Raw genomic sequence first — 54,636 nt, forward strand, 5'->3', positions numbered from 1 at the left:
CTGCGGGCCGCTGTCGCCCGGCTCCAGCACCTCGCTGCCCTCCGGTACGACCTCGGTGGGTGGTTCGGGGAGCGCGGTCGGCCCGGCGGGGGAGGCGGTGGCCGTGTCCGGGGCAGCCACGGGCGGGTCCGTCCCGGCGTCGCTCCCGCCGGGGAACAGCAGTACGGCGAGGAGTGCCGCGCCGGCCCCGGCGGCGGCGAAGCCCGCGGCGCGCAGCCCGGCGGGGGCGCGGCGGGACCGTCTCCCGGAGCGCGGGGAGGAGAAGGGCGGGCCGTCCGGCAGGACGCGGGTCGCGTCGGACGGGCCGGGGCCGGCGGTGCCGGTGGCGGGAGCCTCGCCGGCGGCCCCGCGCGGTCCGGCCGTCTCCGGGCGCGGGCCCGCGGTCCCTCCGGCGGAGCCGGTCATTCCGGTGGTGTCCCGCGCGGTCCCGGACCCTCCGGCGTCCGGCCACGCGCTCCCCGCCGGGACGCCGGCCGGGGGGAGTTCCTCGGTCGGCGGGTCCTCCTCCGGCCCGGCCGGAGAGGGGCCGGCCGGCTCCGGCTCCGGGGCCGGTTCCGGAACGGGGGCCGCGGCGGTGGGCGGTGCGGCGCCGGGTTCCGCGTCCCGCCCGGAGGGGCCGCCGGGCCCGGGGCGGAAGAGTTCCAGATCCTCCAGCCGGGTGCTCCGCCGGGCGCTGATCACCCGTGTCGGCTCGACCACCCGCCGGCGCCGGGGTGCCTGCCCGGGCTCGGGACCGCTGTCCACGTTCGACCTCCTGGGGGATGCTGCGTCGCTGAGGCCACCACCCGTCCCCCTGGGATACGCGGGCGGACGCGGGACGTCTCACCGCCCGCCCGGCCGGATCGGCGGGAGGGCCGGCGAGCGGTGGCGAGCGGTGGCGGGCGCCGTCAGAGGAGGGTGAGCTGCGAGGGGCCGGCCGCCTCGGGCGGCGTGGGCTCCGGCGGCGGGACGCGATGGGCGCCGGTGTGGGAGGGGCCGGGGCGGGACGGGCCGATGCCGTACTCGCCGGCCAGTTCGTGGACGCGCCGGGTGATCTGCCGCTGGTACCACTTCGGGGCGTAGGCGCCGCCCGCGTACAGCACCTCGTAGCGCCGCACCAGCTCCGGGTGGTGCCGGGCGAGCCACTCCAGGAACCATTCGCGCGCGCCGGGCCGCAGGTGCAGGACGAGCGGGGTGACGGAACCGGCGCCCGCGGCGGCGACGGCGCGGACGGTCTCCCGCAGTTGCCGCGGGGAGTCGCTGAGGTAGGGGATGACCGGGGCCATCAGCACCGAGCAGGGGATGCCGTGGGCGGTGAGGGTGCGGCAGACCTCCAGGCGGCGCTCGGGGGAGGGCGCGCCCGGTTCGACGGTCCGCCACAGCTCGCGGTCGGTGAAGCCCACGGAGACGCTGATGCCGATGTCCGTGACCTCGGCCGCCTGCCGCAGCAGATCGAGGTCACGGAGGATCAGGGTGCCCTTGGTGAGGATGGAGAACGGGTTCGCCCGGTCGCGCAGCGCGCCGAGGATGCCGGGCATGAGCCGGTAGCGGCCTTCGGCGCGCTGGTAGCAATCGACGTTGGTGCCCATCGCGACGTGCTCGCCGCGCCAGCGCGGGGAGGCCAGTTCGCGGCGGAGCAGCTCGGGCGCGTTGACCTTCACGACGATCTGGGAGTCGAAGCCGGTGCCGGTGTCCAGGTCCAGATAGCTGTGCGTGCGGCGGGCGAAGCAGTACACGCAGGCGTGGGTGCAGCCCCGGTAGGGGTTGAGCGTCCACTCGAACGGCATCCGGGAGGCGCCCGGCACCCGGTTGAGGATCGTGCGGGCACGGATCTCGTGGAAGGTCATGCCCCGGAACTCGGGGGTGTCGAAGCTGCGGGTGACCGCGTCGGTCCCGAAGAGGGCGGGGGATGCGGAGGAGTCGTCGTGGCTCAGGCCGTCCCAGCGCATGTGCGCACGCTCCTTCCGTCCGTACCGTTCCTCCAACGTAGAACACTTATTCGAATCTCGCCAGTGGTGCCGCGCGGCCCCGGGGGGACGGCACGCGGCCGCGGTCGCTCGACCGCCCCGGGGCCCATGACCGCCGCGCGGGCCCGCCGCCGGGTCCCGCCGGTGGTTCCGGCCGCTCGCCCGCCGCGGCGGATTTCGCGTGCTCCGGGCACCGGTGATTGGCTGGCCCCGACCGGATGGGACCGGCCGGGCGCGTGCCCGGTGGGAGTGACCGACTGACAGGAGGACGGACATGGCGCAGGTCGAGGCCACGACCGAGCGGGAGATCGCGGCGCGGCCCGAGGCGGTGTTCGAGGCGCTCGCCGACTACGCGGGCACGCGTGCCCGGCTGCTGCCCGAGCAGTTCAGCGAGTACGAGGTCCGGGAGGGCGGCCGGGGCGCGGGCACGCTGGTGCACTGGCGGCTTCAGGCGACGAGCAAGCGGGTGCGGGACTGCCTGCTGGACGTCACCGAGCCGGGCCCGGGCCGGCTGGTCGAGACGGACCGCAACTCCTCGATGGTGACCACCTGGACGGTGACCCCGGCGGGCGAGGGCAGGTCGGCCGTCCAGGTCAGCACCGTCTGGAACGGGGCGGGCGGCGTCGGCGGCTTCTTCGAGCGGACCTTCGCCCCCAAGGGACTCGGCCGGATCTACGACGCCGAGCTGGCGAAGCTCGCCGCGGAGGTCGAGAAGTGACGTAGGGCCACGGGCGGGGGCCGGTCCGGCCGTCCGCCGGAGGGCCGGGCCGCGGCCGTCCGGAACGAGGAGCGGTCTCCCCGCGTCCGTGGGGGGACCGCTCAGGCCGCCGCGGGGAGGTGGACCTCGAAGCGGCAGCCGCCCGGCACGTTGCGCACGGCCGCGCGCCCCTGGTGGGCCTCCACGATGCCGCGCACGATCGCCAGGCCCAGCCCCGCTCCGGCGGGCGGGGTGCGGGCGTCCGTGGCGCGCCAGCCGGTGTCGAAGACCCGGGGCAGGTCCTCGGGCCGGATGCCCCCGCAGCCGTCCGTCACGGACACGACGACGCTGCCGTCCCGCCGCTGCGCGGACACGGCGACCGTGCCGTCGGCGGGCGTCCGGCGGATGGCGTTGACGAGCAGGTTCGCCAGCACGCGGGACATCTCCCGGCCGTCGACCTCGATCGGCGCGGGCTCGACCCCGGCGCCCACGAGCCGTACGCCGTGCTCCCTGGCCAGGGCGTCGGCACCCGCGATGGCGTCACCGACCAGGTCGTAGACCGAGACGCGGGCGGTGTTCAGGGTGAGAACACCGGCCTGGATGCGGGAGAGCTCGAACAGGTCGCCGACCATGCCGCTCATCCGCTCGACCTCCGTGCGGATACGGGCGTGGTAGACGCCCGGGTCGGCGACGACGCCGTCCTCCAGCGCCTCGGCCATCGCCTGGAGCCCGGCGAGGGGGGTGCGCAGGTCGTGGGAGATCCAGGCGACCAGCTCCCGGCGGGAGGCCTCGAGGGACTGCTCCCGCTCGCGGGAGGCGGCGAGTTTCGCGCTCGTGGCGGCCAGCTCCCGGCTGAGCACGGCGAGTTCGGCCAGGGGTGCGGTGGCGGGCGGGGTGAAGCTGCCGTCGTCGCCGAAGGCGCGGGTGGCCCGGGCCAGGGCCTCGCTCTCCCGGACGACGCCGCGGCCGAGGACGAGGGCGACCGCGAGGGAGACGACGGCCGCCATGGAGCACACCATCGTCACCACCCAGAGGTCGTGGTCGGACAGGAACATCGCCCAGGCCACCAGCATCGTCCCGGCGAGCATCGCCGCGACGGTGACGGCGGCCACCACGGCCAGCGACAGGGTGACCGAGCGGTGGCGCACCAGGCGCAGGGCCGTGGTGCCGAGCAGTCCGGCGGCGGCCGCGCCGGCCGCCGCGTACAGCGCGATCAGGAGGGTGTCACCGAGCATCGCCGGCTCCTTCCGGGGCGGGGGCGTCGAAGCGGTAGCCCACCCCCCACACCGTGGTGATCAGCCGGGGGTGGGCCGGATCGTCCTCGATCTTTCCGCGCAGCCGCCGCACGTGGACGGTCACGGTCGACAGGTCCCCGAACTCCCAGCCCCAGACCGTGTGCATCAGTTCCTCCCGGCTCGTGGCCCGCCCCGGGTTGCGCAGGAAGAACTCCAGCAGGTCGAACTCGCGGAGGGTCAGGGTGAGGTCCTCCCCGCGCCGGGTCGCGCGCCGGGCGGCGGGCTCCACGGTGAGCTGCCCCGCCCGCAGCGGCGCCCCGGCGGGCGCGGTGCGCGCGGCCGCCGCCGTCCCGGCGCGGCGCAGCACCGACTCCACCCGCAGCACCAGCTCGCGCGGGCTGAACGGCTTGGTGACGTAGTCGTCCGCGCCCACCTCGAGCCCGAGGACGCGGTCCTCCTCGTCGCCCCGCGCGGTCAGCATGACCACCGGGAGCGGCCCGGCCTCGCGGAGGCGGCGGCAGACCTCCAGCCCGTCCATACCGGGCAGCATCAGGTCCAGCACCACCAGGTCCGGCGGCCGCTCGGCGGCCCGGGCCACGGCGGCGGGGCCGTCGGCGGCGACATCGACGGCGAAGCCCGCCCGGCTCAGATAGCCGGCGACGACCTCGGAGACCGTCGGGTCGTCGTCCACGACGAGTACGCGTTTCACACGGTGGAGTCTCGCACCGGTGTCCGGCCGGCGGCACGGGCCGTGACGGACGTCAGCGATCCGTAAGGCCACCGGATCCCGGTGCCGCCCCGGTGCCGCCCGGGTGCTCAAGGGGCGGACGCGGCGACCAGCACGGTTCTGCCCCCGCCCCTCCGTCTCCGCTCCCGCCTTCGCCCGGTGCCGGCGGCCGGTCCCGTGCCGGTCCCGTGCCGGGCATGAGCCGGGCACGCGTCCTCGCCGTAGAACCGGAGGACGTAAGGGTTCCGTCATCGGCCTCGGCCACGGGGCGTCCCGTCCCGCCCGTTGAATGGGGTGACGACGAGGTGACAGGCCGACCGGAGGAGGAGAGGCGGGCATGGCACGCGCACGGAAGCTGCTGTTCGGGCCGTTGGGTATCGGGGTGCTGGTCGTGACGGTCGCCGCGGCCGGTTTCGGGCTGTACTGGTTCCAGCCGTGGAAGCTGTGGCAGGACCGGACGGTGCAGGAGACCGCGCCCGTGGCCCAGGTGCCCCCCGGGCCCGACGGGGAGGAGCGGCCGGCCGGCCCGGTGGACGGCGGGGCGGAGCCGTCCGGGCCGCCGTCCTCCCCGTCGGGGCCCCGGGCGGTGGCCGGCGGGGAGCTGATCAGCCATGAGCACGCGACCTCGGGCACGGTGCGGCTCGTGCGGCTGGAGGACGGCTCGCACGTCCTCCGGCTGGAGAACCTCGACACGAGCAACGGACCGGACCTGCGGGTGTGGCTGACCGACGCGCCGGTCAAGGAGGGGCGGGCCGGCTGGCACGTCTTCGACGACGGCGCGTACGTCAGCCTCGGCAAGCTGAAGGGCAACAAGGGAAGCCAGAACTACCCCGTGCCCGCCGATGCCGACCTGTCCCGTTACTCCAGCGTGAGCATCTGGTGTGCCCGGTTCGGCGTGTCGTTCGGCGCGGCGGAACTCGGCCGTCTCTGACACCGGCCCCGCGCCGGCCCGCCGGACGGCATGGCGGGCCGGCGCGCCCGTCCCGGGACGGGGCGCCGATCGGTGGAGTGGGGCCGGGGCCCGTGCCTGTCCGTGGCCGCGGCCCGCGCCGGCGCGTAACGTGACGCGGCAGAAGATCCTCGTTGCCGCCGCGTGCCGGCGGAAACGGCTGTCACCGGCCGGACGGCAAGGTTCCGGCCCGCGAGGGGACGGGCGCGCATGAAGATCCTCATCTCCGCCGACATGGAGGGCGCCACTGGTGTGACCTGGCCGGCCGATGTGCTGCCGGGCCACGAGCAGTGGCAGCGCTGCCGTCAGATGTTCACCTCCGACGTGAACGCGGCGATCGCCGGCTTCCTCGACGGCGGCGCCGACGAGGTGGTCGTCAACGAGGCGCACTGGACCATGCGGAACCTGCTGCTGGAGCGGCTGGACGAGCGCGCGGTGCTGCTCACCGGCCGGCACAAGGCGCTCAGCATGGTGGAGGGCGTGCAGCACGGGGACGTGGACGGCGTGGCCTTCGTCGGCTACCACACCGGCGCGGGGGCCGAGGGGGTCCTCGCGCACACCTACCTCGCCAACTCGATCACGGGCGTCTGGCTCGACGGCGTCCGGGCGAGCGAGGGCCTGCTCAACTCCCGTGTGGTGGCGGAGTTCGGCACCCCGGTGGTCCTGGTCACCGGGGACGACCGCACCTGCGAGGACGCCCTGGGCTACGCCCCCGGGGCGCGTTCGGTCGCCGTCAAGACCTGTGTGTCCCGTTACGCCGCGCTCTGCCGGCCGCCCGCCCGGACCGCCGCGGAGATCACAGCGGCCGCGAAGGAGGCCGCGGCCCTGGCCATCCGGCACGAACCGGCGCCTGACGCCGGCCCGTTCACGGTCGAGGTGGAGTTCGACGCGGAGCACCTGGCGGGCGCGGCGACGGTGGTGCCCGGCGTGGAGCAGTCCGGGGAGCGGCGGGTCGTCTACACCAGCGACACGATGTACGAGGGCATCCGCTGCTTCAAGGCGGTCACCACCCTTGTATCGGCGGCGACGGAGGAGCGGTATGGCTGACACGGTGTCCACCCGGCCGGGCGGCGCGAGCGGCCACGGCGGGGCGAGCGGCCACGGCGGGGCGGCCGGCGGGGCCGGGCCGGCGGTCCCGGCCGGAGGCCCGGCGGGGGAGCCCGGGGCGGCCGGAGTGGACGATCAGGCGCTGGCCGAGGTGGTGGCCTTCACCTCGGATCTGATCCGCGTCGACACCACCAACCACGGCGGGGGCGAGGGGTCCGAGCGGCCCGCCGCCGAGTACGTCGCCGAGCGGCTCGCCGGCGCCGGCCTGGATCCCGTGCTGCTGGAGAAGGCGCCGGGCCGCACCAATGTGGTCGCCCGGGTCCGCGGCAGCGATCCGGCCGCCCCGGCGCTGCTGCTCCACGGCCATCTGGACGTGGTGCCCGCGGACCCGGCCGAGTGGACGGTCCACCCCTTCTCCGGCGAGGTGCGCGACGGGGTGGTGTGGGGGCGCGGTGCCGTGGACATGAAGAACATGGACGCGATGATCGTCGCCCTGGTGCGCTCCTGGGCGCGGGCGGGGATCCGTCCCCGCCGGGACATCGTGCTCGCCTTCACCGCCGACGAGGAGGACAGCGCCGCCTTCGGCTCCGGCTTCCTCACCGAGCGGCACGCGGACCTGTTCGAGGGGTGCACCGAGGGCGTCAGCGAGTCCGGCGCCTTCACCTTCCACGGGGATTCCGGCCGCCGCATCTACCCGATCGCCGCGGGGGAGCGGGGCACGGCCTGGCTCAGGCTCACCGCGCGCGGCCGCGCCGGCCACGGCTCCAAGGTCAACGGTGAGAACGCCGTCAGCCGGCTGGCGGCGGCCGTGAGCCGGATCGGGGAGCACCGCTGGCCGGTGCGGATCACCCCGACGGTCCGGGCCGCGCTCACCGCGCTCGCCGATCTCCACGGCGTCCCGGCCGGGGACCCCGAGCGCGACCTGGACGCGCCCGGGTTCGACCCGGCGCCGCTGCTGGCCCGGCTCGGCCGGTCCGCCGCCCTGGTGGAGGCGACCCTGCGCAACAGCTCCAACCCGACCGTGCTGAACGCCGGTTACAAGGTCAACGTCATCCCGGGCAGCGCCACCGCCCTGGTCGACGGCCGGATGGTGCCCGGCGGGGAGGAGGAGTTCCACACCACCCTCGACCGGCTCACCGGACCCGACGTGGACTGGGAGTTCCACCACCGGGAGGTCCCGCTCCAGGCCCCGGTGGACTCCCCGTCGTTCCGCGCGATGCGTGAGGCCGTCGAGATGTTCGACCCCGGTGCCACGGCCGTGCCGTTCTGCATGACGGGCGGCACGGACGCCAAGCAGTTCTCCCGGCTGGGCATCACGGGATACGGCTTCTCCCCGCTGAAGCTGCCGGAGGGGTTCGACTACTGGTCGCTCTTCCACGGCGTGGACGAGCGCGTGCCCGTCGAGGCGCTGCACTTCGGCGTCCGTGTCCTGGACCACTTCCTGCGGCGGAGCCACGGGTGACCGGCGGGGACACGCCGGAATCCGCGCCGCCGGACGGGGCAGGAACACCGGAGGCCCCGGGGACCGGCCGCGAGCCCGCCGCCGGCCGGACAGGGGTACGGGAAGTACCGCGGGGCGGGTGAACGGCACGGGGACGACGGCGAACACGGCGGGCGGAGAACCACGGAGCGGAGGGACGGCCCCCGGCACGCGGAGACGGGCCGGGGGCGACCGGACACGGACGGGTTCGGCGCCGGGCACGACCCGCCCGGTGGCCGCCGGACACGGAGCAGGTCAGGAGGCGTTGGGGATGGTGGCCACGGCCCCCTACGGCGCGTGGCGGTCACCGATCACCGCCGCGCTCGCCGCGGAACACGACGGACGGCCGGAGTATCCGGGGGCGGTCGGCGACGAGGTGTGGTGGACCGCGCCCCGGCCCGCGGAGGGCGGCCGCCGGACGCTGGTCCGGCGCCGGGCCGACGGCCGCGAGGAGACGGTGCTCCCGGCACCGTGGAACGTCCGCAGCCGTGTCATGGAGTACGGCGGCCGGCCCTGGAGCGGCGCCGGCCGCCCCGGCCGGGGCCCGCTGATCGTTTTCGTCCACCACGCCGACCAGCGGCTCTACTCCCATGAGCCGGACGCTCCCGGCGCGCCCCCGCCCCGGCCGCTCACCCCGGTCTCCGCCGTCGGCGGCGGGCTGCGCTGGGCGGACCCCCTGCTGCTGCCGGAGCGGGGCGAGGTGTGGTGCGTCCTGGAGGAGTACACCGGTGACGGCCCCGGGGACGTCCGCCGGGCCCTCGCCGCCGTGCCGCTGGACGGCTCCGCGGCCGGGGACCGCGCCGCTGTCCGTGAACTCACCGACGGCGCGCACCGGTTCGTCACCGGGCCCCGGCTGTCGCCGGACGGCTCCCGTGCCGCCTGGATCGGCTGGGACCACCCGAACATGCCGTGGGACGGCACCGAACTGCTGGTCGGTGAGGTCACCGCGGAGGGGACGATCCGGGGGGCACGCACCGTGCTGGGCGGCCCCTCCGAGTCCGTCCCGCAGGCCGAGTGGGCGCCCGGCGGCGAACTGCTCGCCGTCTCCGACCGCGGCGGCTGGTGGAACCTCTACCGCATCACCGGACCGGACGTCCGCCCCCGGGGACGCGACGGGGCGGGTGCCGCCACCGCCCCCGGCGCCACGGCCGCTCCCGTCCCCGCCGAAGCCGGCACCGGCCCGGTGACCGGTCCGGCGACCGCCGGGGTGACCGTCACCGCGCTCTGCCCCCGGGAGGAGGAGTTCGGCGGGCCTCTATGGAAGATCGGCAGCCGCTGGTTCGCCCCGCTGCCCAGCGGCCTCGTCGCGGTGGTGCACGGGCGGGGCGCCACCTCCCTCGGGCTGCTCGACCCGGAGAGCGGGGACCTCTACGACGCCCCCGGCCCCTGGTCCGCGTGGGAACCCGCGCTCGCCGTGCACGACACCCGCGTGATCGGGATCGCCGCCGGCCCGCGCAGCTCCTACGAGGTGGTGGAGCTGGACACCGCCACCGGACACGCCCGGGTGGCCGGCGCCGTCCACCGCGACCCCGTGGACCCGGCGTACTACCCCGAGCCGCAGATCCGCACCTTCACCGGACCGGAGGGCCGGGAGATCCACGCGTACATCCATCCGCCCTTCAACCCCGACCACGCCCCACCGGGCGACGAGCTGCCGCCCTACGTGGTGTGGGCGCACGGCGGCCCCACCGCCCACGCCCCGCTCGTGCTCGACCTGGACATCGCCTACTTCACCTCCCGCGGCCTCGGTGTCGCCGAGGTCAACTACGGCGGCTCCACCGGTTACGGCCGGGAGTACCGGGAACGGCTGCGCGGCCGGTGGGGCGTGGTCGACGTGGAGGACTGCGCCGCCGTCGCCGAGGCGCTGGCCGCCGAGGGGACCGCCGACCGTGACCGGCTCGCCATCCGCGGCGGCAGCGCCGGCGGCTGGACCGCCGCGGTCTCCCTCACCGGCAGCGGTCTCTACGCCTGCGGCACGCTGATCTACCCCGTGCTCGACCTCGAGAGCTGGGCCGCGGGCGGCACCCACGACTTCGAGTCACGCTATCTGGACGGCCTGGTGGGCTCCCTCGCCGACCACCCCGAGCGCTACCGGTCCCGTTCCCCCCTCCGCCACGCCGACCGCGTCTCCGTGCCCTTCCTCATCCTGCAAGGGCTGGACGACGTGATCTGCCCGCCGGAGCAGTGCGCGCGCTTCCAGGCGGCGGTGGCCCGGCGCGGCGTCCCGCACGCCTGCCTCACCTTCGAGGGGGAGGGCCACGGCTTCCGGCGGAGCGACACCATGATCCGTGCGCTGGAGGCGGAACTCGCGCTCTACACCCAGGTGTTCGGCATCCCCTCGCCGGACGCGCCACGGCTGGACCTGTCGGGGCGGCCCGGCCCACCGGCGTGAGCGACGCGCCCGAAGGGGCCGGGCCGTTACCGGAGCCGGGCCGTTCCTGATGTGCTGGGCACCCGGTCCGCGCCCGGACCGGGACACAACTGATCCGTACGCGCCCGGCCGTCCCCGGCCCGGCCGGACGAGGGGGAACCCATGACGCTCCACGCTTCCGGCGCCACGCCCGGCGCCCGCCGCTCCGGACCCGGCGGCGGGACCGCCGACGGAACCGCCGGTGACGGAGCGGGCGAGGGCCCCGCCAGGGACGGGGTGGGCGAGGGCCCCGCCAGGGACGGGGCGGGCGACAGAGCCGGAGACGGGGCGAGCGGCGCCACACGGGGCCCGGACGCCGAGGAGACCGGCGCCGAGGAGACCGGCGGTCACCACGGTCCGGTGGTGCGGTGGTTCGACCCCTCCGGGCCGGCCGGCGCGCTCCGGCCGCCGGCGGCCGGGGAGCCCGCGCTGTGGCTGGTCCGGGTGGCCGAACACGCCCCGTACGCCGCGGCGGTGGCCGGCGGCGTGCTGGACGCGGCGGAGCGGGGCCGCGCCGGGGCCTTCGTCCGCGCCGCCGACCGTGACCGCTACCGGGTGGCGCATCTGGCGCTCCGTCTGCTCCTCGGCGGCTATCTGGACACCGAACCGCGGGCCGTGGAACTGGTCCGGGAGCCCTGCCCCCGCTGTGGCGGCCCGCACGGCCGCCCGGCCGTGTCCGCCGGCGCGCCGCACTTCTCCCTCTCCCACACCGGGGACCTCGTGCTGCTGGCCTTCGCGGACCTCCCGGTGGGAGCCGACGTGGAGGAGTGGCCGGAGGAGCGGACCGTCCGCGAGGTGTCGGCGGCCCTGCACCCGGGGGAGCGCGCCGAGCTGGCGGCGCTGCCCGCCGGCGCCCGCCGGGCGGCCTTCGCCCGCTGCTGGACCCGGAAGGAGGCCCATCTCAAGGGCACCGGCGCGGGGCTGTCCGGCGGCCTCGCGGCCACCTACACCGGGACGGGTCCGGTGCCGGCGCCGATCCCGGGCTGGACCCTCACCGATGTGCCCGTCCCTCCCGGCCACGCGGCCGCCTGCGCCGTCCGCCGGGAGCCGCCGGGCGCCCGGTGAGCCCGCGCGGCGGGCCCCGGGGGCCTGAGGGCGTCGGGCCGGCGCGCCCCCGGGGAACGGCCTGAGAGGGACGGGCGGCGCCGGGGTCCGTGCCCGCCGTGGAGCCGCGCCCGGCGTCCCGCCCCTCGCGTCCCCGCGGTGTCAGGCCCGCCCGGAGGACGGGCCGGGGCCGGGAGCGCCGGAGCGGGCCGGCCGGGGCGGCGGCCGGAGCGCGGCGAAGTCCGGAGTCGCCGGGTCACGGTGCCGGGGCCGTGCCAGAGTAGGGCCATGCGCCGTACCGTGCTGATCGACGCCCCGTCCAACCTCGGCCTGCGCCCGCCGGCCCCCGGCACCGTCCCGGGCTGCTACAAGCTCCCCGGGGCCCTGCGTGACCAGGGTCTGCTCACGCGGATCTCCGCCCAGGAGGGCGGTGTGGTCGTCCCGCCCCGGTACGACCGGGGGGAGTGGCGCGAGGGCGACGGGGCGTTCAACGCCGCCGCCCTCGCCGCGTACACCACGCGCCTGGCCGACCGGGTCGAACGGCACGTCCGGGCCGGGGATCTCCCCGTCGTCCTCGGTGGGGACTGCAGTGTCCAGCTCGGCGCGGCGCTGGGCCTGCGCCGCGCCGGCCGTTACGGGCTCGCCGCGCTCGACGCCAGTGCTGACTTCCGGCACCCGGGCAACTCCGGCCGGATCGGCGCCGCCGCCGGGGAGGCGGTGGCCCTGTGCACCGGACGCGGGCAGCGGGACCTCACCGACCTGGAGGGGCTGCGCCCGTATGTGCGGGACGAGGACGTGCGCCTGGTCGGCCTCCGCGACGGGGACCCGGACCGCGCCGAGCTGAGCGAGCTGAAGATCCCGAGCGTGAGCGTCGGCGAGCTGCGCAGCTGGGGCGTGGACGACGTCACCCACGGGCTGCTCGCCGCGCTGGAGACCCACGCCCTGGACGGCTTCTGGGTGCACCTCGACGCGGACGTGCTCGACCCGTCCGTGATGCCCGCCGTGGACTGCCCCGAGCCGGACGGCCTCTCCGCCGGCGAACTGCGGGAGGTGCTGCGCCCCCTGGTCCGCTCCCCGCGCTGCGCCGGGCTGGACGTCACCATCTACGACCCGGACCTGGACCCCGCCGGGACGGGCGCGGCCCTCCTCGCGGACCTCCTGGAGTCGGCGCTGGCTCCGCACTGAGGCGGGGCGGGCACCCGGGGCATCACCCCGTCCCCCGGCCCCGTCGCCTGCCCCCGTCGCCTGCCCCCGGCCCCGTCCCCGTCCCCTGTCCCCGTCACCCCGTCACCCCGTCGGCCCGGTCGCCGTGCGCCCCGCCGCCGGGGCCGCCTAGGGTGGCCGGACCGTTCGTCCCAGGTCCGCGGCGTCCGCGACCGGGACCGGGCGGCCGCCGAAACCGTGATTCTCGCCCCTTCCGGACCGGGAATCCCGCCCGCCGTCCCGTCGTTGGAGCCCCGTATGAAGGCAGTGACGATCGACTCGTACGGCGAAACGCCGAAGACCACCGAAGTACCCGAGCCGAAGGTCGGCCCGGACTCCGTCCTGATCCGGGTGCGTGCCGCCGGGGTGAACCCCGTGGACTGGAAGATCACCGCGGGCTATCTCGACCCGGTGCTGCACGCCGAGTTCCCGCTGACCCCGGGCTGGGACGTGGCCGGCGTGGTCGAGCGCGTCGGCCCGGCCGTGACGGAGTTCGCCCCCGGTGACGAGGTGATCGCCTACAACCGGCAGGACGTGGCCCGGTTCGGCACCTTCGCCGAGCTGGCCGTGGCGCCCATCCGCGCCGTCGCCCGCAAGCCCGCCTCGCTGAGCTGGGCGCAGGCCGCGGGGCTGCCGCTGGCGGGGCTCACCGCCCTCCAGTCGCTGCGCGCCGCCGGGACGGGCAAGGGCGACACGGTCCTGGTGCACGCCGCGGCCGGCGGCGTCGGATCGTTCGCGGTGCAGATCGCCGTCGCGCTCGGGGCCCGCGTGATCGGCACCGCCAGTGAGCGCAACCACGACTATCTGCGCTCCCTCGGCGCCGAGCCGGTCACCTACGGCGACGGGCTCGCCGGCCGGGTGCGCGAGCTGGCGCCCGAGGGCGTGGACGTGGCGGTCGACTTCGCCGGCGGGGACTCCGTCGCGGTCTCCACCGAGGTGGCCCGGTCCGCGGCGCGGGTGGTGTCGGTGGTGGACGCGGGCGTCAAGGAGGCCGGCGGCCACTACGTCTTCGTCCGCCCCTCCACCGCCGATCTGACGGAGCTGGGCGAGCTGGCCGACGCGGGCAAGCTGACCGTCAACGTGGACCGGGAGCTGCCGCTGGACGAGGTGGCCGAGGCGTTCCGGATCAGCCAGGAGGGTCGCACCCGCGGCAAGATCGTGCTGACGGTCTGAGCCCGGCCCGGCGGACCGGGTGCGGCCGAACCGCGCCCGCACCTGATCCACCGGTTCTGCAGTGGCCCCGGGAACCCACGGGTTCCCGGGGCCACTGCGGTCCGGAGGCGTGGGGCCCCGGCGGCCCGTCCGGCCGCGGTCACCGGCCGTCCGGCCACCCCCACCGGTCACCGGGCGCGCCGGACCGCACCCGGCGTCCCGCCGCACCCGGCGTCCCGCCGCACCCGGCGCCGTGCCCCTGCCGCGCGGAGACCGGGGGGTGCCGGGGCCGTTCCTCAGGCGTGGTGCGGGGCGCCGCCGTCGATGTACTCGAAGATCGACCCGTCGGGGTGGCGGGCCAGCATGTTGCGGCCGGGGGTGGGCATGGGCCCCGCGATGATCTGCGCGCCGACCGCGACCAGGGTGCGGACCGCCTCGTCCACGTCCTTCACCGCGATGGTCGCGGAGACTTTCCGCAGCAGCTCCATCTCCGCCTCCTCCCCGCTCATCAGCAGGAACGAGCCCACCGCCGCGACGGAGACGCCCCCTCTGCGGAAACGCATCGCCCGATCGCCGGTCAGCCGTTCGTAGACGGGGACGGCGGCGTCGAGATCGTCCACACAGACACGGAGTGAAGTTCCGAGGATTTCCATGGCCGTTGAGCCTAGTGCCGTGCCGGGTGGCGGCGGTCGCCCGGGACCGGTGAAGCGCCCGCCGGTCCGGCGGCCGCGGGCCCGTCACCGCCCGCCGGGCCGCCACAATCCGCCGGGACCTGCCACGGGACGCCGGTTCACCCGCCGAACTGCACGGACCGCTTGGCCAGCCCCATCCAGAAGCCGTCGATGACGCTGCGCCCGCTGTCCAGGTCACCGGCGGCGTCCGCCGCGCCGAGCGTCACGAACAGCGGGGCGAAGTGCTCGGTACGGGGGTGGGCGAGCTCGCCGGCGGGGGAGGCGTGGCGGAAGTCCAGCAGCGCGTCGACGTCCCCGGCGGCCAGCGCGCGGTTCCCCCAGTCGTCGAACTCCGACGACCAGCCGGGCACGCCGGGGCCGGTGTGGCGGAGCGCCGCGAGGTTGTGGGTGAAGAATCCGCTGCCCACGATCAGCACGCCCTCGTCACGCAGCGGGGCGAGCCGGCGGCCGATCTGGAGGAGGCGCCGCGGGTCGAGGGTGGGCAGGGAGATCTGAAGGACGGGGATGTCGGCCCCGGGGTACATCTCGGCCAGCGGGACGTAGGCGCCGTGGTCGAGGCCGCGGTCGGGGAAGTCCTGCACCGGCGTGCCCGCGCCGCGCAGGGTCCTGCGGACGCGCTCGGCCAGTTCCGGCGCCCCGGGCGCCGCGTAGCGGACGCGGTAGTAGTGCTCGGGGAAGCCCCAGAAGTCGTACACGAGGGGGACGGTCGTGGTGGCGCCGAGGGCGAGCGGGGCCTCCTCCCAGTGCGCGGAGACCATGAGGATCGCCCGGGGCCGGGGCAGCGCCGCGGACCAGCCGGCCAGTTCCCCGGGCCAGAGGGGATCGTCGGCGAGCGGCGGGGCGCCGTGGCTGAGGTAGAGGGCGGGCATGCGCTCGCCGGACGGCGCGACGGACGACGCGGTGACGGACATGGCGGCGGCTCCGGAGAGGGGACGGCGGCGGGCACGGCTGCGACAGGGGCGAGCGTGGTCCGGGCCGCCTGGCGGGACGGGCGTGGAGAGGTTGCTTGAGGTTTCAAGCATCCTCCCGGCCCACCGTACGGGAGCTTCGTTTAACTTTCAAGCTTTTGTTAGGCTGAGGTCATGACCACGTCTCAAGGCCCCCCGGACCCCGCAGGCTCGCCGGACCACCCGCAGCCCGCGGGCGCCGGGCCCCGCTGGCTGGACGACGGCGAACAGCGGACCTGGCAGGCGTATCTGCACGCGACCGCCCTGCTGGAGGACCACTTCGACCGCCAGTTGCAGCGCGACGCCGAGATGCCGCACCTCTACTACGGGCTGCTCGTCCAGCTCTCCCGCGCCCCCGGGCGGCGGATGCGGATGACCGACCTGGCGTGCCAGTCCAAGATCACCCGGTCCCGGCTGTCGCACGCCGTGTCCCGGCTGGAGCGGAACGGCTGGGTGCGCCGGGAGAGCTGCCCGTCCGACCGGCGGGGACAGTTCGCCGTCCTCACCGACCGGGGCGCCGCCGTCCAGGCGGCCGCGGCACCCGGCCACGTCGCCACCGTGCGCGCGGCCCTCTTCGACCGGCTCACCACGGAGCAGGTCGCGCAGCTCGGGGAGATCTGCCGGACGGTGGCCGAAGGGCTCCAGCCCGCGGACCGGCCCGGGGCGGACCTGCCCTGGCTCCGCTGAGGACCGCCCACCGCAAGGCCGTACGTCCCGGGGCCGGGCTTCCGGGGTCCGGAGGGAGGCCCGGCGGCGGCGCACCGGGCGCCGCGTCTCCGGCCCGGCCCCCGGGCGCGCCCTAACGGCAGAGGATCTCCCCGTGCGGCACGGTGAACCACCCGTCCGGGCTGCTGCCCCAGGTCCGCCAGGCGTCCGCGATGCGGCGCAGCTCCTCCCGGGTGGCGTGGCCGCCGTCCACGGCGCGGTCCGCGTAGGACGAGGCGACCGTGCGTTCCGCCCACAGCCCGCTCCACCAGGCGCGCTCCTCCGGTGTCGCGTAGCACCACACCGACGCGGACGGGGTGATCTCCGTAAACCCTGCCTCCCGGGCCCAGGAGAGCAGCCGCCGGCCGGCGTCGGGCTCGCCGCCGCCTGAGCGGGCGACCCGCCGGTAGAGGTCCGACCAGTCGTCGAGCCCGGGCACCCGCGGGTACCAGATCATGCCCGCGTAGTCGGAGTCGCGGGCGGCGGCCACCCCGCCCGGCCGGAGCACCCGCCGCATCTCGCGCAGCGCGCCGACCGGGTCGGCCACGTGCTGGAGCAGCTGGTGGGCGTGGACCACGTCGAAGACCGCGTCGGGGAAGCCGAGCGCGGAGACGTCGGTGACGGTGAAGTCGACGTTCTCCAGGCCGCGACCGGCGGCGGTCGCGCGGGCCCGCCGCAGGATCTCCGGGGCGGTGTCGGCCCCCGTCACCCGGCCCGGGGCGACGCGGGCGGCGAGGTCGGCGGTGACGGTGCCGGGCCCGCATCCCACGTCCAGCAGGCGCCGACCGGGGCGGAGTTCGGGGAGCAGATACGCCGCGGAGTTGGCCGCGGTGCGCCAGGTGTGGGAGCGGAGCACGGAGGCGTGGTGCCCGTGCGTGTAGACGGCGGTCCGCCGGTGTTCCCCGCCGGGGGCGCCCGCCCGGTCGCGGGCGCGTGCGGGCCGGGCGGACGGGGCCCGGGAGGAGCCGCCGGGCCGTCCGTCCGGGGGTGGGTTCCCGGTTTCCGCGGGCCCGTGCCCCTCTCGTGGGGCGCTGCTGTGGTCCGGCACGGCGGGCCTCCCGTGGCAAGGGGTCGGCGGGTGGCCGCAGTCTAGGCGCTTCTCTCACATGGTGAGCAAGAGCGTTCCGGGATGCGGACGGCCGGGTGTGCGCGCCACCACCGGGCGGGGGGAGTGCCGCGGCCCTGGTGGCCGCGCCACCGCCCTCAGTCGGGAATGGTCCGGTACACCGTCAGCGCCTCCTCCGCCTTGTCGATGACGAAGGACGGCGGAGCCGGCGCGACCTCCCCGTCATAGGCCATGTGGGTGCCCTCGGGGAGCCCGGAGATCCGCAGCCACCGGGGCCGGGTCGCGGCGTAGACGGGGGAGCGGCGCAGCGCGCCGGTCAGCGCGGCGGTGAGCAGGCGCACGCGGGCGAAGCGGCCGCCGTGCGCGACGCGCAGGTCCAGCAGGCCGTCCGCGAGGTCGTAGCGGCGCACGGGCGCGAGGCCCACGCTGCGGTAGGCGCCGTTCCCCGCGAAGAGCAGCCACATCGACCGCTCCTCCCCGTTGACCACGGCCCGCAGCGGCCGTGAGGTGCGCAGCACGTGCGCCACGCCGAGCAGCGTCGCCGCCGGTCCGCCGATCCGCGGCGACCAGTGCTCGCGCAGCCGCACCAGTTCCGGGTACGAGCCCAGGCTGAAGGTGTTGACGAAGTAGGACGGCTCCCGGGACACCCCGGGCTCGCCGGTGGGCGTCAGCCGCCCCACGTCCACCCGGACGGCGCTGCCGGACTCCACCGCCGCGCAGACCTCCGCCACGGTCTCCACCCCGAGGTCCTGCGCGAAGTGGTTGAAGGTGCCACCGGGCAGTACGGCGAGCGGCACGCCGTACCGGAGGGCGGTGGCCGCGGCGGCGCTCACCGTGCCGTCACCGCCGATGACGCCCAGCGCGCCGCCCCGTTCGGCGGCGTCGCGGGCGGCGGTGTCCAGCGTGGCCGTCAGCGGGGGCCCCGCCATGTCGTGCAGCACGACCTCGGCCTTGGGCAGCCCGGCCCGCAGCTGCCGTACCGGATCACCCGGCTGAGGGATCGCCCCGGAGCCGGGGTTGACGACGACGACCAGGCCCTCGCCCTCGGGGAGCGCGGGCGCGTCCCCCCGCGGCCGCGCGGGCGGCGGGAGCTGGTGGCGGGACGGGACGAGGCCCCGCACCGCGTAGGCGGCGCCGGCGCCCAGGGCCGCGCCCACCACCACGTCGCTCGGGTAGTGCACCCCCGTGTAGACACGGGAGAAGGCGACGGCCCCCGCGAGCGGCGCCAGCAGGGTGCCCAGCGCCCGCGACTCCAGGGCGACGCCGACCGCGAAGGCCGCGGCGGAGGCGGAGTGCCCGGAGGGGAAGGAGGTCGTCGTCGGCTGCCGGCGCGCCCGCCTGATGTGCGGGACGGCGTCGATGAGGGGCCGGGTGCGGCGCACCGACCGCTTGCCCAGGGTGTTGACGGTGGCCGAGGCGAGCGCCAGCGAGGCCACGCCGCGGGCGGCGGCACGGCGTCCCCGCGCGCCGCCGAGCGCCCACAGCACGCCCGCCGTGCCGAACCACAGCAGCCCGTGGTTGGCGCTGTGGGTGAGCCGGGGCAGCAGCCGGTCGCCGGCCGGCCAGTGGTGGGCGGCCACGCGCGCGAAGACGGCCCGGTCACCTTCGCTGAGCCATCGGTGCAGGGGGCCAGGTGTCTGCTCGGTCATGGCTGACACCTACCCCCGGCCGGTCCGGGCATGAGCCGGGACAGGGCCGGCCGGGGGACCGGAACGGGATTCCGGCGTGCGGTGATCCCGCGCGCCCCGGGGGCGTGCGCCGGGGCCGGTTCCGTTCCGCGATGGTGACCCACCGTCCTCCGCCCTCTGCCCGTCGGCGGCGAGGGACGGGGGACGGGAGACGGAAGGGGGCGGGAATCAGGGCACCTCCCGCCCGGCCCCGGGCCGCCCTGTCGCGGGACCGGGCGGGCAGCCGCGTGACCGCTCCGGCCGGGGCGCCGCGGCGAGGAGAGCCGTACGGAGGTGCCGGGCGCCGCGCCAGGACACCGAGGTCACCCCGGCCATCCGGTCATCCGGTGCGGGGCGGCCGGATGACCGGATGGCGAGACGGCGGCCGGGCGCCGTCCGGAGCCCGCTCCCGCGCCCGTCGCGGGGACGGGAGCGGGAGCGGGCGCGGCTTCGGCGCGCGGGTCCGTCCCGGCCTCCCGTCCCGGCCTCCCGGCCCGGCCGGGAGGCCGGTCCGCGGGGGCCGCGCGGTCCTGGCCTCAGGAGCGCGGCCGGCGGCCCAGGGCCGCCATGACGTCCTGCACGTTGCGGTACTCCTGGCCGTCGGGGAGACCGCCGACCAGATCGACCAGATGGTCCGGCGCGTGCCGTTCGCGGAGGGTCTCCAGCAGGTGGTCGCGCCGCCCGGGGAAGGGGGTCCGCCCGACGTAGCGGGCGAGCTCGGAGCGGAGCGCCTCGGCCTCGGCCTCGTCGCCGACGTCCGCGGACGGGACCGGCCCCACCCCGGTCGCGGGGTCGTCGTCGGCGGGAGGCTCGACGTCGTGCCACTCCTCGGCGCGGGTGGGGTGGTTGCCGCGGAGCATGCCCTGGAGTTCCTGTTTCATCTCGTCGTCCTGGTGGACGTTCAGATGGTCGCTGCCTCGCTGCATGGGGGTTCGTCCTCCCGTGGTGTGGGTGGCCTGTGTGCCGTGTGTCCGGGGGCCGTGGGTCCCGCCTCGGCGCCGGCCGGCCCGGTGGGCCGCCGGAAACCGGGGGCCCGGGGTCGGCGCCGGGGCGGGTCATCCGGTGGTCACAGGGATTCCTCCAGTCGTTCGCCGGGCGCGCCCGGCCAGCGGAGCAGTGCCCCGAGCCCGCCCGCCGGCAGGTCGTCGCCCACGTCCTCCGGCCGGCGCAGGAGCAGGGCCTCGGCGCCGGTGGCGGCCGCCGCGCGGAGCAGGGCGTCGTCGGCCCGCACGGCGACCGGCTCGGTGTCGCCGAGGTACGGGATGTCGGTGTGGCGGACGGCGATCTGGTCCGGCTCACGGCCCACGTACACCTCGCGGTGCACGTCCGGGCCGTCGGGGCGGATGACGAGGGAGTCGATCCGGTGCTCCCGGGCGGCCTCCACGAGCGCGGGCACCCCCTCCGCCGCGTCGTGCGCCACGTCCCCGGGCACCTGGGCGCGGCGGGAGCGGAACCGGTCGGTCAGCTCCGCCGCCCGCCGCCGGGTGTAGTGCTCACGCGCCTCGTCCACGGCCTCGTCGAGCCGCTCCCTGCGGGCCCCCGCGGCCCGGCCGCCGAACTCCGTCTCGACGGCGGCCGACTTCAGCGGCGGGGCGAGCCGGTCGTGCACGGCGCGCCGTTCGCGGACGTCTCCGGCGAGGACCAGGAGCTGGGCGCCGGTCTCCTCCCAGGCCTCGGCCAGCGCGTCCGCGATCACCCCGGCGTTGTGCTCCCAGGTGTCCTCGACCGCGAACTCGAAGTGGCCCACGGACCAGTCGGCCCCGGACTTGGTGCGGTGCATCGGCCACTGCCGGCCCTCCCGGTGCCCGGCGTCCTCGTGGCCGTAGTCGTCGTGGAGTTCGAAGTCCGCGCCCCTGCGGTCGATGGCGGCGACCAGACACCGGGGGTTCTCGCTCCGGTGCTCCAGCAGAGGCAGCAGCCGGGGCACCGGTGACCAGCTCACCGTCGGCAGACCGCTCTGCGGCGGTTCGCCGAGCGGCAGGTCCAGCACCACGTCCCCACCGGTCGCGAAGAGCGCCCGTCCGGGGGCGCCGCTGCGGGGGAGCTCCGCGAGCGCCTCCCGCAGGGTGCGGCAGGTGGCCTCGTCGGCCCCCTGCGCGGCCAGTTCGCCGGCCGCCTCGCGCGCCGCCAGCTCCTGCTCCTTCAGCGCGGACTGGGAGACACGCGAGGTGTCGAAGAAGACCGACGCCCACGGCCCGGGACGCTGTGCGACCGGGGTGAGGAATGCGAGTTCCATGGGTGCTTCCTCCGGACTGTTCTGAAGCGGTGGTCCGTGCCGGGTACCCGACGGGACGGACGTGACACGACAGGATCCCGGCCGGGCCCGGCCGCACCCACCGCCGGGATCCTGCCGCGGACCGGGGAGGGCGGGGCCCGCCGGTCCGGGCCACCGGGGGACGTGCGGGAGGCCCGGGTGGAGCCCCCGTCCGGCACCGGTCCCGCACCGGTCCGGCAGCGGGGTTGAGGAGGCGCTGACGGAGCACACGGCCCCCAGGGAACCCGCGCCCCGTGGCGCTCCCGGAGAGCCGCCAGGCCCGGGAGCCCGGCCGGGCGGTGCGGCGGGTGAGCGGAAGGACGCCCCGGGTGACGCCGGGACGGCAACGAAGGAGGTGCGCCATGGCGGAGACGGAAGCGGAACGGAGCCGGGCCGGGATCGACCCGGCCGGGCTGGACGACCCGCAGCTGCTGAGGGAGCTGGAGTCGCTCCACCGCACCCGGCACGAGACGCTGCTGCACGCCGCGCCGGACGCGCTGGAGGTCCACACCGCGCGGACAGCCGAACTGGAGGCCGAATATCTGCGGCGCCATCCGGAGCGTCAGGTGGCGCCGTCCCGGACCCGGGAGGGCGCCCGGGCCCGGCAGCCCTGACCTCGGGGCACGGCCCGGAGAGCCGCCCCGCGGTTTGGCGGCGGCGGGCCGGGGGACCCGGTGGCACGGCCAGGAGTGGCCGTGAGTGGGGAGCAGGAAGGCTCGGGCCCGGGAATTCAGGGATCCCGGGCCCGAGCCCTGTCCGGCCCCGCGGCCCCACGGCCTCACCTCTTCCCGCCCGTGGTGCCGCCCCGCCGGCCCCGTCGCCGGCCCCCGGCCGCCCGCCGGGGGAACGGGCCCGGGCCGCCGGGAGCACCCCTCCGCCACCCGCCACCCGCCTTCCGGGCCGCGGACCGGCTCCGGGAACGGGGGGGGCACACGCCGTACGTACGGCGGGCAGGGCGGGGAAGGCGGAACCCGCAACGACAGTGAGGACCGGGTACCCCGCACCCGGAGGAGCGCGGGGTACCCGGCGGAGCACCGGAACAGGACAGCGAGAAGGACCGGGAGCGGCACATCCGTGAATCCGCGGTACCGCGACGCCGTGCACGCGTGCAGGCCGAACGTCTGAATACCTGCACGCCTGACGGCGCGAAACCAGCGGTGCCGTAAGGCGCGAAGACACGGCGAACGTCCGGTTTGACCCTGTTGGGAACGGTCACTCGGCCCCCAGGCCCGTGACATACGTCACAGAGCGTGACATCCCCCAGGGAAGGACACGGCCATGGCGGTGTTCGCCATATTCATACCGATGGCCATGCTCGGCCTCCTCCTGGCCCTGAGCCGGTACGAGGAAGTCTTGTTCATGAACGAGAGGGAGGAAGACGCCAGTGACCACGACCGTGAACCGGCGACCGCCCGGCGACGTCGGCGAACCGTCGGTCGGCGACCTCGTCAAGCAGGCCGCCGAGCAACTGTCCGACCTGGTGCGAGGTGAGATGCGGCTGGCCCAGGCCGAGTTGACCCGTAAGGGACGGCAGGCCGGGATCGGCGGCGGGCTGTTCGGCGGAGCCGGCGTGGTCGCCCACGCCGGTTTTCTGACGCTGGTGGCCGCCGGTGTGGCCGCGCTCGCGCTGGTGCTGCCCGTCTGGGCGTCCGCGCTGATCGTGGCCGGGGCGCTGTTCCTCGCCGCCGGGGTGATGGCGGCGCTGGGCCGGAAGCGCACCCGGGAGGCGGCCCCGCTGATGCCCGAGGAGGCGATCAGCGGCGTGAGGACGGATGTCGAGCGGATCAAGGAGAGGGCGCGCCGATGACGAGCACCCCCGACGAGCTGCGGGCCGAGGTGGTCCAGGCGCGGGAGCGGCTCGGTGACACCGTGGCGCAGCTCGCGGCCCGTACCGATGTGAAGGCGCGGGCGAAGGCCCGTGCGGAGGAGACGAAGGAGCGGGTGCGGTCGGCGCCGGTTCCGCCGCCCGTGCTCGTCGTCGCGGGCGCGGCGGCGGTCTTCCTCGTGGCTCTGATGGTTCGCGGCCGGCGCGCCGAGAAGGGGAGGATCTGGGCGTGAGCACGGTCTACAAGATTCTGAGCGCACTCTTCGGCCTGCTGGCCGGGGTGCTCGCCGGTGCCCTGTTCAAGCAGGTCTGGAAGGTCGTCTCGGGCAAGGACGAGGCGCCCGAGCCCACCGATCCGGACTACACCTGGGCGCAGATCCTCCCGCCGGCCATCCTGCGCGGGGCCATCCAGGGCGGCGTTCGCGCGGTGGTCGAACGGGGCGGTGCCCACGGTGTCCGCCGGATCACGGGGGAGTGGCCGACCGACGACTGACCGGCCGCGGGGCGGCCGGGGCGGCCGGCCCCGCTGCCGGTACGGCCGTCACGCCGCACCGGCAGCGGGCGGCGCGGGAGACGCGGACGCGTCTCCGTACCGGATGACATCGCCCATCGGGGACGCCCCGGCCACCGAGGCCGGGGCGTCCCCGATGCGCGGCGCCGGGCGGGGGCGCGAGGAGGGCGGGATGAGCCGGGTGCGTTCCCGCGCCGGGCGGCCCCACCGGCCCGGGAAGGCCCCCGCCGACCGTGCGGCGCGCACGGGTGCCGCACGCCGCCGCGCCACCGTGGCCGGCGGTGCCGGAACCCTCGCGGACCCCGGCCCCGCGGAGCCCCGGCCGCGGAGGGGGACGGAGAACACGCGGCCGGCGGCGCTCCGCCCGCGCCGTCCTTCCGCGGGATTCCGGAACCGGCCGCGGGCGCGCCTCGCCCTCCGCCGGACCGGGGCCCGTGAACGGCCCGTCGCGCCGTCCGGCACCCCGGTTTCCGTCTTTTTCCCGCCCTCCTGACCTGCGCGGATGTCCGGCGCATGGACACAGCGCGGCGGGCTGGGGGCGCTCGGTGATCCTTCCGGTCGCGCGCCCGGCGGACCTGGGTGAGCATGGAGGAGAACCTGTTCCAGCGGGCCCCGCCGCCGCCGGAAAGCACTCCACGGCCCCGTGTTTGCGCCGTGGGGGCCGGGGCAGGCGGACCATCGTGCTTCGGACCGTAGGCACGCCCGTGGGACCAGCTCTGTCTGCGGCCCCGAGCGCGCCTCGGTCCGTACGTCGTGCCTGCTCCCACGGTGATACAAGTCCGACCGTCTGGGAGCGAGACCCTCATGACGACCGTACGCGCTCACACCAAGCGGCCTCGTTCGAGGCACCCGCACGACGACGCACCCGACACCGCCGAGGACTTCCGGAGGCTTTCCCGGATGCCCGACGGCCCCGAGAAGGACGCCCTGCGCCAGCGGATCGTCAGCGCCTGGATACCCATGGCCGAGCGGCTGGCCCGCCAGTTCCGCAACCGTGGCGAGTCCATCGAGGACCTGCAGCAGGTCGCCGCACTCGGCCTGGTCAAGGCCGTGATGCGGTACGACCCCGACCGGGGGAGCGCCTTCGAGAGCTTCGCCGTGCCCACCGTGGTCGGCGAGGTCAAGCGCCACTTCCGGGACCACATGTGGGGCCTCCATGTGCCCCGCCGCGTCCAGGAACTGCGCAACCGCGTCCGCGTGGCCTACCGCGAGTTGTCCACCACCCTCGACGGGCGCGGGCCCAGCATCCGTGAGGTCGCCCGGCACACCGGCATGTCGGAGGACGACGTGCTGCTGGGCATGGAGGCCCTCGACAGCTTCACCCCGCTGTCGCTCGACGCCGAACTCCCCGGCTCCGAGGACGGGTACTCCCTCGTCGACACCCTCGGCTCACCCGAGCCGGGCTTCGACCGGGTCGTGGACCGGGAGGCCATCAAACCCAAGCTGAGCAGTCTGCCCGAGCGGGAGCGGCAGATCCTCTACATGCGGTTCTTCTGCGACATGACGCAGAGCCGGATCGCCGAGCAGCTGGGCATCTCCCAGATGCACGTCTCCCGGCTGATCAGCCGCACCTGCGCCAGCCTCTGCGACCAGGTGATGGCGGACGCCTCCTGACACCGCGGGAGTGGCGGATGCGCAGGACCCGCGCCGGGTCCCGCGCATCCGTCACTCCCGGCCCGCGGGTTCGGGGTTCCCCGTTCCTCCGGGGCCCTCCGTCAGCCCGCCCCGGCATGCTCCGGGGCGGGCGCGGCCGGGCCGCCGGCACCGGTACGGCCCCCGGTGGCGGCCCCGGGCCGCAGGGCCAGGGCGAGATGGCGGGCCATCCGGTGCACGGCGCCGGCCTCGGACAGTTCGAAGGCGCGCCGCCCGCCGGTGCGGAAGAGCGTCAGCACGCCCAGCACCGGCCCGCCGGTCCCGGCAGCCCCCGGGACGGAGGGGTCCGGGCGCGCCGGATCCTGCGCGGTGCCCTGGTGCGGTGCGGTCAGCGGTACGCAGATCAGCGAGGTGACCTGGGCGGAGACCAGCACCGAGGCGCCCGAGGCGTCCCGGCCGAAGGCCTCCGGATCCTCCGGCCGTACCAGCAGGGCCGGGACGCGGTCCCGTACCGCGTCCCGGACCGGCGGGCAGTCCGCCGGGTCCTGGCCCGCCGGGCCCGTACCCGGTTCGGGCCCGGGCATGGGGCCCCGGGCCAGCACGCGCCGCAGCCGGCCGTCCGGCGCGCCGCCCTCCGGCGGGAGGGTGAGATCCGCGATCACCCAGTCCGCGAACCGGCCGTGCAGCAGCTCCGCGGCCCGGTCGAGCACGGCCCCGGGGGTGGCGGGGGAGACGGCGAGGAGCGTGGCGGCCATGTCGTCGACGAGGTCCAGGATCTCGGTGTTCCGGGAGACCTCGGCGAGGTCCGGGCGCGGAACGTTCCAGGGCGCGGCCGGGCGCGGGGTCCGGGCCGGGCGCTCGGCGCGGGCGGCGGCCCGCTGCCGCAGCTCCCGTTCGGCCTCGCGGGCCGGGACGGGGTGGAAGACGGCGAGGACCACGGACCGCTGTTCCTCCGGTGGGCGCAGCTCGGTGAGGGTGGCCCGCAGGATGTCCGCCGGCCCCGGAGCGCCCGGCGCACCGTGCTCGCGGAGGCGGCGTACCAGCAGGCTCCGGCCGCCTTCGCCGCGGGCGACGGCGGCCACCTGGGAGCGGAACGCCGCCCGCGCGTCATGGGTCAGTGCCCCGGTGAGGGCGCGGCCGGTGGCGTAGCCGGCCTGGAGGCCGAAGAGGTTCCCCGCGGCGGTGTTGACCCGGCGCACGGCGGTGGTCCGGTCCAGGAGCACCACCGGCACCGGCAGTCGCTGGAAGAGGTCGCGCAGCAGCCGGGCCTCGGGCTCGTCGCGCCGCCGGCCGTCGCCGTCGCCCGCGGCGGCGAGCTGTTCGTAGCGCGGCCAGAGCACGTCCACCGCGTGCTGGAGTTCGAAGAGGGCGGCGTCGAGCGCGGAGATCCGCTCCTCGGGAGGGAGGGACCGCGCGGACTTGAGCTCCTCGACGCGACCCCGGAAATCGGCCAGTTCCACTCCCAGCTCACCCATTCCGCCCATGAATCCACCGTAACCGAACCGAGATCGGGGCCCCCGGGGGGTCGCCCGGCCGGGCCCGGCCGGGCCCGGCGCGGGTCTCGTTTCCCGGCGTGGGCGCCGGGCAGGAGGGTGGGCAAATCACCCTGGGGTTCACGCCCCTGACGAGCCCCGAGGCGGGCCCGGAGGAGGGGGCTGAGGGAGCGAGGCTCCCCGTGGCGGGGCGAGGACCGCCGCCGACCCCACGGCCGGCTCGTACCGGGAGGTGTCTGCTCATGCCCGAACGTGACCACGCCCCTGCCCGACCGCCGCACCGCTCCTTTCCGCAAGGCTCCGTGCACGCCGGGGTGACGGACGCCACCGGCCCGGGGCTGATCCGGCTCGCCGAGTGGGCCGCCGCCCGCAACCCCCGGTGCTGCGGGGCCAGCGCGACGGCGTTCTCGGCCGCCGGGGCCGCGGAAACCGTCCGGGGCGCCGCCGCGGGCACGGCGGCCGCGGTGGTCCCCGGCGCGCGGTCCGCCGGGGCGGTGGCTCCGCAGCCGCGGGTCTTCGCCGCCCGGCCGCCGAACACGGCCGTGACCCACCCCGATCTCTCCCCGCTGATCACCGTGCAGGTGGAGTCCGGGGAGGGGCCCGTCCCCACCGTCATGGACACCGGCCGCCCGGCCGGCTCGGAGGACCTGCTGCACGAGACCCGCTGGCCCGCCTACCGGGCCCAGGCCCTGGAGGCGGGCGTCCGCTCCAGCATGACGCTGCCGTTCCGCCGGGACGACCTGCTGGTCTGCCTCACCGTCTACGGCTTCCGCCCCGGTCCGCTGGTCGACCCGGAGCACGGGGCCACCGTCCTGCTCGGGGACCTCGTCACCGGCGAGATCGCCCGTGGCATCGAGGAACGCCGGCTGCGGAGCACCATCGACCAGCTCGGCTCGGCGCTGCGCACCCGGCCGGTGGTGGACCAGGCCTGCGGCATCGTCATGCACGTCCTCGGCTGTGACGCCGACACGGCGTTCGGCCTGCTGCGCACGATGTCCCAGCGGGACAACCGGAAGCTGGCCGGCCTCGCCGCCGGGCTGGTCGCCGGATCCGGCCGCGAGGCGGAGGAGGCGATCCTGCGCGCCGCCGGGGACGGGCACCGGCACCGTTCGTCCGGGCCCACCGCGGGCTGACGGGGCGCGCGCGGCGGGGCGCTCGGCTCCCCGGCCGCCGGGGAAGACACCCGCGCGCCCGCGGTGCGTGCCCGGCGGACGGGATCCGTGCCCGGTGAGCGGGGGCCGGCCGGCCCGCCCCGCTCCGGCCCGGTGCGGATCCGGTGGCGCTCACCGCTGTGGACCCGCTGGGATCGCCACCGGCCGCGCGGTCACCGAGGCTGGTGGGGCGGTTCCGGTGCCGCGGGTGACCGGTGGCACCTCCGGGACGGGCCCGCGAAGCCTCCCCGGGCCCGGACGGCGCGGGGCGGGGCCGCCACTCTCCGGTCACGTCCGGGCGTCCGCCGGGGCCGTCTCACCGGCGGCCGGACCGAACGGGACGTAACCGGATGGAACCGTCGGTAACCCGACAAAAATCCCGGCGAAACCTGGCCAGAACCTTGACAGAACGAGGAGAGCCGTCAACGGAACGGGGCACACGGCAAGGACGAACACACCCGCCCGCGGCGGTCCGGTGTCCTCACGGCCTCCGGGCCCGCGACACCACGGGCCGGGGCAGGAGAGCCAAGGGAGCACCGTGATGACGGACGGACAGGAGAGCTTCCTCCTCGGAACCACCACCGGGACCGAGCCGAGGCCCGCCGGGGCCGGCGGCACGCCCCGGGCCCCGGGGGCGGGCCCGGGCACCGCCCCCGTCCGGTCACCGGAGCGCGGCCGGGGCCCCGAAGCGCCCGGCGCGGGCCCCGGAGCCGGGCCGGGCGCCGGTGGCGGTCGCCGCGCCTCCCCGGCCGGCCCCGCCCGCCGCCTCACCGGCCCGGCGGTCACGTCCCCCACCGCCCGGAGCACCGCCCGGAGCACCGCCCGGACCACCGCACCCGGCACCGCGCGCCCCGGCCTCCGCCGCGCCGGCCGGGATGCCGTCGGGGCGCCCCTGCCGGAGCCCCGGCCGCTGGGCGAGCCCCGCCGCTGGCCGCGCTCGTTCGCGGACCGGCTCACCACCCCCCTGCCCGCCGGGCTGGCCGGCCTCGCCCGGGTCGCCCGGGAGGGCGTGTCGCGGCCGCCCACCGCCGCCCTGGCGGAGGTGGCGGAACTGCCCGTCGCCGGGCCGGGCCCGCTGCCGGCGGCCGGCCCCGGTGAGACCACCGTCACCTGGGCCGGGCACGCGAGCTTCGTGGTGCGGATAGGCGGCCTGACCGTGCTGACCGATCCCGTCTGGTCCCGCCGCATCCTCGGCACCCCGGCCCGCGTCACGCCCGCCGGCGTCGCCTGGGAGGACCTGCCGCCGGTGGACGCCGTCGTCATCAGCCACAACCACTACGACCACCTCGACGCGCGCACCCTGCGCCGCCTGCCGCGCGACACCCACCTGTTCGTCCCGGCCGGCCTGGGCGCCTGGTGCCGGCGCCGCCGCTTCACCCGCGTCACCGAACTCGACTGGTGGGAGGCGGTGGAACTGCCCGCGCCGGACGGCGGCTCGGTGCGGTTCGACTTCGTCCCCGCGCACCACTGGTCCAAGCGGACCCTCACCGACACCTGCCGTTCGCTGTGGGGCGGCTGGATGCTCACCGATCCCGCCGGCCGGCGCGTGTACTTCGCGGGGGACACCGGTTACGGCCACTGGTTCTCCGAGATCGGCGCCCGGTACCCCGGGATCGACCTCGCGCTGCTGCCGATCGGCGCCTACGACCCGCCGGACATGCTGCGCGACGTGCACACCGATCCGGAGGAGGCCGTGCAGGCCTGTCTCGACCTCGGCGCCCGCCGCATGGCGACCATGCACTGGGCGACGTTCCTGCTCTCCGCGGAGAGCCCGCTCGACCCGCTGCGCCGCGTCCGCGCCGCCTGGGCGCGCACCGGGCGCCCCCGGGAACAGCTCTGGGACCTCCCCGTCGGCGGTTCCCGCCGCCTCGCCGCGCCCTGAGCCGGGCGGGCCCGGGCCCCGGACGTGGGGCCCGGCCCGGCCCGGGTGGCGACGCCCGGCCGTACACGGGACCCGCCGTGGGTCAGCTCGCCGAGAGCCGCCGGGTCGCCGCCCGGACCCGCCGCCACCCGGCGGGCGCCGCGCCGATCGCCATGGTCAGCACCACCGCGGCCAGCGCCCCCTGCCACGGCTCGGCGAAGAGCGCGCCCCCGGTGACACCGATGACCTGGTAGGTCGCCGCCCACGCCAGGCAGGCGAGGATGTCGCCCCGGATGAAGGTCCGCATCGGGACCTCACCGAGCAGACAGGCCACCATCACCGGTATCCGCCCGGCCGGTACCAGCCGGGACACCACGAGGATCGTCGAGCCCTTCTCCTCCAGCTTGCGCTGCGCCGACTCCAGCTTGTCCGGGGCGGCCCGCTCCCGGAGCCGCTCCAGCCAGCGCGAACCGCTGTCCGAGTGGACCACGCCGCGCAGCCCGAGCCAGTACAGGGCGATGTCGCCGAGGAACGCGGCCAGCGCGGCCACGACGAACACCAGCGGCAGCGTCAGGGCGGGCATGGTGTGCAGGGCCACCGCCGCGGCCGTGGAGACCAGGGCGCCCGTGGGCACCACCGGTACCAGCGAGCCCAGCGTCACCAGCAGAAACAGCGAGGGATAGCCGACGAGATGCTGCGGCGAGGTGGTGGGCACCACGCTCAGCAGCCCGTACATCGTGTCGGGCGCCGCCCGGGTCACCGCTGCCTGGATCACCGCGCGACCTCCGGCCGGACGCTCTGGCCGTGGTCCAGCCGGTGCACGGTCACCTCCGGGGCGAGGAGGGTGGTGTGCCGGACGAACTCGTCCCCCGGCGCGTGGAATTCGTGCGGCCGTACGGCGTCCATGCCGATCGGCCAGTAGGTGCCGTAGTGCACCGGCACCGCGCAGCGCGGCGCGAGCCGGACCACCGCCCGGGCCGCGCGCGCGGCGTCGAGGTGGCCGTGGCCCAGATACGGCCCCCAGCCGCCGACCGGCAGCAGCGCCACATCACAGACGCCCACCACCTCGGCCATCTCGTCGAACAGTCCGGTGTCCCCGGCGAAGTACGTCGTCGAGCGGCCGTGGATCACGTAGCCGAGCGCGGGGGAGCGGTGCGGGCCCCACGGGAGCCGGCGGCCGTCGTGCGCGGCCGGCACGGCCCGCACCGTGAGATCGCCGATCACCGTCTCGTCCCCCGGCGCCACCTCGGTGATCAGCAGCGTCTCCGCCAGCCGGCGCAGCGCCGGCACGGTGGCGAGCGCGCCGCGCGGTACGAGCACCCGGGTGCCGGGGGCGAGCCGGGCCAGGGAGCGCGGGTGCAGATGGTCGGCGTGGAGGTGGGAGACGAGCGCGACATCCGCCTCGGCCGCCTCGGGCGGCGGCGGCGCGCCCCGGCGGCGCCGCAGGTGCGCCAGGCGCCGGGCGAACAGGGGGTCGGTGAGCACCCGGACCCCGGAATCCGTCACCGTCGCGGTGGCATGTCCCCACCAGGTGATCTCGACCGACACCGCGACTCTCCACCTCTCCGCGTCCGCGGGTGCTTCCCGGCCCGGGCACCTGCCCGGCCGCCGGTGCCCGCCGGGCACCTGTTCCCACACCTGCCCCGTTCCGGCGAGCGTAACGGCACAGCGGCCCACAGCGGCCCACAGCGGCCCCCAGCGGCACAGAGCGGTCCGCACCGGTCCATGGCGGCCCACAGCCCAGCCCCCTTCACCGTCCCCACCGTCCGCAGCCGTCCGCAGCCGTCCGCACCGGCCCCACGGCGGCCCCGCGACTGCCCTCCGCACCGCACGCCGGTACGGTGAGCCCGTCCTCCCGGCGGTGCCCGGCGCGGCCCGGCGGCCGGCGGGCGGACCCCGCCGGGGCGGGGCGGAACCGGCGCCCGCCACGGACGCATCCGGAAGTGATCGGAGTGACAAGGAGAATGACCGTGCCCCGATCGACAGTGGCCGTACTCGGACCGGGCGGCGTCGGAGGGCTGATCGCCGCGCTCCTCGCCCGCGCCGGGCACCGGGTGGTGTGTCTCGCGGGACCCGGCACCGTGGAGACGCTCCGTGCGGACGGCCTCCACCTGGCCAGCCGCCGCTACGGGGACTCACACGCCGAGGTCGAGGCCGACACCGAGCTGCGCGAGGCGCCGGACCTGCTCTTCGTCACCGTCAAGGAGACCGCCCTCGCCGCCGCCCTGGAGCGGGTGCCGGCCGCCGCCCTCGGGGACGCGCTCGTCGTGCCGCTGCTCAACGGGGTGGACCACCTGGTCCCGCTGCGCGAGCGCTACCCGGCGGACCAGGTGACGGCCGCCACGATCCGGGTGGAGTCCACCCGGGTGGCGCCCGGCCGCATCGAGCACACCAGCCCGTTCGCCGCCGTCGAACTGGCCGGGCGCACGGTGCCCGCCGAACGTCTCGACCACACCGCGGCCCTGCTCCGGGGCGCGGGATTCGGCGCGGCCGTCCGCTCGGACGAGACCGCCCTGCTCTGGGACAAGCTGGCGCTCCTCGCCCCGATGGCCCTGCTCACCACCCGCCACGCGGCGCCCGTCGGGGAGATGCGGGAGCGCCACCGGGAGCAGCTCCTCGCCGTCCTGCGGGAGATCGGCGAGGTCGCGGCGGCGGTGGGCGCCCCCGTCGACATGGATCAGGTGCTCGGCTTCCTGGACGCGGCGCCGCCCGGCATGAAGTCCTCCATGCAGCGGGACGCGGAGGCGGGCCGGCCGCTGGAGACCGATGCCATCGGCGGCTCGGTGCTCCGCGCGGCGGAACGTCACGGCGTCCCGGTGCCGGTCACCGCGGAGCTGGTCGCCGAGGTGGCCGCGCGCGCCGGCTGAGACCCCGGCGCCCGGGCCCGTCCCCTCGGGCCACGCCGTGCCGCCAACCCCGCGCCTCACCTGCCGCACCGGTCACATCCGTCCCTTCGGCCCCGCTTCGACGGGCCGGACCGGGGCAGAAGGGCCACCGGCTCCCGCTGTGACACGCTGGGACCCGGCCCGCGCATCGCGCTGCGGGCCCTGGGCGAGATGGGAACGCGCGTGAAAAGAGGCAGGTGGCGGGTAGCCGGCGGTGCGGTGTTCCGCGTGCTCGCGGTGTGGGCGGCGAGCACCGTCACGATGCTGCTCCTCGCCGCCGCCCTGCCCGACTTCAGCATCCAGTCACCCGACGGCGACAGCCCGACGACCATCGCGCGCACCGCCGCCATCGGGGCCGGCGCCTTCGGCCTGCTCAGCGCGCTCGTCTGGCCGCTGCTGGTGCGCGCCCTGCTGCTCGTCCCGGCGCTGGTGCTGGGCCTGCTCGTCTTCTTCCTCCAGGGATCGATGCTGCTGGTCGCCCTCCACCTCGTCCCGTACAGCGGGGGAGAGGCCGGGCCGGAGACGGCGGTGCCGGTCGCCGCCGTGATGTCCGCCGTCGCCTCCGCCACCTCCACGGCGCTCACCGTCCGTGACGACGACGCCTACCGGCGGCGGCTGCACCGGCTCGCCCACCGGCGCCGCGCGCCGCGCCCCGACGAGGACGGCTCCGCCCGCCCCGGCACCCTCTTCCTCCAGCTCGACGGCGTCGGCCATGACGTCATCAGCGAGGCGATCACCCCGCGCACCCTGCCGGGCACCGGCCGGACCCAGCCGCCGCTGATGGAGACCGTCGCCTCCTGGACGGCCGAGGGCAGCCACCGGCTGTCACCCTGGCGGACCGACTGGTCCAGCCAGACCGGCGCCAGCCAGCTCGGCATCCTGCACGGCACCAACCACGACGTCCCCGCCTTCCGCTGGTACGAGAAGGAGACCGGACGCGTCATGGTCTGCTCCTCGCCCGGCAGCGTCGCCGAGCTCCAGCGCCGCGCCGTCGAACGCACCGGCCACCCCGGGCTGCTCGCCGAGGACGGCGCCAGCCGCGGCAACCTCTTCGGCGGCGGCGCGGAGCAGCTCGCCCTGGTGCTGTCGGTGGCCGCCCGCCGCGGCCGGGGCACCCGCTCCCGGGCGGGCTACTTCGCCTACTTCTCCGACCCGGCCAACACGACCCGCACCGCGCTCTCCTACGTCGCCGAGGTGGCCCGCGAGATCGGGCAGTCCGTGCGGGCCCGGATGCGGGGTGACGAGCCGCGCGTCCCCCGGGGCGGGCTGTACCCGTTCATCCGGGCGTTCGCCACCGTCGTCTCCCGGGACGTGGTCGTCGCCGCCGTCGTCGGCGACCTGCTCGCCGGGCGCTCCGTGGTCTACGCCGACCTGGTCGCCTACGACGAGGTGGCCCACCACTCCGGGCCGCACAGCCGCGACGCCCAGCAGGTCCTCGCGCGCCTCGACCGCAGCGTGCGGCTGATCGTCCGGGCCGCCGCGCACGCGCCCCGCCCGTACCACGTCGTCCTCCTCTCCGACCACGGGCAGAGCCCCGGCCGCACGTTCGCCGACGCCCACGGCACCACGCTGAAGGAACTCGTCCACGCCGGCTGCCGCGGCGAGCGCCCCGACGGCACCCCCCGCCCCGAGGCGCGGCGGCGCACGGCCGGACGGCACCTGGCCGCGCGCCGCGCCGACGGCGAGCTGATCGGCGCCGAGGCCCGCGCCGTCGCCCGCGCCGCGCTGCACCGGCCCGACGAGCCGGAGAAGGAGGCCCGGCGGGAGGAGGACACCGAACCGGTCGTGCTCGGCTCCGGCAACCTGGGCCTCATCAGCTTCCCCGACCTGCCCGGGCGGGTCAGCCGGGAGGAGATCGACCGCCGTTACCCCGCCCTGCTGCCCGCGCTCACCGAGCACCCGGGGATCGGTTTCGTCCTGGTCCACAGCGAGGAGCACGGGCCGGTGGTGCTCGGCCCGCACGGCGGTGAACACCGGCTGGACGAGGGCGTGGTCACCGCCCCGGACCCCCTCGCGCCCTTCGGTCCGCACGCCGAGGACGCCGTCCGGCGCACCGCGTCCTTCCCGCACGTCGCCGACATCATGGTCAACTCCTCCTTCGACCCGACGACCGGCCGCGTCCACGCCTTCGAACCCCAGATCGGTTCACACGGCGGGCTCGGCGGCGCCCAGGAACAGGCCTTCCTGCTCTGGCCCTCCGAACTCTCCCCGCCCGTGCCCGACGGGGAGGACCTCGTCGGCGCCGAGGCGGTGCACCGGGTGCTGCGCCGCTGGCTGGCCGAGGCGGCGAACGGAACCGATCACGGGGCGGCCCGCACGGCGGAGAACGCGGCGGGGGCAGGTGCGGCGGCCCGGGCCGGGACCGGGGCCACGGCGGTACCGCTGGTCCCGTCCCCCGCGGCCGAGGAGCGGGGGGACGCGCCCGCCGAGGCCCCCGCGGAGGGGGCGCGGCCTCCGGAAGGGGCCGCCGGAACGGGGGCGCCGGGGGCCGCGACGCCGGGAACGGCCATGCCCCGGGCGGGAACGACCGGGCCGGCGGTGCCCGGGGAGTCGGCCGAGGAGCCGGGCGAGCGGGTGCGCTGAGCGGATCCACGACGCGCGTGGGCGCCGCGGCCGCGACACTCCCGTGGCACCGCGGTGCCGTGGCGTGCGGCGCCCGGACATGCGACGGTGGCACCCGGGAACGCAGGCCGTCCGGAGGGAAACACACATGCCGGCACCACAACCGCTCTCGGCCCGGGAGATCCAGGTGGCCCTCGCGGAGCTGACGGGCTGGACGTTCGCCGAGAACTGTCTCGAACGTGAGTACACCTTCGCCGGGCACCTGGCCGCGGCGGCGGTCGTCATGGAGATCGCCCGACTCCAGGACCGCCTGGACCATCATGCCGACCTGACGCTCGGCTACACCACGGTGAAGGTGGCGGTGAACACCCACAGCGTGGGCGGCAAGGTCACGGAACTCGACATCGACCTGGCCCGCCACATCGAGCAGATCGCCGAGGAACACCAGGTCACCTGACGGCCGCTCCCTTGGCGGCGTCGATGGCCTTCAGCGGGCGGGGCCGGTCGGCGACCTGGTGAACCGGGCGCGCCGGCCGGTGCGGACCCGGGACGGACCGGGGCCATCACCCGCGGCAGCCACGCAACCACGCAGCCACGCAGCCTCGCCGTCACACAGGCAGACAGGCAGACAGACGCGACGGAGGCCCGGCGGGCCGGACGCTCGGCGGAGGCCTGGCCGGTTCGTCCGCCGGGCCCGGCGGACGAACCGGAGGACGGATCAGGCGCGCCGGGCCGCCCACACCGTGCGTTCGGTGCGGACCGCGAGGTCGTCGCGGTGGACGACGCTGTCCGGTCCGGCGGTGTCGAGCAGCCGGTCCAGGGCGGCGAGGTCGGCGGCCGGCAGGGCGTGGGCGGCGGCGGACCGCAGGCGGCGCAGCCCGCTCAGGGCGTAGCGGCCGACCGCCGGGTTCCGCGCGGAGTCGACGTGCACCGCGACGGTGCGCTCGCCCTCGACGGTGAAACCGGCCGCGGTCAGCTTCGGCCCCCAGTCGGCGCCGCGGTGCGGCATGCGTGCGGCGTGGTGTTGCGCGAGTGCCGCGTGGCAGCGTTCCTCCAGGCCGGGCCGGTCCTCCGGCGCGTCCCCGGGCAGGACGCGGGGGGAGCCGGCCGGCTCGACGAGGGTGAACAGGCCGCCGGGGGGCAGCAGTTCGCGGACCTGGCGCAGGGTGCGGTCGGGTTCGGCCATGTGGTGCAGCGAGGCCGAGGCCCACACCAGCTCGGGCGCGCCGAGGTCCGGCCAGGCCGGGGCGTCCAGATCGGCGGGCACGGCGCGCACACGGTCGTCCGTCCCGAGCGCGCACGCCTTCTCCCGCAGGCGGCGCAGGTGTTCGGCCGAGGAGTCGACGGCGGTGACGCGCGCCTCGGGGAAGCGGTCCAGCAGGGCGAAGGTGCCCGCGCCGGTCCCGCAGCCCAGGTCGACGATGTGGCGGGGCGGGGCCTCGACGGGCAGCCAGGCCGTGATGGCGCTGATGTGCTCGGCCAGGACCTCCGCCTCCAGGTCGAGGAACTCGGCCTGGTCGCTCTGGTCGGCTTGCCAGCCGGGGCCCGCCGGGGCGCCGGTGTCCGCCTGGCGGCCGGGGCCGGCCGGGTGGTGGCCGGCGGCCGCCTCGCCGGAGCGGTGGGTGTGGGTGTGGGTGTGGCGCGGCGCACCGTCCCCGTGAGTGGTCCGCGGGGCCGTGGGGTGTGAGGAGTTCTGAGACATGGCGTCACCGTAGAAGGGCAGTTCAGGCGAGCGGCCGAACGTTTCCGGATCCGCAAGACGATGCCCGCGTGGCTTGCCGTCCGCGCAACGGGGTGACGTCCGCCGCGCTCCGCCGGGACGGACGGCGCCGACCGCGCCCGCGGCCCGGCGCCGACGCCCGCGGCCCGGCACCCGGCCACCCGGGCAGGGCGACTCGGCCTCCGGCCCACCGCTGACGCCCCTCGGCACGCTGCCCGGCCACCTCACACGGCCCGCGCCCCACCGGGCGCGGCGCCCGCCCCGGGACGGCCCACACGCGACTCCCGGCCCCGGAACCCGCCCCCCGGCGCCCGCGGCACGCGGTCAGGAACGGCTGGTGTCGCGCTGCCCGCCGGCGCGCTGGTGGCCGCGCCGGGCGTCGCGGTCGAAGATGCCCAGGATCTCGCACGGCCCGCCCTCGGAGCCGATGGCGTGCGGCAGCATCGTGGGGAACTCGGCCGCCTGGTTGGTCTCCACGCGGAGCCGCCGGTTGCCCAGCAGCAGGACGGCGGTACCCGAGAGGACGACGAGCCATTCACGGCCGGGGTGGGCCCGCATCCGTGCGAGGTTGGCGGGCGGCGGTTCGGTCAGCCGCTGCCGTACGACCGTCATCCCCGGTTCGGCCCTGACCGGCCAGCGCATCAGCCCGTGCGCGGCGTCGATCGCCGGGCTGGTGATGACGTCGTCGGTGTCGGTCTCGACGAGCTGGTCGAGGGAGGTGTCCAGCGCGCGGGCGAGGGTGACGAGCTGGTCCAGCGCGAGGCGCCGCTGCCCGTTCTCGATGCGGGAGAGCGTGGACGGGCTGAGCCGGGCGCGGGTCGCCAGTTCTTCCAGGGACCAGCCCTGCGCCACCCGCAGCGCCCGGATCCGCCGGCGCACCAGCCCGTCCAGCTCGCCGTCTTCTCCTTGCGCCATGGGCAAGAGGGTATGCGCTTCGCGCGAGGCGCGCCTGGCGTCGTCCGCGGAGGGGCTGACGGTCACCGGGCGGCCTCGGCCGACGGGCCCGCGGAGATCTCGGCCCAGATCGTCTTGCCCACGGGGTGACGGGGCGCCGAGCCCCAGCGGACGGCGAGGGCCTCCACCAGGAGCAGGCCCCGGCCCGACTCGGCGCCGGGGCCCGGCAGCACCGGCCCGGCGGCCGGCCGCCTCTCGCCGGCCGCGTCGGCGACTTCGACCCGGACCAGGCCCGCCACCGCGTCGAGGCTGAGCCGCAGACGGAAGTCCCGGCCCGGTACCCGGCCGTGCCGCACGGCGTTCGCGGCGGGTTCACCGACGACGACGGCGACGGCGCACGCGACGTCCGATTCCGGCGGGTACCCCCAGTCGGCCATGCGCCGCACAGCGAGCCGCCGCGCGAACCGTGCCCCTCGCGACGAGGAGGTGAACTGGGCGCTGAGCGGGGGGCGTTCGGGTGTCCCGGCGCCGAGACGGAGGGTGGGAACTTCCACCGACGTGATTCCGGCGGACTGCCCGGGATCTTCGTCCGGCGCGGGTGAGGGAGGCGTTCCTGTTAGCACAGCCTGTCCGTCCTTGCGTGGTGAGTCCCGCACGCCGTCTCACGGTGTGCGGGATCCGTTACTTTCAGTGCTCAAGAGTCGTCCTCCGGTCCCATGGCCGGAAGGAGGCCCGGCTTTAACCTTCAGCCGGTAAAGGAGGGAAGTGACGCCTTGGCCAACGAAATTGACCCCAGCGCGTCGATGGCGGCGCTGTTCGGATCACGGGTACGCAGACTTCGTCTGGCCGCGGGCATGACCCAGGCCGAACTGGGCGCCCGTACGCATGTGGTGGGTTCCCGGATCGCGCAGGTCGAACGGGCTTCGGGCGCGAAACCGACGTCGGCGCTGGCGAGTGCCCTGGATTCCGTCCTGGACGCGGACGGTCTGCTGGCCGACCTGTGGCCGTACGTGCACCGGGAAGCGTTCCCGGACTGGTCGCGGGCGTTCATGGCGCACGCGCAGCGGGCGGTGGAGATCCGCGAATATGCGGCTCATGTGGTGCCGGGCCTGTTGCAGACCGAGGGATACGCGCGGGAGGTTCTGAGTGTCGGCCTCACCCTCCGCAGTGACGCGCAGTTGGAGGAGCGGCTCACCGCGCGGATGAGCCGCCAGGAGCGACTGGCGTCCGAGGACCGGCCCGTGTTGTGGGCGGTTCTCGACGAGGCGGTGCTGAGGCGTCCGATCGGTGGCCCGGCGGTGATGCGCGGTCAGTTGCAGCGTTTGCTGGACGCTGCCGCGGAGCGCCACATCACCGTGCAGATCCTGCCGTTCGCCCAGGGCGCGCACGATGCGATGGGTGGATCACTGACCGTGCTCACCCTGCCCGACGGTGCGGAAGCCGCCTATACGGAAGGTGCGCACTATGGGCAACTCGTCGAAGAACCAATGGAGGTACGGCAGTTCGCCCTGACCTACGATCGGCTGCGGGCGGCAGCCCTGCCCCCGCTCATGTCGCTCGACATGATCCGATCCGTGATGGAGGACTACCACCGTGGAGCGAATGTCCCGTCTCGATCTGAACGGCGCCGTGTGGCGCAAGAGCAGCTACAGCAATCAGGAAGGGGGCGACTGCGTGGAGGTGGCGGCCGGGTTCCCCGGCGTGGTCCCTGTCCGTGACAGCAAGGCGCCGCACGGCCCCGCCCTGGTCCTCGAAGCCGGTGCCTGGGTGGTGTTCATCGACGAGATGAAGACCGGCATGCGCCTGACCGCTTCCTGACGTGACCCCGATCTGTGACGGAGGGCTATCACCGTGGAGCGAATGTCCCGTCTCGATCTGAACGGCGCCGTGTGGCGCAAGAGCAGCTACAGCAATCAGGAGGGCGGCAACTGCGTGGAGGTGGCGGCCGGGTTCCCCGGCGTGGTCCCTGTCCGTGACAGCAAGGCGCCGCACGGCCCCGCCCTGGTCTTCGGGGCCGGTTCCTGGGCGGCGTTCATAGCCGAAGTGCAGGCCGGCTGGTAAGGCCGGCCGAGCGGACCGCCCCGAGCCGGCCGCCAGGTCGGCGGTCACCGGTTCCGGGTCGGCCGGGTGCTGGTCAGCAGCCGGTCTCGGGGCCCGCCGGTTCCTGGTCCGCCAGGGTCCGGCGGGCCACGGGACTCCTCAAGAACCGGGTACAGAACTCCCCGCCCACCTACCCTCCTTGACCGCGTCACCCGTGCGAGTGAGCAGCTTGCCGGGCCGGGGCCGGGGCGGCTACGTTCGCGGCAACAACCGCAAACAAGTACGGCCCCCGGCCGGGACGGCAATCCCGAACGAGGGCCTGACCGATCAGGAAGTCGAGACCCTTCCCGATGGCTGACCCGCAGTCTAACGCGCGCTTGCGCGCCGACGCCGGAGCTCCGACTTCCGGCGTGATCCATCTCCGCAGCCGCCTCACGGCCGACTTCACCGTGCTCTCCAACGCCCTCGCCCAGCGGCGCGGCAGCGCGGTCACGATCGGCGTCGCGGCCTACATCCTCTCCCTGCCCGACGGCGCCCCCGTCAGCATCGCCGCACTCTGCGAGCACTTCACCGAGGGCGAGATCCTGATCTCCCGCGCCCTCAACGACCTGGAGCGGGACGGATATCTGGAGCGCCGCCGCGAGCGGCTGTCCACCGGACGGATTCGCACCCGCACGTATGTCCGCGATGTGCCCCTCGGCGCTCCCGGCTGCGAGACGGGGCCCCGAGGATTGGCGGGACCGTCGCGGCGCGGTCGATATAACAAGCCTTTGGCCTTCAACGGCGCACCCCTTGCGCGCCCAGTTACGGCCGGGGGGTCGCCCACGGCAGCACCGGGGACCGGCGCCGCGCCGGCAGGCGGAGAGCTCGTGAGGGCCGGAGCGCCCGAAGACACGGGACCCGCCGAGGAAATCGGGAGAGCCGGGGCGGCCGAGAGGGCTGGGAGGGCCGGGGAAGCCGAAGGGGCTGACCGTCTGGCCGATCCCCGGGCCCTCGCCGTCCTCGCCGCACTGCGCAGCGCCGACCCCCGGCTGATCCTGTCCCGGGCCGAGGCCGCCCGCCTCGCCCCGGCCGTCACCTGCTGGCTCGCGGCCGGTGTCTCGCCGACCCGGATCACCGAGCACCTGACCGCCGGGCTCCCGGACCGCTTACTGGCGCGCCCGTCCCGCATCCTGGCGTTCCGCCTCAAGGAGAGTCCGCTCCTTCTCCCGGCCCGCTCCGTCCACGAGCCTGCCTCGCGCCCGGTGATCGTCCCCTTGCGGAACTGCGCCGGCTGCGATCGCGCGTTCCGCTCCACGGAACCGGGACGCTGCCGCGACTGCCGATCCGGGGAGCTGCACCGTGCGGCAGGCTGATCCGAGGAGTTGCACCGTGCGGCAGGCTGATACGGCACGGTGGCGGCCGCCGCGCCCGCACCCGGCAGGCCCGGTGTGCGACCACGCGAGCTCCGTCCGGAATTCGTTACCGTTCTCATCTGGGCCCTGGCCCGGAACGCGGCAGACTACGCATGAAGTGGTCATGCGGAAGGAAAGTGGACGCGGTGACAGACGTCGACGCACTGATCAACGTGTTTCTCGGTGAGGACACCCGCTTCTCCGTGCCGCTGTATTCACAGGAGGCGGCGGCCCGTTATCTGCGCACCCCGGCGCCCACGTTCCGGAAGTGGGCACGGGGATATCGCAACCGTCACGCCAACCGTCCGGACGTCGTCGGAGACCCCCTGATCACCTCCCTCGGGGACCCCCGGCGGGGGGCCTCCGTGCCCTTCATCGGGCTGGCCGAGGGCATGTTCCTGTCGGCGTTGCGGGCGGCGAACGTGCCGATGCAGAAGATCCGGCCGGCGCTGGACCTCGTCCGCACGGAACTCGGTGTCGAGCATGCGCTGGCCTCCAAGCGTCTCTACACCGACGGAGCGGATCTCCTGTACGAGGTGAGTGACCACCTCGACGGTGACGAACGCAGAGAGCCTCGCAAGATCATCGTCCTCCGCGATGGGCAGTACGTCTTCCGTGAGGTCGTGGAGCGCTACATGAAGCAGATCAACTACGACTCCGACGGAATTGCCGGTTACGCCAACCGGCTTCTGCTCCCGGGGTGGGAGGTTGCCGCTATCGCGGTCAAGCCCGGGATCAACTACGGGCAGCCCTTCTTCGTGGGCAACGGCACTCCACTGGCGGTGGTCGAGGACGCGCTGAGAGAAGGAGTCCCGTCCGGCGAGGTGGCCGCGGAGCACGATTTGCCCGACGATGTCGTCGCCGAAGTGGACGACTGCCTCCGGCTGGCCACATGAGCCGGTCGCCGACGCTGCGGCTTTTCCTCGATCGCAGCACCCACGGCGAGGATTTCGTCAAAGGGGTGAAAGAGCTGTGCCCGGACACGCTGTCCATCGCCGAGAAGTACGGTGTCAAAGCCGCGGAAAGTGTTGAGGACGAGCTGTGGCTGGCCGAGGCGACCCAGGAGGGGAGAATCTGTGTCGGAGCCGACCGGAGAATCCTCTCGTCCTCACGCCCTGCGGAGATCGCGGCTCTACTCAAACACAGGGCTCGATATCTGGTCTACGCCAACAACAACATGCGCACCGCTGACCAGCTGAGGATCTTCCGCACCCATCTGGCCGACATCCGTGAGTTATCGGCCACTCCTGGTCCCTGGGCCTACACCATGGCTCAGCACGGTCTGGTCCTGACCTCTCCAATCCAAAAGTTCTGGAGGCGCGCCTCCTCAGCGCGGCCCGGCGCCTGGGGCTCCGCCCGGACGCCTGACACCGGTCTTCTCCCTCCCCCGCGTAGACGTCCCTCATCCGGGACGGTAAGGGTGGTTGTCCACGCCGTGCGGCACGACCGTGTCGGGCGTATGTGGCCCTGACGGTCGTCTCGCCGTGCGGGGTCACCATCCCGCGGCGCCGGTGGCCGAGCGCCGGCCGCCCCACCTCCGGACGGCCTCTGGCTGCGAGGAGGTGAGGAATGACTCGGGTCCTGTGGTGGATCGGCCGGAGCCGACCCGGCGTGGCCCCGGGCCCGGCCCGTCGTCCGCCGGCCCTCTGTGCCGTCCGCTGCCGGTGTCCCGTAACCTCCGAGGCTCCGTGGGCGCTCCCGGCCCGTTCAACGCAAGGAGTCCAGCAGCTGTTCGACCGTGGCCGCGGTGATGCCCTCGTCGTGGTTGTCGAAGACCAGCCGCCGCGTCCCCGCCCAGCGGCAGGGGTTGTCCTGTGCCCGCTTCCAGAAGGCGTCCCAGTCGGCGAGTTTGGACAGGTCACGCGCGTAACCGCGGGCGCGGACCCGTTCGCGGGCCGTGGCGGAGTCGACGCGGACCTCGATCACCACGGTCTCGGTGGCCGGCGGCCATGCGTGGTCCGCGGCGACCTCGGCGAGGTAGCCGGGCCGGGCGAAGTAGCGGCCGAAGGGCGCGTCCAGTACGACGGGCCGGCCGAGGGCCAGGTTGTCGCGGGCGAGGTCCAGCAGCGTCCGGTACTCCAGCTCCATCACGTGGGACTGGTAGTAGGGGTTGTGGTCGCGCTCGTCCTTGTCCGTGCCGGCGAGTTCGAGGAGCGCTTCGGTGAACCGGGTGCAGGCCGTGTCCTTGTCGAGATAGGCGGCTTCCGCCCGCTCGGCGAGCAGACGGGCCACGCTCGTCTTGCCGGATCCGGCCGGCCCGATCACGACATACGCTCGGGGAGTGCTCATGAGACTTCGGTGACTCCTATGGCTCTTGCGGGTCAGGAGAAGGCTGTGACCCGGTTGGTGCGGGCAGGGGGCGGGCCGGGGAGGGGGCCCGCCCCCTGCCGGTGTCCGGTCAGTGCTCCGTCGCGACCGCTCGGCGGTCCTTGACGAAGAACAGGTAGGACAGGGCGCCGACGAGCAGTAGCGCGCCGCCGACGAGGAAGACGAGGCTGAAGTTGTTCCCCGTGGCGTCGAGGATCGCGCCCGTGACGATGGGTGCCAGCGCCGCGCCGAGGAAGCCGCCGAAGTTCTGGATCGCGCCGAGCGAGGCGACCTGGTGGGGTTCGGCCACGTCCGAGGCGAGCGTCCACAGGCAGCCGATGGGCACCTGTGCGGCGAAATACCCCACCGACAGCAGGGTCATCGCCAGCACCGTGCTGTCGACGAACGCCACCGGCATGACGGCGGCGGCCGCGAGCACGGCACCCCCGACGATGGGGATCTTGCGCGACCGGACGGCCGGGACCCCGCGGCGGATCAGCCGCCCGGAGAGGTAGCCGCCGGTCAGGACGCCCGCGATACCGCAGAGGAACGGGAGGGAGGCCAGCCAGCCGGTCGCGACGAGGCTGAAGCCCCGGGAGGTCTCCAGGTAGCTCGGCAGCCAGGTCAGGTAGACCCACACGGTGTAGAAGATGCCGAAGGCGCCGAGGATCATGAAGTAGGTGTTCTTCTGCCGGAACAGCTGCCCCCAGCCGACCTGCGGCTTCCCCTCCGCGGCCCGCCGGGCCTCCGCCGCGGCCTCCTCGCCCTTGATGTGCGCCTGCTCGCGGAGCGTGGGGTCGCGGTAGACGCGCAACCACAGCAGGACGATCACGAAGCCGAGCAGTCCGATGGTGATGAACATGCCGCGCCAGCCCAGCGTCAGCATCAGGATGGTCAGCAGCGGCGGCGCGATGGCATTGGCGATCTGCGACCCGGTGTTGACGATCGACACCGGCAGGGCGCGTTCCTTCTGCGCGAACCAGCGCTCGTTGACCTTGAGGCTGGCGGTGAAGAAGGGGGCCTCGGACACACCGAGGGCGACCCGGGCCGCGTAGAGGGCGCCGTAGGACGTGGCGGTCGCCGAGAGCACCGACACCAGGGACCACAGGCCGGCCGCCCAGGCGTACAGGCGCTTGGGCCCGAAGCGGTCGACGAGGTACCCGGCGGGCAGGTTGGCGAGGGCGTACGGCCAGGCGAAGGCCGCCAGCAACAGGCCCATCTGCGTGGAGCTGAGATCGAACTCCTTCGCCACGGTGGTGTTGGCGATGGAGAGGTTGGAGCGGTCGAGGTAGTTGATCACGCCGCCGACGACGAGCAGGGTGACCAGCGTCCAGCGGAGGCGGACCGACTTCGACGGCGGGGTGGGGTCCGCGTCGGGGGGCGCGGCCTGGGTGAGCGGGTGGGACATGACGGTTCTCCGGGGCGTGATGCACACAAGAGTGGCAAGAGGGGAGGGATTGCCGCAAGACGTGCGGCGGGGTGCCGTGGGGACGGCGGAGGCGGTGGGGGCATCCGGGCTGTGACCCGGGGCCTGTGACCTGCGGCTTGTGGCCGGTGATCGGTGGCCGGTGTGCGGTGGCCCGTGGCCCGTGGCCCGTGGCTCGTGGCTGGTGGCCCGGGTCAGCTCCGCGCGTCCTCGATGGCGCGCAACATGGTGCGGGCGGCTTCGGTGACCTTGCGGTAGTCGCCGTCGCGCCGGGCCGCCTTGGTGACGAAGCTGCCGACGCCGACGGCGACGACACCGGCGTCGAACCATTCCTGGGCGTTGCCGGGGGTGACACCGCCCGCGGGCATGAGCGGGGCGTGCGGGAGCGGGGCCGCCACCGTCCGGACGTAGGCCGGGCCGACGAACTCCGCGGGGAAGAGCTTCACGATGTCGGCGCCGGCCTGCATGGTGTCGACGATCTCGGAGGCGGTGAAGGCGCCGCTGACGGTGACCGCCTGGTAGCGGTTGGCGGTCTCGATCATCGCCGGGTTGAGGTTGGGGCTGACCAGCAGGCCCGCGCCGGCGGTGATGCAGGCGTGCGCCGCGTGGTCGTCCAGGACGGTGCCGGCGCCGACGAGGACGCCGTCGCCGCCGTAGCTCCGGGAGAGCTGGGCGATGACGTCCACGGCGCCGGGGACGGACAGGGTCACCTCCAGTGCGCGGATACCGCCCTCGATGGCCGCTTCGGAGACGGCGAGCGCCTCCTCGGCGCTGTCGAGGCGGACGATCAGCAGGGCTCCCGTCCCGGTGATCGCTTCGAGGGCTTGAAACTTTGTTACCATGGCGGCACACGCTAGAACACAGATTCACATCTTGTCACTAGCTGGGCGGCGGAAAAGTTAACCTGATCTTCACGGGCCCTGGTGCGCAGGTCCCGCGTCCCGTCCCGGCCCCGCCCCGAGGAGAACACCGCGATGAGCAGGCCGCCCCTGATCCCCGAGCAGCGCCACCAGGAACTGCTCCGTCTGCTGAGGAGCGCGGGCGTGCTCGGCATCCGCGAACTCACCGAACGCCTGAACGTCTCGCACATGACCGTGCGCCGGGACATCACCGCCCTGGAGAAGAGCGGCCAGGTGATCTCCGTGCAGGGCGGGGTGCGGCTGGCGGACTGGGTCGGCCACGCGCCGCCGCGCGAGCGGGCCTCCCGGGCGACCCTGGAACTCCCGCGCAAGCAGGCCATCGCCTCGGCGGCCGCGGAACTGGTCGAGGACGGCATGGTGGTCTACCTCGACGCGGGCACCACCTGCCAGTCGATGGTGCCCTTCCTGGCGGACCGCGGCGAACTCACCGTCGTCACCAACGACTTCCACGCGGTCCTGGCGCTGTGTGGCATCCCCGGGATCCACGCCGTGCACGCCGGTGGCGAGGTGGACCCCGTCAGCGGCTCCAGCAGCGGGCTGCTCGCCGCCCGGACGATCGAGAACCTGAGCATCGACGTCGGCTTCCTGTCCACCGGCGCCTGGGACCTCTCCCACGGGGTGACCAGCCCGTCCACCGACAAGGTGCTGCTGAAGCGGACCGTCATCGAGACCGCCGCCTCCGCCGTGCTCGTCGCCGACAGCACCAAGTGGGGCACGACGGAACGGTTCAAGGTCGCCCCGCTCGACCTCTTCGACACCGTCGTGACCGACGACGGACTCCCCGCGGTCGTCACCGACCGCGTCGCCGACGAGGGGCCGCGCGTGCTGACCGCCCCCCTGCCGGGCGCCGGGCCGGCCACCCCGGAAGCCGGCCACGGCTGAACCTCCACCGGGCCGCGGCGCCCTGACGGCACGGCACCGGCCGGCGGGCCGTCCGCCCCCGCGGAGGTGTGCTCCCGGCCGCCGGTGACGGGATAATCCCCTCATGGGGAAGACCTATGAACGGATCGACGGCAGGCTCCGCACCTTCATCGAGGAACAGCGCATCTTCTTCACGGCCACCGCCCCGATCGGCGACGGGGGAACGGTGAACCTCTCCCCGAAGGGGCTGACCGGCTCCTTCGCCGTGCTCGACGAGCACACCGTGGCCTACCTGGACTTCGCGGGCAGCAACGCCGAGACCATCGCCCACCTGCGGGAGAACGGGCGAATCACCCTCATGTGGTGCGCCTTCCAGGGCCCGCCGAACATCGTGCGCGTGCACGGCCGCGGCGAGCCGGTCTTCCGTGACGACCCGCGGTTCCCGGAGCTGGTCGGCCACTTCACCGGCATCGACCCCTCCGGCCACGGGCTGCGGGCCGTCATCGTGGTGCACGCCGAACTCATCCGGGACACCTGCGGCTACGGCGTGCCGTACATGAGCCACGACGCCGACCGCGATCTGCACCGGCGTCGCTTCGAACGGGAGGACGACGCCTCGCTGGACGCCTACTTCCACCGGAAGGAGCACATCGCGAGGAGCATCGACGGCCTCCCCGGGCTGCCGCTGCCCCTGCCGCCGACACCGTGAGGTCCCTGGGCCCTTGAGCCGCCGAGTCCTTGAGTTCCCGGAGCCCTTGAGTTGGGGGAGGTCCTTGAGCCCCCGAGATACATGAGCGCCTGAGGCCCGGGGCGCGGCGTCTCAGCCCGTGAGCACGCCCAGCCCCTCACCGTGGGCGAGGCGTTCGAGTTCGTCCAGCGACGCGAGGGCGCGGGCCGCCGCCCCCGGGTCGCGCCCGGTCAGGCCGCTCTCCGCGAACTCGTCCTCGTCGAGGCGGAGGACGGCCCTCCCGTCGGCGGAACACCACAGGTCCAGATCGAGGTCGGCGACGAGAAGCGTGGCGCGCGCCCCCGGACCGGCGCTCCCGCCGGACCCCGCCCGGCCGCCGCCCCGGCCGGCGCCCCCGGCGGCGGGGGCCGTTCCCCCGTCCAGGACCCGCGCCGGCCGCGTCACGTCGCAGTACCAGCCCTTGAGGGCGCCGTCCGCGGCGCGGACCTCCTTCACCGCGTACCAGCGGTCGCGCCAGAAGTGCTCGGTGAGGACGTCGCCGGGCTCGAAGCGGACGAAGCCGAAGTCGCGGGCGGCGCCGGCCCAGGGCGCGCGGACCGTCACGCGCGTGCCGTCGTCCGCGACCACCGTCGCGGGGTAGGTCTTGTCCGGGCGGGGCGCCTTGACCAGCCGGACGGTGACCTCCGAACCGGCCGGGAGCGGCGGCCCGTCCGCACCGGCCCCGGGGGCCGGGGGCGCGGGGACCTCATGGGCCGCCGTTCCGCCACCGGATGCCCGCGAGCCCTGGGTGCCGCCCGTGGCGGGGGCTCCGTCCGGGCCCGGGACCGCGGCCCGGTCCGGTGCCTCCATGCTCCGGGCCGTCTCCCCGTCCGGGCCGGTGGCCGGGCCCGTGGCCGGGCCGGTCTCCGGGGCGGGGTGCCCTGTCCTCGCGTCGTGGATCATCGTGGCGCGCGCTCCTTCCCGGGGGCCTGCCGCGGGCGGCTCCGGCCCCGACCGGATGTGGCGGCCCGGCTCCCGTGGGAACGGCCGGACCGCGCCACGCGTGCGGCGAGGGTCCGGAGAACCGCCGGGGTCAGGGCCTCGGAAACCCTCAGTATCACCCCCGGACCAGGGCCCAATCACCCCCGGACCAGCGCTCGGTGTCCCCGGCCGCGACGGCGCCCCGCCCCCTGGCCCCGCCCGGGCCGGGGGCCTTCGCTCCCCGGCGGTCCCGGACAGGGGGTCCGGAGGCCGGGCGGGCCCGCTGGTTCAGCGGCCGGTCAGCAGGCCGCGCCCGCGCAGGACCCGCCGCTCCAGCGGACTGAAGATCAGCAGGTCGATGGCGATACCGACGAGCAGGATCAGGAAGATGGCCAGGAACACCTGGGACATGCTGCTGTTGTTCCGCCCGTTCTCCAGCAACTGGCCGAGGCCGACGCCGAGGTCGGGCGAGGAGGCGATGATCTCCGCCGCCATCAGGGAGCGCCAGGAGAACGCCCAGCCCTGCTTCAGTCCCGCCAGATATCCGGGGAGCGCGCCCGGCATCACGATGTGCCAGGCGCCGCGGATCCCGGTCGCGCCCAGCGTCCGCCCGGCGCGCAGGAACAGCGGCGGGATCTGGTCGATGCCCGCGACGAGGCCGTTGGCGATGGACGGGACGGCGCCGAGCAGGATGACGGCGTACATCATCGAGTTGTTGAGGCCCAGCCAGATCACGGCGGGCGGCACCCACGCCACCGACGGCAGCGACTGCAACCCGGAGAGGATGGGGCCGATCGCCGCCCGGACGAAGGGTACCCGGGCCACCAGCAGGCCGAGCGGCGTCCCGATGGCGAGCGCCAGCAGGAAGCCGAGGAGTCCGCGCGAGACGCTGGTCCAGATGTAGTCGAGAAGCGTTCCCTGGAGCCAGGCGTCGCGCACCTCGCCCCACACCTCCGACGGGGAGGGCAGCTTGTAGGCGGGGACGACCTCGGCCCACACCAGCACCTGCCAGACCACCAGTACCAAGGTGACGGCGATGACCGGCGGCAGGACCTTGCGCAGCAGGGTCTCGCGCAGGGGCGTCCGGACGGCCTGCACGGAGTCCAGGGCGTCGAGCCCGGCCTCCAGCCCCGCCAGGTCGTTCGCCTCCCCGCGCCTCCCGCCCGCGGCGGGCTCGTCCTTCCCGGCGCCGGGCCCGGTCGCGGCGGCCCCGGGCCCGGCACCGGTGCGGTGGTCAGTGCTGGCCATGGCGGCGGATCTCCCCACGCAGTTCTTCGGTGATCTCGACGGACAGTTCGGCGACCGCGCCGTCCTCGATGCGGCGGGGCTGCGGGATGGAGACGGTCCACTCCCGGGCGATCCGGCCCGGACGGGAGGAGAGCAGGACGACGCGCTGGGCGAGCCGCACCGCCTCCCGCACGTTGTGCGTGACGAACAGCACCGACACCCCGGTCTCGGCCCAGATACGGGACAGCTCCTCGTGCAGCACGTCCCGTGTGATGGCGTCCAGCGCGGCGAACGGCTCGTCCATCAGCAGCAGCCGGCTGTCCTGGGCCAGGGCCCGGGCCAGCGCGACACGCTGCCGCATGCCGCCCGACAGTTCGTGCACGCGCTTGCCGTGCGCGTCCCGCAGCCGGACGAGTTCCAGCAGGCGTTCCGCCTCGGTGCGGCGCTCGGCCTTGGCGACCCCGCGCAGCTTCAGCGCGAGTTCGATGTTCCGGCCCGCGGTCAGCCACGGGAAGAGCGCGTGCTCCTGGAACATCAGGGCGGGCCGGCCGTCGGTGGTGATGGAACCGGCGGACGGCCTGTCGAGCCCGGCGACCAGGTTGAGCAGCGTCGACTTCCCGCAGCCGGAGGCCCCCAGGAGGGTGACGAACTCGCCTGGCGCGACATCGAGCGTGATCCCGTCCAGGACGAGCTGGCGGCCGCCGGGCGCGCCCGGCACGGGAAAGGACTTCGACACCTGCTCGATACGGGCGGCGTGCGCCACCGCCGTGGCGTCCTCGGCCGCCGTGGCGAGGGTGGTGGCCATGGTCGTCACCTCCTGGGGACGGTCATCCGGTGCGGTCGGTGCGGTCGGTGCGGTCGGTGCGGTCGGGGGTCACTCGGTGCCGAGCCCGGCGGCGCCGACCTTGTCGCCGCCCTCGTCCGTCAGCACCTTGTTGAGCGGGCCGAGGTCGTAGATGCCCTTCAGATAGGGCTTCTCCAGCAGCCCGGCCTGCACGGCGTGTTCGGCCTGGGCGTCGAGGGTGGCGGCCAGCGGGTCGTCGAGGAAGGTGATGGACTCCCACGCCGGGTCCAGGACGTCGGCCGGCAGCTCCTTGCCGGTCAGCTTCTTCAGCGCCGCGTTGGCGGAGGTCCTGGCCTCGTCCGGGTTGTCGCCGATCCACTTGTTGGTCTTCACGGAGCCGCGCAGCACGGCCTCGACGACGTCCGGGTGCTCCTTCAGGAAGCTCTGCGACACGATGATGTTGGTGATCACGAACTTCTTGTCCGGCCACAGGTCGGCCTCGTCGAGGAGGACCTCGGCGCCCTCGGTGACCAGCTTGGAGGCCGTCGGCTCGGGCACCCAGGCGCCGTCGATCGAGCCGGACTTGTAGGCGTCAGGGGTGATCTTGTTGTCCGTGCGGACGACGGAGACGTCACCCTTGCCGCTCTGGGCGTCGACCTTCCAGCCCTGTTCGGCGATCCAGTTGAGGAACGCCACGTCCTGGGTGTTGCCGAGCTGCGGGGTGGCGATCTTCTTGCCCTTGACGTCGTCCAGGGACTTGATCTTCTTGGGGTTGACCACGAGCTTCACGCCGCCGGAGGCGGAACCGCCGATGATGCGGAGGTTCTTGCCGCCGGACTTGGTGTAGCCGTTGATGGAGGGCGAGGGGCCGATCCAGCCGATGTCGATGGAGCCGGCGTTGAGCGCCTCGATCTCGGAGGGGCCGGCGTTGAAGGTCGACGTCTTGATCTTGGTGCCGCCCAGTTCCTTCTGGAGCAGACCCTGCTCGATGCCCACCAGGGCGGTGGCGTGCGTGAGGTTGGGGAAGTAGCCGATCTTCACCTCGTCGGCGGAGAGCTTCTCGGCGCCCGCCGACACCTCGGCGCCCTGCTCGTCGTCGGCGCTCTCGGACCCGTAGCCGCAGGCGGTGAGCAGGAGGGGGAGCGCCACGAGGGCGGCGAGGGTACGCAGGGCGGTGAGCGGTCTTGCGGCAGACACGGAGGTGTCCTCTCAGGGAAAGTGCTGATCAGGGAGGTGTGGAGGGCGCGGGACGCGGGTGGGGTGGACCCGCGCCGGCCTGCGCCGCTCGCGGGCTTCGGCGTCGTCGGGCGCCCCGGGGCCCGGAGGAGGTACGCGGTGGGGCGGGCCGGCGTGGGGGCGCCGGCGGCCGGAGGGGAGGCCGCGGACGGCTCAGACGGGGCGACAGACGGCGCTGGACGTGCGGGCGAGGTCGATGTGACGACGCGAGGTGAGCAGGGGGAGTGCCAGGTCCGCGCGGCTCCGCGTTCGCATGGCCACCCCCGGTGATCCCTAGTTTTCCTACCTGTCTGATGGGGATCGTGTCAGATGGTGGCCGCCACCCCAATGGGGTGTTCATATGATGGACTGCCTTATCTCGCGATGCGGGACAGGTTCGGTCGGTCCAGGCGAGGGGTCCGGGGTTTCGCGGCGGAATGCGGCTTTCCTCCTGCCCTCGTGGCGGTGCGGAGGAACCCCGTCCGCGCTGCCACGGAGGGGCCGGACCTCCCGTCTCAGCCCAGCGCCTGCACGGCGTACAGGGTGCCGAGTGCCGCGGCCAGCGTGCCGAGCAGGAGGCGCAGCGCCGTCTCGGGCAGGTGAGGCTGGAGGCGTGCCCCCAGGTATCCGCCGATCAGCCCGCCGACACCACAGGCCAGGCCGAGAGGCCAGTCGGGCGCGACGGCGCCGGAGCCGGTCAGGGAGAGCAGCGCGAAGGTCCCGGCGCCCGCCACGGAGGTGACGAACGTGGTGGCGAGAGCGGCCGGCGCCACCCCGGCGACGGGCATGCCCCGGCCCACCAGCACCGGGCCGAGGACGGAGCCGCCACCGATCCCGTAGATCCCGCCCATGACCCCGACGGCCAGGGCCAGACCGGTGAGGGCCCGGGGCGAGGGGGACGCGGCCGGGCCCCGCCGGGCGGGCCGGAGGGTGCGCCCGACGAGCCACAGGCCCAGCGGCACCAGCAGCGCGGCGACCAGGAGGCGGAAGACGGTGGCCCCGGGGACGGCGAAGACCCGGACCACCGCGCCGATGACCACCCCGGGCAGGGCGCCCAGGACCAGGCGCCGCGTCAGCGGGCCGAACAGCCGGCCCGCGCGGTGGTGGCGGAGCAGGGCGCCCGGCCCGGCCACCACGTTGAACAGCAGATTGGTGGGCGTGACCGCCGGGCTGGGCACCCCCAGCACGCTCAGCTGCACCGGCAGCAGGAAGACCGCGCCCGACACCCCCACCGGCGTGGCCACCGCCGCCGTCAGCAGCCCGGCGGCCAGCCCGGCCACCGTGGTCGGCCAGGTCATGAGAGCTCCTGGGGGTGAATACGTGATCGGTGCAGCCGCCATGGTGCCGCAGCCGTCCGGCGGAGCGCCCCGGCGCCGTGGCGTGCGGCCGGTCGCTGCGGCGCGGGTGGCCCGGCGGCCGGGCGGTGGTCCCGCGCCCCGGGGCCCGGCCGTGCGCGTACGGGGCGGACGCGCGCGGTCCCGGCGCTCACCGGTGGCCCACCCCGGCGCGGGCCCGGGGCCGGCGGCTCCCACCAGGGCCCGGGCGGGGGAGACGGTGAAAGAGGTGGGACGGGGGCGGGGGCGGCGGAGCCGCGGGAGGGGCTCATACCTGGAGGGGCCGCCCGTCCGCCGGGGACGGGGCCGGGCCGGCCCCGGCGGTGCCCAGGGTGCGGAGCAGGGCGCGGGCCACCGCGTCGTTCTGGCGGAAGGCCGGGGCGTCGGTGTGCGGGCGGGCGAAGGCGGCGAGGGCCCGGCTGCTGGTGGGCGCGCCGAGGGCGAGGCGGCGGGGGTGCGGACCGCCGGCGGCGGGGTCGATGACATGGCCGCCGGGCGAGACGGCCAGCAGACCGGAGTGGTGGGTGCGGGTGGGGTCGGCGATGACCTCCTCGGTGAGCGCGCCGGCCCGGTACAGGCTCCGCAGCAGCGGGTCCTCGGTGCGGCTGAGGGAGGGGCGCGGCAGGTGGGCCTCGATCAGGGCGGTGGCGTGGGTGGTGTGCCCGGGGACGGTGGGGCTGGAGGCGGTGAACGTGCCGGTGGCCTCGTCGGTGCCGACCTGGAGGGACGCCCCCGCGAAGCGGACGGTCCCGGCCCGGGAGAGCGCGAGGAGCTGGCGCAGGCGGAAGCCGGGTGGTCCGGAGGCGAGGAAGCTGAAGAAGCCGTGCCACCAGCCGTCGAGGTCGTCGGCGGCCGATCGGGCGGTGAGACGGCCCGCGGCGGCGAGGCGGGGCAGCTGCCCGTAGACGGAGAGCAGCGCGAGGAAGGCGCCGAGGTCGGCGCTGAACTCCGGATTCTCCCGGCGGGTGACGTCCCGGGTGATGTGGTCGCGCAGATGGTCCTGGAAGTCCTCCGGCGCCGGGAAGGACAGGCCGTCCAGGGGCCGGTCGAGGGACGCGAGGTCCAGCCGGTCCGCCGGGCCGGGCACGGCGGCGCCGACGAGGCCGGCCATGGCGGGGGAGTGCCAGTCGAGGTGGTCGTACGCGGCGAGGAACTCCGGCCAGGGCAGGGCCGTGCGCCCGGGGTGGGCGTGGAACAGCTCGTGGTAGTGGCCGAAGCCGATCTCCTTGGCCATCAGCGGCCACACGTCGCGGCGCAGGTCCAGCGGACGGCCCCCGGCGAGCAGGGCGCCGATCGCAGCGGGCCCGAAGTACCGGGGCAGCGGCGGCCGGGGGCCCTGGAGCCGGTACCCCGTCTTGGCGTGGTACGGCACCCCGCGCCGCGATCCGACGTGGAGGACGGGCTCGCGGCCCGAGGGGAGGTAGGTGAGGACGCCGCCGGGCCCGGTGCGGTACGTGCCGCCCCGGCCCTCGGTGAGCAGCGCCATGAGATCGACGAACGCCAGGCCGAAGCCGCGGACGATGACGTCCTCCCCGGGGCGCAGGGCGGAGAGGTCGGCGTCGGCGGAGAACTCCGGCGGGAGGTGGAAGCGCCCGTGGCGGCGGGCGAAGGCGGCGCGGCCGCGGTGAACCGCGTCGGGTGCGGCGCCGAGGTGTCCCTGGGCGAGCACCACGAGGTCGGCGGTGAGCGGGGTGGCGCGGCCGGCGAGATGGACGTGCTGCGGTCCGTCCGCGGGGCCGGTGACCGCGGTCGCGGTGGCGCGGT

Annotated in this window: 53 protein-coding genes (2 of these 53 running past the window's edge); 27 read left to right on the forward strand and 26 right to left on the reverse strand. The window is 75.4% G+C overall.

All coding sequences use genetic code 11. From position 1 onward, the window contains the following. Together HCK00_RS28525 and HCK00_RS20435 are read right to left on the reverse strand one after the other, a co-directional pair. Positions 1-744, reverse strand: partial view of a peptidoglycan-binding protein gene (locus HCK00_RS28525; protein ID WP_311765409.1) — the 5' portion only. The gene continues 192 nt to the left of window position 1, outside the view; the window shows 744 of its 936 coding nt (coding positions 1-744); the start codon lies at positions 742-744; its stop codon lies off the left edge, out of view. 143 nt (positions 745-887) lie between these two features. After that, a complete protein-coding gene (locus HCK00_RS20435; RefSeq protein ID WP_168103470.1) occupies positions 888-1,928 on the reverse strand; it encodes an Rv2578c family radical SAM protein in 1,041 nt (346 codons plus the stop codon). 292 nt (positions 1,929-2,220) lie between these two features. Here HCK00_RS20435 and HCK00_RS20440 point away from each other — a divergent pair, with 292 nt between their 5' ends. Continuing rightward, positions 2,221-2,664 (forward strand): SRPBCC family protein, encoded by a 444-nt coding sequence (locus HCK00_RS20440; protein WP_168103471.1) that lies wholly within the window; start codon positions 2,221-2,223, stop codon positions 2,662-2,664. Positions 2,665-2,765: 101 nt separating this feature from the next. Here HCK00_RS20440 and HCK00_RS20445 read toward each other — a convergent pair whose 3' ends face one another. After that, on the reverse strand, positions 2,766-3,878 hold the full coding sequence (locus HCK00_RS20445; protein ID WP_168103472.1) for a sensor histidine kinase: 1,113 nt from the start codon (positions 3,876-3,878) through the stop codon (positions 2,766-2,768). Next, complete coding sequence (locus HCK00_RS20450; protein WP_168103473.1) at positions 3,868-4,587, reverse strand: response regulator transcription factor; 720 nt, start codon at positions 4,585-4,587, stop codon at positions 3,868-3,870. The genes HCK00_RS20445 and HCK00_RS20450 overlap by 11 nt, the downstream gene beginning before the upstream one ends. Before the next feature lie 355 nt (positions 4,588-4,942). Between HCK00_RS20450 and HCK00_RS20455 the strand changes: the two genes are divergently transcribed. The 7 genes from HCK00_RS20455 to HCK00_RS20485 all read left to right on the forward strand — a co-directional run bounded on the left by HCK00_RS20455 (position 4,943) and on the right by HCK00_RS20485 (position 13,911). Next, a complete protein-coding gene (locus tag HCK00_RS20455; protein ID WP_168103474.1) occupies positions 4,943-5,536 on the forward strand; it encodes a DM13 domain-containing protein in 594 nt (197 codons plus the stop codon). A gap of 228 nt (positions 5,537-5,764) precedes the next feature. Beyond that, positions 5,765-6,601, forward strand: coding sequence for a M55 family metallopeptidase (locus HCK00_RS20460; RefSeq protein WP_168103475.1), 837 nt, complete (start codon positions 5,765-5,767; stop codon positions 6,599-6,601). Then, the gene (locus HCK00_RS20465) at positions 6,594-8,063 is read left to right on the forward strand and encodes a M20/M25/M40 family metallo-hydrolase (RefSeq protein ID WP_168103476.1); all 1,470 of its coding nucleotides are present in this window, start codon (positions 6,594-6,596) and stop codon (positions 8,061-8,063) included. The genes HCK00_RS20460 and HCK00_RS20465 overlap by 8 nt, the downstream gene beginning before the upstream one ends. 289 nt (positions 8,064-8,352) lie before the next feature. Continuing rightward, positions 8,353-10,473: a S9 family peptidase gene (locus HCK00_RS20470; protein ID WP_168103477.1), complete on the forward strand. Its 2,121-nt coding sequence runs from the start codon at positions 8,353-8,355 to the stop codon at positions 10,471-10,473. 141 nt (positions 10,474-10,614) lie between these two features. Then, positions 10,615-11,556, forward strand: a complete 942-nt coding sequence (locus tag HCK00_RS28220) for a 4'-phosphopantetheinyl transferase family protein (protein ID WP_168103478.1) — start codon at positions 10,615-10,617, stop codon at positions 11,554-11,556. A 267-nt stretch (positions 11,557-11,823) separates the two neighbouring features. Next, entirely contained in the window at positions 11,824-12,720 is an 897-nt protein-coding gene (locus tag HCK00_RS20480; protein ID WP_168103479.1) for an arginase family protein, read from the forward strand. 276 nt (positions 12,721-12,996) lie between these two features. Next, a complete protein-coding gene (locus tag HCK00_RS20485) occupies positions 12,997-13,911 on the forward strand; it encodes an NADP-dependent oxidoreductase (RefSeq protein WP_168103480.1) in 915 nt (304 codons plus the stop codon). Positions 13,912-14,186: 275 nt separating this feature from the next. Here the strand turns inward: HCK00_RS20485 and HCK00_RS20490 are convergent, their stop codons facing one another. After that, positions 14,187-14,543: a VOC family protein gene (locus HCK00_RS20490; protein ID WP_168103481.1), complete on the reverse strand. Its 357-nt coding sequence runs from the start codon at positions 14,541-14,543 to the stop codon at positions 14,187-14,189. A 137-nt stretch (positions 14,544-14,680) separates the two neighbouring features. Further along, positions 14,681-15,451, reverse strand: a complete 771-nt coding sequence (locus tag HCK00_RS20495; protein WP_375781988.1) for a dioxygenase family protein — start codon at positions 15,449-15,451, stop codon at positions 14,681-14,683. Between the two features lie 213 nt (positions 15,452-15,664). Here HCK00_RS20495 and HCK00_RS20500 point away from each other — a divergent pair, with 213 nt between their 5' ends. Further along, positions 15,665-16,216, forward strand: coding sequence for a MarR family winged helix-turn-helix transcriptional regulator (locus HCK00_RS20500; protein ID WP_168103483.1), 552 nt, complete (start codon positions 15,665-15,667; stop codon positions 16,214-16,216). A 112-nt stretch (positions 16,217-16,328) separates the two neighbouring features. Here the strand turns inward: HCK00_RS20500 and HCK00_RS20505 are convergent, their stop codons facing one another. From HCK00_RS20505 to HCK00_RS20520, 4 genes are all read right to left on the reverse strand, one after another. Then, the gene (locus tag HCK00_RS20505) at positions 16,329-17,090 is read right to left on the reverse strand and encodes a methyltransferase domain-containing protein (RefSeq protein WP_168103484.1); all 762 of its coding nucleotides are present in this window, start codon (positions 17,088-17,090) and stop codon (positions 16,329-16,331) included. Positions 17,091-17,437: 347 nt separating this feature from the next. Beyond that, entirely contained in the window at positions 17,438-18,949 is a 1,512-nt protein-coding gene (locus HCK00_RS20510) for a bifunctional phosphatase PAP2/diacylglycerol kinase family protein (RefSeq protein WP_168103485.1), read from the reverse strand. Positions 18,950-19,503: 554 nt separating this feature from the next. Further along, positions 19,504-19,893 carry a DUF2795 domain-containing protein gene (locus tag HCK00_RS20515; protein WP_168103486.1) on the reverse strand — a complete coding sequence of 130 codons (390 nt, stop codon included), beginning with the start codon at positions 19,891-19,893 and terminating at the stop codon, positions 19,504-19,506. A 140-nt stretch (positions 19,894-20,033) separates the two neighbouring features. Then, positions 20,034-21,203: a baeRF2 domain-containing protein gene (locus HCK00_RS20520; RefSeq protein WP_168103487.1), complete on the reverse strand. Its 1,170-nt coding sequence runs from the start codon at positions 21,201-21,203 to the stop codon at positions 20,034-20,036. Between the two features lie 380 nt (positions 21,204-21,583). On the opposite strand from HCK00_RS20520, the gene HCK00_RS20525 reads away from it, so the two are divergent. From HCK00_RS20525 to HCK00_RS20545, 5 genes are all read left to right on the forward strand, one after another. Beyond that, on the forward strand, positions 21,584-21,835 hold the full coding sequence (locus HCK00_RS20525) for a DUF6158 family protein (protein ID WP_168103488.1): 252 nt from the start codon (positions 21,584-21,586) through the stop codon (positions 21,833-21,835). A gap of 770 nt (positions 21,836-22,605) precedes the next feature. Next, positions 22,606-23,028 carry a phage holin family protein gene (locus HCK00_RS20530; protein ID WP_168103489.1) on the forward strand — a complete coding sequence of 141 codons (423 nt, stop codon included), beginning with the start codon at positions 22,606-22,608 and terminating at the stop codon, positions 23,026-23,028. Next, entirely contained in the window at positions 23,025-23,279 is a 255-nt protein-coding gene (locus tag HCK00_RS20535) for a DUF3618 domain-containing protein (protein WP_168103490.1), read from the forward strand. The genes HCK00_RS20530 and HCK00_RS20535 overlap by 4 nt, the downstream gene beginning before the upstream one ends. After that, positions 23,276-23,539 carry a DUF4235 domain-containing protein gene (locus HCK00_RS20540; protein ID WP_168103491.1) on the forward strand — a complete coding sequence of 88 codons (264 nt, stop codon included), beginning with the start codon at positions 23,276-23,278 and terminating at the stop codon, positions 23,537-23,539. The genes HCK00_RS20535 and HCK00_RS20540 overlap by 4 nt, the downstream gene beginning before the upstream one ends. An 822-nt stretch (positions 23,540-24,361) precedes the next feature. After that, positions 24,362-25,171 (forward strand): SigB/SigF/SigG family RNA polymerase sigma factor, encoded by an 810-nt coding sequence (locus tag HCK00_RS20545; RefSeq protein ID WP_168103492.1) that lies wholly within the window; start codon positions 24,362-24,364, stop codon positions 25,169-25,171. Between the two features lie 101 nt (positions 25,172-25,272). On the opposite strand, the gene HCK00_RS20550 is transcribed toward HCK00_RS20545, so the two are convergent. Next, positions 25,273-26,634, reverse strand: coding sequence for a PAS domain-containing protein (locus tag HCK00_RS20550; protein WP_168103493.1), 1,362 nt, complete (start codon positions 26,632-26,634; stop codon positions 25,273-25,275). Positions 26,635-26,885: 251 nt separating this feature from the next. On the opposite strand from HCK00_RS20550, the gene HCK00_RS27010 reads away from it, so the two are divergent. Beyond that, on the forward strand, positions 26,886-27,776 hold the full coding sequence (locus HCK00_RS27010; RefSeq protein WP_206320656.1) for an ANTAR domain-containing response regulator: 891 nt from the start codon (positions 26,886-26,888) through the stop codon (positions 27,774-27,776). Positions 27,777-28,335: 559 nt separating this feature from the next. Beyond that, positions 28,336-29,676 (forward strand): MBL fold metallo-hydrolase, encoded by a 1,341-nt coding sequence (locus HCK00_RS20560; RefSeq protein ID WP_168103494.1) that lies wholly within the window; start codon positions 28,336-28,338, stop codon positions 29,674-29,676. Between the two features lie 82 nt (positions 29,677-29,758). On the opposite strand, the gene HCK00_RS20565 is transcribed toward HCK00_RS20560, so the two are convergent. Further along, positions 29,759-30,391: a DedA family protein gene (locus tag HCK00_RS20565; protein ID WP_168103539.1), complete on the reverse strand. Its 633-nt coding sequence runs from the start codon at positions 30,389-30,391 to the stop codon at positions 29,759-29,761. A gap of 35 nt (positions 30,392-30,426) precedes the next feature. After that, complete coding sequence (locus HCK00_RS20570) at positions 30,427-31,203, reverse strand: MBL fold metallo-hydrolase (protein ID WP_168103495.1); 777 nt, start codon at positions 31,201-31,203, stop codon at positions 30,427-30,429. Positions 31,204-31,619: 416 nt separating this feature from the next. Here HCK00_RS20570 and HCK00_RS20575 point away from each other — a divergent pair, with 416 nt between their 5' ends. The 3 genes from HCK00_RS20575 (at position 31,620) to HCK00_RS20585 (ending at position 35,559) form a co-directional block, all read left to right on the forward strand. After that, positions 31,620-32,522, forward strand: coding sequence for a ketopantoate reductase family protein (locus HCK00_RS20575; RefSeq protein ID WP_168103496.1), 903 nt, complete (start codon positions 31,620-31,622; stop codon positions 32,520-32,522). A 189-nt stretch (positions 32,523-32,711) separates the two neighbouring features. Next, positions 32,712-35,123: a phage holin family protein gene (locus tag HCK00_RS20580; protein ID WP_168103497.1), complete on the forward strand. Its 2,412-nt coding sequence runs from the start codon at positions 32,712-32,714 to the stop codon at positions 35,121-35,123. A gap of 127 nt (positions 35,124-35,250) precedes the next feature. Further along, complete coding sequence (locus tag HCK00_RS20585; RefSeq protein WP_168103498.1) at positions 35,251-35,559, forward strand: 4a-hydroxytetrahydrobiopterin dehydratase; 309 nt, start codon at positions 35,251-35,253, stop codon at positions 35,557-35,559. 261 nt (positions 35,560-35,820) lie between these two features. On the opposite strand, the gene HCK00_RS20590 is transcribed toward HCK00_RS20585, so the two are convergent. The 3 genes from HCK00_RS20590 to HCK00_RS27015 form a co-directional block, all read right to left on the reverse strand. Continuing rightward, the gene (locus tag HCK00_RS20590; protein ID WP_168103499.1) at positions 35,821-36,804 is read right to left on the reverse strand and encodes a class I SAM-dependent methyltransferase; all 984 of its coding nucleotides are present in this window, start codon (positions 36,802-36,804) and stop codon (positions 35,821-35,823) included. A 342-nt stretch (positions 36,805-37,146) separates the two neighbouring features. Beyond that, complete coding sequence (locus tag HCK00_RS20595; protein WP_168103500.1) at positions 37,147-37,737, reverse strand: helix-turn-helix domain-containing protein; 591 nt, start codon at positions 37,735-37,737, stop codon at positions 37,147-37,149. Between the two features lie 62 nt (positions 37,738-37,799). Next, positions 37,800-38,270, reverse strand: coding sequence for an ATP-binding protein (locus HCK00_RS27015; RefSeq protein WP_311765410.1), 471 nt, complete (start codon positions 38,268-38,270; stop codon positions 37,800-37,802). Between the two features lie 249 nt (positions 38,271-38,519). On the opposite strand from HCK00_RS27015, the gene HCK00_RS20605 reads away from it, so the two are divergent. The 6 genes from HCK00_RS20605 (at position 38,520) to HCK00_RS20630 (ending at position 42,621) form a co-directional block, all read left to right on the forward strand. Then, complete coding sequence (locus HCK00_RS20605; protein WP_168103540.1) at positions 38,520-39,434, forward strand: helix-turn-helix domain-containing protein; 915 nt, start codon at positions 38,520-38,522, stop codon at positions 39,432-39,434. Continuing rightward, positions 39,346-39,534 carry a DUF397 domain-containing protein gene (locus tag HCK00_RS20610; RefSeq protein WP_311765411.1) on the forward strand — a complete coding sequence of 63 codons (189 nt, stop codon included), beginning with the start codon at positions 39,346-39,348 and terminating at the stop codon, positions 39,532-39,534. The genes HCK00_RS20605 and HCK00_RS20610 overlap by 89 nt, the downstream gene beginning before the upstream one ends. 42 nt (positions 39,535-39,576) lie before the next feature. After that, positions 39,577-39,777: a DUF397 domain-containing protein gene (locus HCK00_RS20615; protein ID WP_168103503.1), complete on the forward strand. Its 201-nt coding sequence runs from the start codon at positions 39,577-39,579 to the stop codon at positions 39,775-39,777. Between the two features lie 329 nt (positions 39,778-40,106). Beyond that, on the forward strand, positions 40,107-41,111 hold the full coding sequence (locus tag HCK00_RS20620) for a hypothetical protein (protein WP_168103504.1): 1,005 nt from the start codon (positions 40,107-40,109) through the stop codon (positions 41,109-41,111). A 185-nt stretch (positions 41,112-41,296) separates the two neighbouring features. Next, positions 41,297-42,046, forward strand: coding sequence for a DUF433 domain-containing protein (locus HCK00_RS20625; protein WP_168103505.1), 750 nt, complete (start codon positions 41,297-41,299; stop codon positions 42,044-42,046). Next, a complete protein-coding gene (locus HCK00_RS20630; RefSeq protein ID WP_168103506.1) occupies positions 42,043-42,621 on the forward strand; it encodes a PIN-like domain-containing protein in 579 nt (192 codons plus the stop codon). Before HCK00_RS20625 ends, HCK00_RS20630 begins: the two co-directional genes overlap by 4 nt. 236 nt (positions 42,622-42,857) lie before the next feature. Here HCK00_RS20630 and HCK00_RS20635 read toward each other — a convergent pair whose 3' ends face one another. The 3 genes from HCK00_RS20635 to HCK00_RS20645 form a co-directional block, all read right to left on the reverse strand. Further along, positions 42,858-43,439 (reverse strand): P-loop nucleotide/nucleoside kinase family protein, encoded by a 582-nt coding sequence (locus HCK00_RS20635; protein WP_168103507.1) that lies wholly within the window; start codon positions 43,437-43,439, stop codon positions 42,858-42,860. A gap of 109 nt (positions 43,440-43,548) precedes the next feature. After that, a complete protein-coding gene (locus HCK00_RS20640) occupies positions 43,549-44,865 on the reverse strand; it encodes an MFS transporter (protein ID WP_168103508.1) in 1,317 nt (438 codons plus the stop codon). Positions 44,866-45,077: 212 nt separating this feature from the next. Beyond that, the gene (locus tag HCK00_RS20645; RefSeq protein WP_168103509.1) at positions 45,078-45,725 is read right to left on the reverse strand and encodes a bifunctional 4-hydroxy-2-oxoglutarate aldolase/2-dehydro-3-deoxy-phosphogluconate aldolase; all 648 of its coding nucleotides are present in this window, start codon (positions 45,723-45,725) and stop codon (positions 45,078-45,080) included. Positions 45,726-45,857: 132 nt separating this feature from the next. Here HCK00_RS20645 and HCK00_RS20650 point away from each other — a divergent pair, with 132 nt between their 5' ends. Together HCK00_RS20650 and HCK00_RS20655 are read left to right on the forward strand one after the other, a co-directional pair. Next, positions 45,858-46,685 (forward strand): DeoR/GlpR family DNA-binding transcription regulator, encoded by an 828-nt coding sequence (locus HCK00_RS20650; protein ID WP_168103510.1) that lies wholly within the window; start codon positions 45,858-45,860, stop codon positions 46,683-46,685. 103 nt (positions 46,686-46,788) lie between these two features. Continuing rightward, positions 46,789-47,373: a pyridoxamine 5'-phosphate oxidase family protein gene (locus HCK00_RS20655; RefSeq protein ID WP_168103511.1), complete on the forward strand. Its 585-nt coding sequence runs from the start codon at positions 46,789-46,791 to the stop codon at positions 47,371-47,373. 111 nt (positions 47,374-47,484) lie between these two features. Here the strand turns inward: HCK00_RS20655 and HCK00_RS20660 are convergent, their stop codons facing one another. The 7 genes from HCK00_RS20660 to HCK00_RS20685 all read right to left on the reverse strand — a co-directional run. Continuing rightward, positions 47,485-48,021 (reverse strand): ribonuclease FAU-1 family protein, encoded by a 537-nt coding sequence (locus HCK00_RS20660; RefSeq protein WP_240965855.1) that lies wholly within the window; start codon positions 48,019-48,021, stop codon positions 47,485-47,487. 579 nt (positions 48,022-48,600) lie between these two features. Next, on the reverse strand, positions 48,601-49,560 hold the full coding sequence (locus HCK00_RS20665) for an ABC transporter permease (protein ID WP_168103512.1): 960 nt from the start codon (positions 49,558-49,560) through the stop codon (positions 48,601-48,603). Further along, complete coding sequence (locus tag HCK00_RS20670; RefSeq protein ID WP_168103513.1) at positions 49,547-50,344, reverse strand: ABC transporter ATP-binding protein; 798 nt, start codon at positions 50,342-50,344, stop codon at positions 49,547-49,549. Before HCK00_RS20670 ends, HCK00_RS20665 begins: the two co-directional genes overlap by 14 nt. 69 nt (positions 50,345-50,413) lie before the next feature. Next, the gene (locus HCK00_RS20675; RefSeq protein WP_168103514.1) at positions 50,414-51,520 is read right to left on the reverse strand and encodes an ABC transporter substrate-binding protein; all 1,107 of its coding nucleotides are present in this window, start codon (positions 51,518-51,520) and stop codon (positions 50,414-50,416) included. A 192-nt stretch (positions 51,521-51,712) separates the two neighbouring features. Next, positions 51,713-51,814: a putative leader peptide gene (locus HCK00_RS28530; protein WP_311765413.1), complete on the reverse strand. Its 102-nt coding sequence runs from the start codon at positions 51,812-51,814 to the stop codon at positions 51,713-51,715. 239 nt (positions 51,815-52,053) lie between these two features. Then, positions 52,054-52,836: a sulfite exporter TauE/SafE family protein gene (locus tag HCK00_RS20680; RefSeq protein WP_168103515.1), complete on the reverse strand. Its 783-nt coding sequence runs from the start codon at positions 52,834-52,836 to the stop codon at positions 52,054-52,056. A 304-nt stretch (positions 52,837-53,140) separates the two neighbouring features. Next, on the reverse strand, positions 53,141-54,636 hold the 3' portion of the coding sequence (locus HCK00_RS20685; protein WP_311765412.1) for an FAD/NAD(P)-binding protein. 793 nt of this gene lie beyond the right edge of the window; 1,496 of the gene's 2,289 nt are visible here — the last part of the coding sequence; the start codon falls outside the window, past its right edge — the gene reads right to left on this strand; its stop codon occupies positions 53,141-53,143.

It is taken from the genome of Streptomyces zingiberis, from assembly GCF_012034935.1.
Classification (GTDB): Bacteria; Actinomycetota; Actinomycetes; order Streptomycetales; family Streptomycetaceae; genus Streptomyces; species Streptomyces zingiberis.

Excerpts from the sequence above, each read along its gene's own strand:
- HCK00_RS20605 (WP_168103540.1), top strand. The coding sequence starts at position 38,520 with ATGGCGGCGCTGTTCGGATCACGGGTACGCAGACTTCGTCTGGCCGCG.
- HCK00_RS20590 (WP_168103499.1), bottom strand. The coding sequence starts at position 36,804 with ATGTCTCAGAACTCCTCACACCCCACGGCCCCGCGGACCACTCACGGG.
- HCK00_RS20525 (WP_168103488.1), top strand. The coding sequence starts at position 21,584 with ATGGCGGAGACGGAAGCGGAACGGAGCCGGGCCGGGATCGACCCGGCC.
- HCK00_RS20535 (WP_168103490.1), top strand. The coding sequence starts at position 23,025 with ATGACGAGCACCCCCGACGAGCTGCGGGCCGAGGTGGTCCAGGCGCGG.
- HCK00_RS20435 (WP_168103470.1), bottom strand. The coding sequence starts at position 1,928 with ATGCGCTGGGACGGCCTGAGCCACGACGACTCCTCCGCATCCCCCGCC.
- HCK00_RS20655 (WP_168103511.1), top strand. The coding sequence starts at position 46,789 with ATGGGGAAGACCTATGAACGGATCGACGGCAGGCTCCGCACCTTCATC.
- HCK00_RS20470 (WP_168103477.1), top strand. The coding sequence starts at position 8,353 with ATGGTGGCCACGGCCCCCTACGGCGCGTGGCGGTCACCGATCACCGCC.
- HCK00_RS20640 (WP_168103508.1), bottom strand. The coding sequence starts at position 44,865 with ATGTCCCACCCGCTCACCCAGGCCGCGCCCCCCGACGCGGACCCCACC.
- HCK00_RS20645 (WP_168103509.1), bottom strand. The coding sequence starts at position 45,725 with ATGGTAACAAAGTTTCAAGCCCTCGAAGCGATCACCGGGACGGGAGCC.
- HCK00_RS20455 (WP_168103474.1), top strand. The coding sequence starts at position 4,943 with ATGGCACGCGCACGGAAGCTGCTGTTCGGGCCGTTGGGTATCGGGGTG.
- HCK00_RS20515 (WP_168103486.1), bottom strand. The coding sequence starts at position 19,893 with ATGCAGCGAGGCAGCGACCATCTGAACGTCCACCAGGACGACGAGATG.
- HCK00_RS20680 (WP_168103515.1), bottom strand. The coding sequence starts at position 52,836 with ATGACCTGGCCGACCACGGTGGCCGGGCTGGCCGCCGGGCTGCTGACG.
- HCK00_RS20485 (WP_168103480.1), top strand. The coding sequence starts at position 12,997 with ATGAAGGCAGTGACGATCGACTCGTACGGCGAAACGCCGAAGACCACC.
- HCK00_RS20565 (WP_168103539.1), bottom strand. The coding sequence starts at position 30,391 with ATGTACGGGCTGCTGAGCGTGGTGCCCACCACCTCGCCGCAGCATCTC.
- HCK00_RS20585 (WP_168103498.1), top strand. The coding sequence starts at position 35,251 with ATGCCGGCACCACAACCGCTCTCGGCCCGGGAGATCCAGGTGGCCCTC.
- HCK00_RS20575 (WP_168103496.1), top strand. The coding sequence starts at position 31,620 with ATGACCGTGCCCCGATCGACAGTGGCCGTACTCGGACCGGGCGGCGTC.
- HCK00_RS27010 (WP_206320656.1), top strand. The coding sequence starts at position 26,886 with ATGCCCGAACGTGACCACGCCCCTGCCCGACCGCCGCACCGCTCCTTT.
- HCK00_RS20480 (WP_168103479.1), top strand. The coding sequence starts at position 11,824 with ATGCGCCGTACCGTGCTGATCGACGCCCCGTCCAACCTCGGCCTGCGC.
- HCK00_RS20560 (WP_168103494.1), top strand. The coding sequence starts at position 28,336 with ATGACGGACGGACAGGAGAGCTTCCTCCTCGGAACCACCACCGGGACC.
- HCK00_RS20665 (WP_168103512.1), bottom strand. The coding sequence starts at position 49,560 with ATGGCCAGCACTGACCACCGCACCGGTGCCGGGCCCGGGGCCGCCGCG.
- HCK00_RS28530 (WP_311765413.1), bottom strand. The coding sequence starts at position 51,814 with ATGCGAACGCGGAGCCGCGCGGACCTGGCACTCCCCCTGCTCACCTCG.
- HCK00_RS20650 (WP_168103510.1), top strand. The coding sequence starts at position 45,858 with ATGAGCAGGCCGCCCCTGATCCCCGAGCAGCGCCACCAGGAACTGCTC.
- HCK00_RS20490 (WP_168103481.1), bottom strand. The coding sequence starts at position 14,543 with ATGGAAATCCTCGGAACTTCACTCCGTGTCTGTGTGGACGATCTCGAC.
- HCK00_RS20670 (WP_168103513.1), bottom strand. The coding sequence starts at position 50,344 with ATGGCCACCACCCTCGCCACGGCGGCCGAGGACGCCACGGCGGTGGCG.
- HCK00_RS20580 (WP_168103497.1), top strand. The coding sequence starts at position 32,712 with ATGGGAACGCGCGTGAAAAGAGGCAGGTGGCGGGTAGCCGGCGGTGCG.
- HCK00_RS20630 (WP_168103506.1), top strand. The coding sequence starts at position 42,043 with ATGAGCCGGTCGCCGACGCTGCGGCTTTTCCTCGATCGCAGCACCCAC.
- HCK00_RS20440 (WP_168103471.1), top strand. The coding sequence starts at position 2,221 with ATGGCGCAGGTCGAGGCCACGACCGAGCGGGAGATCGCGGCGCGGCCC.
- HCK00_RS20495 (WP_375781988.1), bottom strand. The coding sequence starts at position 15,451 with ATGCCCGCCCTCTACCTCAGCCACGGCGCCCCGCCGCTCGCCGACGAT.
- HCK00_RS20520 (WP_168103487.1), bottom strand. The coding sequence starts at position 21,203 with ATGGAACTCGCATTCCTCACCCCGGTCGCACAGCGTCCCGGGCCGTGG.
- HCK00_RS20500 (WP_168103483.1), top strand. The coding sequence starts at position 15,665 with ATGACCACGTCTCAAGGCCCCCCGGACCCCGCAGGCTCGCCGGACCAC.
- HCK00_RS20445 (WP_168103472.1), bottom strand. The coding sequence starts at position 3,878 with ATGCTCGGTGACACCCTCCTGATCGCGCTGTACGCGGCGGCCGGCGCG.
- HCK00_RS20465 (WP_168103476.1), top strand. The coding sequence starts at position 6,594 with ATGGCTGACACGGTGTCCACCCGGCCGGGCGGCGCGAGCGGCCACGGC.
- HCK00_RS20460 (WP_168103475.1), top strand. The coding sequence starts at position 5,765 with ATGAAGATCCTCATCTCCGCCGACATGGAGGGCGCCACTGGTGTGACC.
- HCK00_RS28220 (WP_168103478.1), top strand. The coding sequence starts at position 10,615 with ATGACGCTCCACGCTTCCGGCGCCACGCCCGGCGCCCGCCGCTCCGGA.
- HCK00_RS20595 (WP_168103500.1), bottom strand. The coding sequence starts at position 37,737 with ATGGCGCAAGGAGAAGACGGCGAGCTGGACGGGCTGGTGCGCCGGCGG.
- HCK00_RS20510 (WP_168103485.1), bottom strand. The coding sequence starts at position 18,949 with ATGACCGAGCAGACACCTGGCCCCCTGCACCGATGGCTCAGCGAAGGT.
- HCK00_RS20545 (WP_168103492.1), top strand. The coding sequence starts at position 24,362 with ATGACGACCGTACGCGCTCACACCAAGCGGCCTCGTTCGAGGCACCCG.
- HCK00_RS20550 (WP_168103493.1), bottom strand. The coding sequence starts at position 26,634 with ATGGGCGGAATGGGTGAGCTGGGAGTGGAACTGGCCGATTTCCGGGGT.
- HCK00_RS20615 (WP_168103503.1), top strand. The coding sequence starts at position 39,577 with ATGTCCCGTCTCGATCTGAACGGCGCCGTGTGGCGCAAGAGCAGCTAC.
- HCK00_RS20620 (WP_168103504.1), top strand. The coding sequence starts at position 40,107 with ATGGCTGACCCGCAGTCTAACGCGCGCTTGCGCGCCGACGCCGGAGCT.
- HCK00_RS20635 (WP_168103507.1), bottom strand. The coding sequence starts at position 43,439 with ATGAGCACTCCCCGAGCGTATGTCGTGATCGGGCCGGCCGGATCCGGC.